Consider the following 56,962-nt stretch of genomic DNA (forward strand, 5'->3'; position numbering starts at 1 on the left):
CGCCGGTTGGTGTAGAGCGGTTCGCGGTGAAGCGGCACCGGATCCGGGAAGGTCCACACCACGGCACGGGCCTTGGCGTTGCCGAAGGGGGCGCAGCCATGCTTGATCGCAACCCGCTGGATCCCGCCGGAGAGGTCGGTTTTCCAGTTGGTCGACGGACCAGCAACCGCATCGATCGCCGCGCGTTCCTCGTCCGTCAGGTCGCCGTCCCAGCCCAGATCCATCAGCATCTGCATGGTGAACTCAGGATAGCCGTCCTGAATTTCCGCACCGGGGTTCGACACGCCTTCGGCCAGCAGATTGTCACCATCGCGTTCCACCCCGAAACGGGCGCGGAAACACAGGCCACCTTCGGCCACCGGTTTGGACATATCATAAAGGTTCGGCGTGCCCGGATGGTTCATCTCGGGTGTGCCCCAGCAGGGCCAGGGCAAGCCGTAGAAATCCCCATCCGCCGGGCCGCCCACCGCTTGCAGCGTGGTGCGGTCAAACGTGTGCTGGTTCGCCATATGGAGTTTGATACGCTCCGGGCTTTGACCCGTGTAGCCCACCGTCCACATGCCCGCATTGAACTCGCGGGTGATGCTCTCCACGTTGGGGGTCTCGGCGTCTTCCATCTCGATATTGCGGAAGAGACGATCTGCCCAGCCGAACTTGTTGGCGAATTTGGCCATGATCACGTGATCGGGCAGGCTTTCGAACAGCGGGTCCACCACTTTGTCACGCCATTGCAGCGACCGGTTCGACGCCGTCACCGAGCCGCGTGTCTCAAACTGAGTACAGGCGGGCAGCAGGTAGACGCCATCGGTGCGGTCATGCAGCACGGCAGAGACGGTCGGATAGGGGTCCACCACGACAAGCATGTCGAGCTTTTCCATCGCCGTCTTCATCTCCGTCATCCGGGTCTGAGAGTTCGGCGCGTGGCCCCAGAGAACCATGGCCCGCACGTTGTTGGGCTGATCCATGTTCTCTTTGTCTTCGAGGATACCGTCGATCCATCGGGACACCGGAATGCCCGTCAGGTTCATCAGGTTCTTATCCTTGCCGTCGGCGGATTTGACGGTTTCGAACTGCCCCTTGAGCCAGTCCATGTCCTCGCCCCAGACGCGGCCCCAGTGGCCCCATGCGCCAGCCGACAGACCGTAATAGCCCGGCAGCGTGTGGCTCAGAACGCCAAGGTCGGTTGCCCCCTGCACGTTGTCGTGACCGCGGAAGATGTTGGTGCCGCCGCCGGAGGTGCCCATGTTGCCCAGTGCAAGCTGCAGGATGCAGTAGGCACGGGTGTTGTTGTTGCCGTTGGTGTGCTGGGTGCCGCCCATACACCAGATCACGGTGCCGGGACGGTTGTTGACCAAGGTCCGCGCCACGCGCTTGAGCTGGCTGCCGGGGGTGCCGGTTACACGCTCGACCTCTTCGGGCGTCCATTTGGCCACTTCGGTGCGGATCTGGTCCATCCCCCAGACACGGGTGCGGATGAACTCCTTGTCCTCCCAGCCGTTTTCAAAGATGTGCCACAGGATCCCCCAGACCAGCGCCACGTCGGTGCCGGGACGGAAACGCACATATTCGTCCGCATGGGCCGCCGTGCGGGTAAAGCGCGGGTCACACACGATCAGCGGCGCGTTGTTCTGCTCCTTGGCCTTCAGCACGTGCAACAGCGAGACGGGATGCGCCTCGGCCGGGTTGCCGCCGATGATGAAGATCGCCTTGGAGTTATGGATGTCGTTGTAGCTGTTGGTCATGGCGCCGTAGCCCCATGTGTTCGCAACACCCGCAACGGTGGTGGAGTGACATATCCGCGCCTGGTGATCCACGTTGTTGGTGCCCCAGTAGGCCGCGAACTTGCGGAACAGATAGGCCTGTTCGTTGTTGTGCTTGGCCGAGCCGAGCCAATAGACGCTGTCGGGGCCGCTTTCATCGCGGATCGACATCATCTGGTCGCCGATCTCGTCGATGGCCTGTTCCCAGCTGATGCGCTTCCACTCACCACCTTCTTTCTTCATCGGGTATTTCAGGCGGCGCTCGCCGTGGGCGTGCTCGCGCACCGAAGCGCCCTTGGCGCAGTGCGACCCGAGATTGAAGGGGCTGTCCCAACCCGGCTCCTGACCGGTCCAGACACCGTCCTGCACTTCTGCCAGGACCGTGCAGCCGACAGAGCAGTGGGTGCAGACGGATTTGATGACTTCCACCTCACCCGTCGCAGAGGCCGCGGCATTGGCCTGCGTCACCGTTCCGCCGGTGGCGCTGATCGCCGCAAGCCCGCCGATGGCGAGGCCAGATCCGCGCAGGAACGCGCGGCGGTCGACGGCTGTGTCGCCAACCTTGGACAGGATACTGGTCCGCTGGGGGCGTCGCGCAACCCCGTTGGTCTTTTTCCTAAGCATTTTAAAACCTCCCTTGCTTGTCCCTGCAGTCAGGAACGCGCTGGGTTTATCGAGAAACCTTTGCTCAGTCGGGCGTCACGCAACCAGTCGGCTCAGGCATGAAAGGCATCCGGTCAGAACCGGGTGCTGTCGTAATAGGCGCGGGTATGCGCGGTATCCTGCATCTTGTTCGATGACAGATCCGGGGTTGCGGCCTCGGCCTCGCCTCCGGTGGTTGCAAGGGCCACCGCCGCTGCGGGCGTGGTGGTTGCAGCCAGTTTCAGAAAGTCGCGGCGGCTTGCGCCATCCTCTTTCCGTGACATGTGGATCCTCCTCCTCTTTTGGTCTTCAGGTCCAGTCGTTCGGGCGTCCGGGCCACCCTGCCCTGCGCCTGCCTCCTGCCGGCGCCTCGTCGTGGATCAGAGAGCTCAGCCCCCCATCCGAAATCCTTCGGCCTCAATCTCCATAAAGGCCCGCCCCACTGCGCCGACCGAGGCATACAGCACGGAGTTCTTTGCGCCCTCGAGGTCGGCAAAGAAATGCGCGGCCCAGGGGCCGATGTGTTTGTTGAAAAAGGTTTTCTGCTCCTCAAGCGACGTGGCCGCACCAAACCGGCCCACGATCATCGCCCCCATCATCTCCATCAGGGAGGCAATGTTGTCTTCGGGTTCAAACACATTGGGCGCGCGGCTCAATCCCCGGGCACTCATGTCCTTGCGCAGCGCTGCCAGCGGTTTCTCATTCAGGAAACCCGTGAGGTAATAGCTCGCATAGGGCAGCAACTCCCCCCGACCCAGACCGATGAACAGCGCGTTGAACTCGCGTTCGGCGCCGGCGGGCTTGGTGCGTTTGGCCACCCGTGCCAGCTGGGTGATTGCCTGCCCCAGCGGCGTCTCATCCCCGGAGAGCCCAGCCGTCTGTTCCAGCAGCATCTCGCTCGGGGGGGCGGCCAGCATCAGGCCAAGGTAATTGTAGAGATCCGCGCGCAGCCGATCCTCTTCGCTGACCCGCTCTGTGGTCACGGCGGCGTCTGTCATCGGGCTCTCCTGTGTCATGGTGTTGCCTCCGCATCCGCAAAGACAAAGCGCATCCGGCGCGATGTCACCTGTGGCGGGGTATCCTCGATCTGCGCATCTTTCTGCGCCAACTCATCGGCTTGCACCACTTCGGCCTCGGCAGAGGCGACGGGCGCAGCGGCTGCTTCGGCGTTTTCCTCTGGCGAAATGGTGTCCTCTTGCGCATCAGAGGCTGCAACGTCCGGTGCCACGTCATCGGCGTCTTGTGCCGCCGCTTCACGCTCTGCCTGGCGGGCCAGCTCCTCCACATGGGCGGTCATGCCTTTGCCGACCTGATAGGCGGTCTGGATGTTTTCCACCGCCATCGCCGCATCTGTGAAATCCTCGCCATAGTCGATCAGTCCGTCGACGTTCGCCAGAACCGGGTTGGTGACCCAGAGCCGACGCAACGCGCGTGTCTTGAGACGTGCGGGAACGGCTTCGGTGAGAAACGCCTTGAAATCATCCCCCGGCCCCAGCGTATCCGGGTCCGGCAGATCCAACTCGGCGAGCAGCTCTGCATCGCTGCGCTCTGCCAGTTCAGCGTCCCGCGCCTGCGCCTCGGCCTGCTTCAGCGCGCGGGCTTCCTGCGCCTCTTCCGCCTCAACCGCGGCGCGACGGCGGGACCAGAAATCGTGCGCACTCATTGCAGGCGCTCCTTACGGGCCTTGGCCGGGGCGCGATACACATCCGTCAGTTGCGGAATGCGCGCATCGCCCACGCCGTCCTCCTCCAGATCCACGCGCTGGCGGTCGCGACGGCGCTTCTTGAACTCTTCTTCCTTGAAATGCGCGAGGGTGAAGTCGCGCACCCATGCCACCAGACCCGCAGGCATCTCGACCTTCTCGACCTGATCCTCGCCGGTGTCGGCATAGTCCTGCGCCTCAAACGGCGAGGCCGTGACCAGCGTCACCGACGGGCGGGCATCCGGCCCTGGTCGCATCACCACGTAGATACTCGGCGGACTGGCCGTGAGACCCTGCATGTAAGCCTCGGCATCGGCGCGGTGCAATTCGAGCGGCAGCGTGGCCGCGTGAAACTCGCAGGCCTCGCCTTCCTCGCGCATCAGGCTCCAATCGGCATCAGCGGCTCCGGGCAGCACCGCCACCACACGCCACGCCCAACGCGCCCAGGGTGTCACCCCCGGCGTGCGCCGGATCACGACCCCAAGCGGCATCACGTCCATCTTTGCGTAGTTCTGGTCCACGACCCATCCCTGACTTTTCTTGCGTAAGCTTGCCGCAAACCACACCGTGGACAAAAGCGAGCAGTTCACCACCTGCCCGGATTTTGGCCATCACTGGACAATTTGGCGGCGCCATTGCAAGGCAACCCGCCGAAGCGGACGAATTGTCTATTTCTAGTTTTTTTATCAGGCATTCAGTTTTTCTGATCGCTCGGCGAATCACCCTGCGGAACCCGGTCGGCGCGGCCAGAAACCGCGTCTTCGCGGCGGTTTACGTTCTGGCAAAAACATGCCTAGGGTATACCTCAAGACCCAGCGCAGAGCCCTGAATGCCAGCCTGACCGCCAGCGAGGAAAATATGCCCAAGCAGTTGATATTGTGTGATTGTTCAGGATCACAGCCGCTCGATTCAGAGGCGCTTAGCGCGGCCTCGGGACTGCCGTGTTCAAAGGTGCATTCCAGCCTCTGCACAACCCAATCCGAGGCCGCTGCCACCGCACTACAGGACCCGGACGCAATTTTTTGTTGCGGGCAGGAAAGCCGCTTTTTCACCGCCCTGGCCGAGGAATTGGGTCGGGAGGCCCCCCGGTTCCTCGACCTGCGGGACCGGGCCGGATGGTCCCAAGAGGCGCAGACCGCAGGCGATGTACTACCCAAAATGTCCGCCTTGGTGGCCGAGGCGCAGCTGGATATCCGCCCCGCCAAGAGCGTCGATGTGATCAGCGAAGGTCTGTGCCTGATCGTCGGCTCTGCGGATGTGGCGCTGCCTGCCGCCGAGAAGCTACAGGATATCCTTGGTGTTACGGTCCTGCTGACCGATGAAGCCGCGCCGCCGCTCAGCCGCGGGTTCGACGCAATCCGAGGGCAGCTGCGCAGCGCGCGCGGGGCGCTTGGCAGTTTCGAGGTGACGGTGGACGCGCTGCAATCGCTTGATGTCACCGGGCGTGACTGGACGTGGAGCGCGCCCCGCGACGCAGGCCGCTCCGAGTGTGATGTCATCCTCGACCTGCGCGGTGACGCCCCCCTGTTCCCGGCCCCCGAGAAACGCGAAGGCTACCTGCGCGCAGACCCGAAATCGCCGGTCGCAGTGGCGGACGCGGTGCTGGCCGCCAGCCAGATGGTCGGCACCTTTGAAAAACCGCTCTACGTGAAGGCGGAGCCGCTGCTTTGTGCCCATTCCCGCGCACGTCAAATCGGATGCACCCGCTGTCTGGATGCCTGCCCCACCGGTGCGATCACGCCCAATGGTGACAGCGTTGCCATTGATCCCATGATTTGCGCAGGCTGCGGCGCCTGTGCTTCGCTCTGCCCGTCCAGCGCCATCACCTATGATGCGCCCCCGGCTGAGAGCCTGTTCCTGCGTGTTCAAACCCTCGCCAAGGCCTATCTGACGGCAGGTGGCGACACGCCCCGGCTGCTGGTGGTGGACGCCCATGGTGCCGAGATGATCCGCCTCGCCGCGCGGTTTGACCGAGGCCTCCCCGCAAGCGTCATTCCGCTGGAGGTCGAGGCCTTCAACACCTTTGGCCATGCAGAAATCCTCGCGGCGCGTGCCGCTGGGTTCCGCGAGGTTTGCCTGCTGCCCGGGCCGCGCGCCGATCTTGAGGTTCAAACGCGCGAGGTTGATCTGGCCAATGCGATTTCCACTGATGCCGCGCGCCTGCTGCACGCGGCAGAACCCGAGGCGCTGTGTGATGCGCTCTACGAGATCCGCGATCTGCCCGCAGCCCCCGCGACAGTCCAGCGCCCCATGGGCACCCGCCGCCAAATCACCCGACAGGCCGCATTGGCCCTGAACGCCGCTGACACAGAATTGCCGCTGCCAGAGGGGGCGCCCTACGGCGCGGTGCTGGTCGATCAGGATGCCTGTACCCTGTGCCTGTCCTGCGTGTCGCTCTGCCCGTCGGGGGCGTTGGGGGACAACCCGGACCTGCCGCAGCTGCGCTTTCAGGAAGATGCCTGCCTGCAATGCGGTCTCTGCGCCACTGTCTGCCCGGAGGACGCTATCGCCTATGAGCCGCGCCTGAACCTTGCCCCCTCGGCGCTGGATCAGGTGGTTTTGAATGAAGAAGAGCCCTTTGCCTGCATCGAATGTGGCAGCCTCTTTGGAGTCAAATCCACCGTCGAGCGGATCATGGAAAAGCTCGCAGGAAATCATGCGATGTTTGCCAATCCGGATGCCGCCAGGATGATCCAGATGTGCGATGACTGTCGCGTGAATGCACAGTTCCACCAAAAGGATTCCCCCTTTGCGGGCAAGGACCGTCCCCGCGTGCGCACCACTGAGGATTATCTCAGCACGCGGCGCGACCATTGAGGCAAACTTGCGCCACTGAGCCCTTTTAACCCGCGCGCGCAGCAGGCACCATGCAGGCACGTGACCTGACCCGGCCAACCACCAGACCAACCAAGGAGTAGACCCGCGTGTCCATCACCCGCGACGCCGTCCTCGACGCCCTGAAGACCCTGAAAGACCCCGCGAGCGGCAGCGATATCGTCGCCGCAGGCATCATCCGCGCCCTCACCATTGAAGGCAGCAATGTGCGGTTTGTGCTGGAAATTGACCCGGCCAAATCCGAGGCCTACGCGCCAGTGCGCGATCAGGCCGAGGCTCAGGTGAGCAACCTCGCGGGTGTTGAGAAAGTCTCGGCCCTGATGACGGCCCATAGCACCAAAGCCCCGCCGGATCTCAAATCCAACAAGCCCGCAGAGCCGCAAGGCCCGCAAAAGATCCCCGGCGTCGCAAAGATCATCGCGGTCGCCTCGGGCAAGGGCGGCGTCGGGAAATCCACCGTTTCGGCCAACCTTGCCTGCGCCCTCGCGCAGGCCGGCAAACGCGTGGGTCTCTTGGATGCGGATGTCTACGGCCCCTCGCAACCGCGCATGCTGGGTGTCTCTGGCCGCCCGGCCAGCCCCGACGGCAAGACAATCCTGCCGCTGCGGAATCACGGCGTCACAATGATGTCGATCGGTCTGATGACCAATGACGATCAGGCCGTGGTCTGGCGCGGCCCGATGCTGATGGGGGCGCTGCAACAGATGATGATGCAGGTGCAATGGGGCGCGCTCGATGTGCTGATCGTGGACCTGCCGCCGGGCACCGGCGACGTGCAGATGACACTGGCGCAAAAGGCGCAGGTGGACGGGGCGATCGTGGTCTCCACCCCGCAGGATGTGGCCCTGATTGATGCCCGCAAAGGTATTGATATGTTCCACAAGTTGAACGTGCCGATCCTCGGCCTCATTGAAAACATGTCGACCCACATCTGTTCCAACTGCGGCCATGAGGAGCATATCTTTGGCCATGGCGGCGTTGCGGCGGAGGCTGAGAAACTGAACGTACCGCTCCTGGCTGAGGTGCCCTTGCATCTGGATGTCCGCTTGGCGGCGGATGGCGGCGCGCCCATCGTGGTCTCCAAACCCGACAGCACACAGGCTCGTGCCTTTCAGGACATCGCCGCAGCCCTCGTGGAGCGCGGCGTCGTATGAACGAGACTGTCACCTTCCCCCCTCTGATGACGGGCGAGGCCGCAGGTCCGGGACAGGAGCCGTTTGATCTCGCCTGCCAGAAGGCCGAGCTGGGCGTCGATGCCGGGCTTGTGGTCTATGACCTCGGCACTGACATCTTGCGTGCCGCACTGGTGCTCGCCCCCGAAGTGCGGCTGGCCAAGGCCATGGCGATGCTGCCCGTTTGCGGCCTGGGCTTTCAGAACGCCCTTGGCGCGCTGGCCCCGCCTGAAGTTGCCGTGCATCTGGACTGGGACGGTGGATTGTTGATCAATGGCGCGCGATGCGGACGCCTTCGCGTCGCGGCCAGTACCGATGCGCCCGACGCCCAGCCGGACTGGCTGGTTGTGGGCTTGGACCTGCCGCTCTGGCCTGCCGGCGACGGGGGCGACACCCCGGATCAAACCGCGCTCTATGCCGAAGGCTGCGCCGATGTGGCTGCGCCGCGCCTGCTGGAAAGCTGGACCCGCCACTGCCTGCATTGGATCAACCGGTGGGACGAAGGCGAACTTAAAGCGCTTCATGCAGAATGGCGCGGGCTTGCGCATGGCATCGGCGAAGATCGCCAGCAAGCCGGGCTGAGCGGGACCTTCCTTGGCGTCGATGAGGATTTCGGAATGCTCCTGCGCGACGACACAACCACCCATCTGATCCCGCTCACCACTGTTCTGGTGCAGGACTGACAGGAGAAAGACGCGATGAAACTGGCCCGTGCCATTCATTTTGACGAAAGCGACATGAACGTCTTTGCCAGCCCCGCCCGCACCGGGGAATGGTGTATTTCCGGCGGGTTTGAGTTCTCCAACTGGAGCGAGGGTGACCTTGTTGGCAAACAACGTCAGGCCTTTGCCAATGGCTGGATGGGGCTGGAGACTGCGGGTCGGGTGACATTTGTCGCCGTAACCCAGATCGAGGCCGAAGAGGTCACCACGCTGATCGAACAGCTCGCCCGGCATTTCATGGAGACCTATGGCGCGCCGGATATGGCCAGCGCCCGCCCCGTGGCCGAAGCCGAGATCGACCATATGGCAGAGCTTTGCGAGGATCACGCCCCCAACACGCTGCTGACAGTCGCGCGCGACCTGACCGAGGCTGGCGTGCGCGAGAGTTTCCGCGTGATCGAAGCCCAATCCGCAGGGCTGGAGCAATTCGCCATCCATGTGACGGACGACTGAACCACGGTGTCCCCGGTTAGCAGCAAACGCGATAACGCATTAAGGATTCCGCATCTATTGCGCAGTAGCTTTGCGCCAACCACGTTTGTTTAGGACATCTTTCATGCTGAAATCTATCGCTGCGGCGCTCGCCTTGTCTCTTATGGGTGGCCTCGCGCAGGCCTCGACGCTGTTCCTTGAGGCCGGCAATTGGGCTACGGTCTACAAGGGCAAAACCTGCCACGTCTATACGCTCTCCTCCGCGCGCGACACCTCCGGCTATCTGGAGTTCACGTTCGAAAACAACGGTCTGAATGCCAGCTTCGACTATATCTACACGCCTTACGGCCCTGACGAGGTCGAGGCTCCCTGGGATGAGGCAGCAGATAGTGTGACGCTTTATCTGGGGGATGAGCCGGTGTGGTTTGGTGACGAGATGTTTTTCTACACCGCACCGGGCTTCACCTATGGGGCGAGCCTGACACCGGGCTTCATCTCGGAATTGATCGGCGCCATGCTCGCCACCAAGGGTGATTTTAGCTTTGCGGTGGATCGCGCAGCCGAAGGAGAAACCTGGCTTTACGGTGGTTTTTCCCTCTCCGGGCTGGATCAGGCCTTGGCCAAAGCGGGCGAGATGTGCCAATTCGACCCGCGCGCCCTGCCGCAATCCTGACGGGCGCGCTTTGATCCAACTCGGTGGCCCCTTTGGGCCCACCGTCAGAGACAGCCGCGCGGGATGACCTCGGTCCACTCGCGCGTCAACACCACCTCTTCACCTTCATAGGCTTTGATCCCGCGCCAGAGGGTGAAAGTCTCGGTGTCGCAATGCATCGAACTGTCGGTCTCGATCCGCACGCCCCAGTCCTCCTGATCGCCTTCGCCATCGCGGCCAAAGTTGAAGACCCAAGCACAGTCAAACCGCGCGCTGGCCGGATCATCGGGGTGGATCGCATAGCGCATCCGCACGTTACTGGCGACACGCTGGCCATGGGTCAGATCCTGCGCCGCGCCATAGCTGTCAAAGCTTTCCAGCACATGGGTCCCGTCCGCCTCAACACGTGTCTCGGCCTCGCCCCACGGTTTTTCCAACACCTCGGCCTGATACTTCGGGTAGTCACGCGCCGCGCACGGAGCCTGGGCCTCAATCTCAACCTCGACGCGGCGCTCCGGCAAGATCAGCGCGCACCCGTCCAGATGCAGCGTGATCTCGGCAGCCTCCGGCGCGGGCCAGACAATCGGCCAATAGGAGGTCGACAGTGCCAGCCGCAATTGATGCCCCGCCAGCACCCGATGCGCGCACTCATTCAGCTCAAACTCCACCTCATAGCGCTTGCCCGGCTCCAACCGCGTTGCCACCTCATGGCTGTCGTCATGGCACAGGTTGCGGGGGCGATAGGTGATGCGCTGCGACTGCCCAGAGGGCGCCACATCGCACAACCGCGCCACCACCTGCGCGACGGGTTTGTCGACACTGAAGGCCAGTCGCACGCGCGGACGGCCCAGGATCTCCATCGGGGCGAGCAACGCGGTGCTGTCAAAACAGGTCGAGGCCCGATCATCCACGCTCTGGTCGCCGGGGCGTTCATTATCGATCCGGATACCGGGGCAGAAATAGCCGCCCGCCTGCCCAACGGTCGCCGGGCTATGGACCCTTGCCGTACCCGCCTGCGGCTCGGGTGCAAATCCCCCCTCCGCCAGCGGCCACTCCACGTCCATAACATTGGGCGAGGGCCACTGCGCTTCGGCCACCCAACGGCCGTTCTGCGGCAGGTTCTTCGGGCTTGGCGCGGTGAACTCCTGCATAAAGACCCGGTAGTCGGGCAAGGCCGCTGCCCCGGCGTCCTCACCTTTGAGGTACTGATCAAACCAGCGCAGCACCTCGCCATGAAAATCCGCCGCCTCGATCTGAGAGATATGAGCATAGCGGTGTTCCCACGGCCCCATCAAGGCCTTGGCCGGCGCGCCGGTCATCTTTGCTGCCAGCGCCGGCGGGGCGTTCACATAGGCATCGGCCCAGCCGGTGATTGCCAGCACCGGCGCCTCAATCGCCGACCAGTCCTCGCAAACGGAGCCATGTTTCCAGAACGCATCCCGCGTCTGATGGCGCAGCCAATCCGCCGCCATAAAGGGCAGATCGTTGATCCGGCCCAACCATTCCGCGCGCCAATCCGTGCGCAGCTTCGGATCCAGTGGCCGGGTCATATAGGCGAACATCTGGCTCGCCCAGTTCTTGTTATCGCTGAGCAGGCAGCCCCCCATATAGTGGATATCGTCAGCATAGCGATCCACGGTAGAGGCCACCGAAACCACCGCTTTCAAGGCCTCCGGTCGGCGATACGCCATTTGCAAGCCATTGAACCCGCCCCAGGAAATCCCGATCATGCCGACCTTGCCCGTTGACCAGGGCTGCTGCGCGATCCACTCCAGCACCGCCTCACCATCCGAGAGTTCCTGCTCGGAGTACTCGTCATCAAAGCGCCCGTCGCTGTCACCGGAGCCGGTGATATCCACCCGCACGCAGGCATAGCCATGGGCGGCAAACACCGGATGCGTCGTGGCGTCGCGTGGGGCCGTGCCATCGCGTTTGCGGTAGGGCAGATATTCAAGGATCACCGGAAACGGGCCTGCGCCTGCGGGCTGCCACATCCGCGCCGCAAGCCTGCGCCCATCGGGCAACGGGATCCACAGGTGGTCTGTCACGGTGATGGGAGTCTGCGCGGACATGTCGGCCTCGTTTCCTTATGCGTTTGGGCAGAGTGTGCGCGAAATCCGAACAGGGTGAAACTGCGCACTTGTACGCGGGATGATGCAGATGTACGCACAGTCGCGTCACATCGCGAAAGCCCAGATCATGCGCACGGCCTTCAGTCAGAATTTACGGTTTCTCTGCGCCGAGGCCACCTCGATCGCGCAGATCTGCCGCGAGATCGGCCTCAACCGGCAACAGTTCAACCGCTACCTTTCGGGGGCCGGACTGCCCTCGGCGCATAACCTGCGCCGCATCGCGCGTCATTTCGACGTAGATGAGGCCGATCTTTTTACGGACCCCGATCACTTCGCAGCCGCGCGTCGCCCGACCACCGCGCCCAAGCTCCCCGCGCCGCTTTGGCACATCGGCACGGGTTTTGCCGATCAGGCGCGCCCCCTGCGCCGGTTTCTCGGCACCTATCATGGGTATTTTTGCACGCCCACATGGCCCGGACAGGTGCTGCGCTCGCTGATCCATCTCAAAGAGGTCGATGGCTACGTGGTAAGCCACACATTCGAGCGCGCCCACGCAAGTGACGGCAGTATCCGCCAGCGCAGCACCTATCTGGGGCTGGTTGCAGAACGCGGCGGACGGTTGTGTCTGACAGAGCGCCCCCGCAACACCGTCGGCGCACTCTCAGAGACGATATTGATGCCGGAACACCCGCATCAGATCTCTTATCTGCAAGGGCTGGTCCTGGGGGTCTCTGCCGGGGCCAATCGTCGCCCGTTTTCCACCCGCACGGTCTGGGTGCGGCTTGAGGAAAAACGCACTGCGCGCGAGGCCCTTGCTGATGTCGGTGCCCTGCCTAAGGATAGCCCACGCCTCGACCCCAAGGTAAGACGTCTGCTCGGGGATGAGGTTCCTTTAAGCCTGACGCTCGACGCCTATCCGCCCAGTTAATCTGCCTTGCGCGGCAATACCGGTGCCGAGCGATCAAGCGCCAGTTCCGCATCCGAAAACACCCAAGGTCCGCGCACGCCCGGCACGCCTTCGGGCGCGATCTGCATCTGTCGATGTTTGATCTGCGCGTCGTCGAACGCCTGCCCGATGGTGTTGATCGGCCCCGCCGGAACGGTCGCGGCCTCCAATGCGGCAAGCAAATCCGCCTGGCTCCACTGTGCCAGCGCCGCCGCCAGCATAGGCGTCAGATCACTCCGGTTTGCGACCCGCAGCTGGTTGGTGAGAAAACGGGGGTCATCCTTGAGACCTCCGAGATTCAGCACATCGCACAGCCGCGTGAACTGACCGTCATTGCCGACCGCAAGGATCACATGCCCATCGCGCACCGCCATCACCTGATAGGGCGCGATATTGGGGTGCTCATTGCCCATACGGGTGGGGCTGTCGCCCGTCACCAGATAGTTCATATTCTGGTTCGCCAGCATGGCCGTGGCACAATCCAGCAGGGACATATCGATATGCTGTCCCCGTCCGGTCCGGTGCCTCTGCTCGACTGCGGCCAGAATGCCGATGCTGCCGTATAGCCCTGTCACCACATCCGTGATCGCGACGCCCACCTTTTGCGGCTCACCCTCCGCTGCACCAGTGATCGACATCAGCCCCGACATGCCTTGCAGCAGGAAATCATAGCCCGCACGGCTGGCATAAGGCCCATCCTGCCCGAACCCCGTGACCGAGCAATAAATGAGTCGCGGGTTCACCTCAGCGAGGCTTTTGTAATCGAGGCCATATTTCGCCAGTCCTCCGACTTTGAAATTCTCGATCAGGATATCTGCGCCCGCAACCAGATCGCGGACCTTGGCCTGCCCCTCTGGCGTGCGAAAATCTGCGGTGACGCATGTTTTGCCCCGGTTGGCGGCATAATAATAGGCGGCGGTCTTGTCTCCGTCCCGCTCCACAAAGGGCGGCCCCCAGCGGCGTGTGTCATCGCCTTCGGGGCTTTCGACCTTCACCACCTCCGCCCCCAGATCCGCCAAGGCCTGCCCGATCCACGGACCGGCGAGAATACGGGCGAGTTCCACCACCTTGAGACCTTGAAGCGGAGTCATGCTGGAATGTCCTTTGCAAGTTAAACACTTTGGTTCCTTGCATAGCCGACCCAATCGCCAAAGGCCAATCCCGTTGCGCAGAGACGACAGGACACGCCTACCCAAGCGCACCCGCAGCGCACCGCAGGTGCGCTGCCGGGCCCAACGGGTTTGACGGCATTTTAATGCAGGCAAACCGGGCGGGAGCGCCCCTTTCTTGCCCCCGGCTTAAACCCCGCTTAGACGGACACACCGTCCAGCAGCGCCGCGCGTTCGACCTCACCCTTTTTGCCCGCCATCACCACATCACCCCGGCGCAACACCACAAAACGATCCGCCAGCGCATAGGCAAAGTCGAAATACTGCTCCACCAGCACGATCGCCATTTCGCCCTGATCGCGCAGCAGTTTGATGACCTCGCCGATCTGAGTGATGATATTGGGCTGAATGCCCTCGGTCGGTTCATCCAGCACCAGCAGCTTGGGCCGCGTGATCAGCGCACGCGCGATGGCCAACTGCTGCTGCTGACCGCCCGACAGATCCCCACCCCGGCGCGAGATCATCTCCTTCAGCACCGGGAACAGATCAAAAATATGGTCCGGGATGTGATGCGCGCTCTTGGGCAGGCAGGCGAAGCCGGTCTCTAGGTTTTCCTTGACCGTCAACAGCGGAAAAATATCGCGCCCCTGCGGCACATAGGCGATGCCTTTCTGCGCCAGCACATGCGCTGGCAGCACCCCCAGCACCTCACCGTCCAGCGTCACCCCTCCGCCCGTGCGCGCATGGGTGCCGGTGATCGCCTTCATCAACGAGGTCTTGCCGACCCCGTTGCAGCCCATCACGCAGGTCACCTCGCCCACCTCGGCAGTCATCGAGACCCCGTTCAGGATCTGGCTATGGCCGTAGTGCAATGTGATATCGTTCAATTCCAGCATATGTTCAGCGCCCCAGATACACATCGATGACATGCGGATCAGCCGTGACGTGGTCCAGACCGCCCTCGGCCAGAACCGCCCCTTCATGCAGGACCGTGACCTTGCAATTGAGGCGGCGCACAAACTCCATGTCATGTTCGACCACAACCACGGCGCGGGTGCGGGCGGCCTCGACCAGCAGATCGGTGGTATGCGCGCGCTCTTCCGGCGTCATGCCGGCAGCAGGTTCGTCGACCAGCAGGAGGCGCGGCTCCTGCGCCAGCAACATGCCGATCTCCAGCCATTGTTTCTGCCCATGCGACAGTTCTCCCGCGATGCGATCAAGCTGGTCCAACAGACCGACCTCCTCGGCCAGCTCCGAGACACGTGCGACATGGGTGTCCTCTGCCCGGAAGGTCAGGACCGACCACCAGCTGCGCGGAGCCTTCAGCGCCATCATCAGGTTTTCCCGGATGGTTTGATTCTCAAACACCGTGGGTTTCTGAAACTTGCGCCCCACCCCGGCCTGCGCGATCTGCGCTTCGGACAGAGTGAGCAAAGAGATGGATTTTTCGCCAAAGAGCACCCGCCCCGCGTCGGGCCGGGTCTTGCCGGTGACGATATCCATGAAGGTGGTCTTGCCCGCGCCATTTGGGCCGATCACCGCGCGCAGTTCCGCCGGGCCAATCTGAAACGACAGGTTGTTGATCGCCTTGAACCCGTCAAAGGACACGGAGACACCGGACACCTCCAGAAGCGTATTCATCTGACTCATGCCTTGTCCCCGCGGTTCAGAAGGTCAAACAGACCGCCGATGCCCTTGGGCGCAAACAGCGTGACAAGGACGAAGGACAGCCCAAGGATCACCTGCCACCAGTCCACCCATTGCAGGGTGTAGAACCCCAGATTGATGTCGGGCGCTTGCCCGCCGGTGAACCAGGTGGAGACAAGGCTGACAAACCCCGCACCCAGGACCGCGCCATAGAGCCGCCCCCGCCCGCCGATGGCGACCCAGACCGCTAGGTAGATCGAGGCGATGGGGGCAATCTCGGCCGGGTTGATGATCCCCGCCTGCGGATAATAGAGCGCGCCCGCGATGGCCGCGATCATCGCGGTCAGAGTGAACAGCATCAGCTTGAAGCTTTCGACCGGGTAGCCGAGGAAGCGCACGCGGGCCTCGTTGTCGCGAATGCCGCGGATGACGGAGCCGAACTTGCCGGAGACCACCCAGGCGCTGAGGAGATAGCCCAGCCCGAGGGCCAGCGCCGAGGCCCAGAAGAACCAGAGCGAAATCGCCGATTGCGGCGCCGTGACACCGGGCAGGTTCTGCAGGCCCGAAAGGCCATTGTTGCCACGCAGGCCGGAGTCGTTCTGGAACAGGTAAAGCGCCAGCGCCAGCGTCATCGCCTGGGTCAGGATCGACAGATACACGCCGGTGACGCGGCTGCGAAAGGCCAGCCAGCCAAAGACCAGCGCCAAGATCGCGGGCACCAGCAGAACCAGAGCAAGCTGCAGCGTCAGACTGTCGGCGAACATCCAAATCACCGGAAAGTCCGACGCGCCCACGACGCCAAAGATCTGGCTGCCGATGCCGTCGATCACCTCTTGCGGGGTTGGCGGGATCACGCCTTGGGCCAGCGAAGCCTCCACGATGATCTCGGTGCGGGCATACATCAACCACATGCCGATCATGTAACCGCCGAGACCGAAGAAGGCGAAATGGCCCAAGGACAGGATGCCGCAATAGCCCCAGATCAGGTCCATCGCGATGGCCACAAGACAGAGGCAGAGCGTTTTGCCCAATGTCTTGATGAAAGAGGTGGAAATGAGACCGATGCCAAACCCTTCGGCCAGGAGGCTGACGCCGAGGGTGAAGGCCGCGAGGCCCAGGAGGAAGACCAGCACCGAGGGGTGCTGCGCGATAAAGGATTTACGCATGGCGCGTCCCTCCTGCGGCGGGGGGCCAGCCCCCCGTCCCCCCCGAGGTATTTTCAAAAAGATGAAGGGTCATGGCGGTCAATCTCCCGCTGCGCGGCCTTTGAGGGCGATGATGCCGCGGGGCCGGAACTGGATGAAAATGATGATGAAGATGATCATGTAGGTCTGGGCGGCGAGCGTGTTAGAGGGGTTGAGCCACTCGATCCCCTTTTGCAGGGTGCCGATCATCGTGGCGCCGAGGAGCGCGCCCCAGATGTTGCCGACACCGCCGACCACCACGGTCATGAAGCTTTGCACGATATAGTCGGCGCCCAGCTCGGACGTGACCTTGGCGTAGAGGCCGATGGCAACGCCTGCGATGCCCGCAATGCCGGAGCCGAGACCGAAGGTCAGCATGTTGACGCGTCCCGGGTTGATGCCCATGGCGGCGGCCATGCGCGGGTTCTGCGTCACGGTCCGGGTTTCAAGTCCGAGACGGGTCCGTTTCATCAGGAAGAGGAAAAAGCCGAGGAAGATCAGCGCCAGAACAAAGATCGCGATGCGGATGTAGCTGATCGCCACCACGTCGTTCAGGACCAGTGCCCCATCCAGCCAGCCGGGGGCCGTCAGCGGACGCGCCTGGGTGCCGAAGATGTTCTTGGCCAGCTGCTGCAGGGCGATGGAGATGCCAAAGGTCGCAAGCAGGGTTTCCAGCGGCCGATTGTAGAGGTGGCGGATCACCAGACGTTCCATTGCGACGCCAGCGGCAAAGGTGACCGCAAAGGCGAGCGGGATTGCCAGGAGGATCGACACCGTGTGGTTCGGGATCACCTGCTGCACCAGATAGCCGGTATAGGCGCCCATCATGATAAATTCGCCATGGGCCATATTGATGACCCCCATCAGGCCAAAGGTGATGGCAAGACCGATCGCCGCCAGGAAATAGATCGAGGCCAGTGAAATCGCATCCAGCCCCAGGTCCAGCGTCTGATTGAGACCGACACGGGTGGAGATGCCCTGCAGCGCAGCAAGAGCGGCGGCGGTCACCTCCGGGTTCGGCTCTGCATAGGTTTCAAAGAACACATGCGCCGCAAGTGCCGCATCGATCACCTCATCCCGGACCAAAGGCGCGACCTTGCCTTCTTGCGCCAAGGTGTCATAGGCGATGGCACGGGCGTCCGGGGTCGAAAGCCGCACCAGCGCGACACCCCCGACGGTGCCGCCCTCGACATGGTTCGACAGCACGGTCCTGATCTGATCCGGCGTCTGGCGCGCTGGCACCAGTTCCGCCTCCGCCAGCATGTCATAGGCTTCGAGACGGCCCAGATCGGGTCCTCCGGGAGACAACACACGGGCGAGGTTGACCCCTTCGGGGAGGTCTGTGGAGATCTGCAGCCGGGTCGCGACCAGCGGATTGAGTGCGGCGCGCAGATCAACGCCGAGATCGCCCGACATGTCCTTGATCGCGGCAACGCGTTCGGCCGGATCGCGACCATGGCCGATGGTCAACAGGCGCTCGATCCGCATCTTCCGGGCCTTCAGCTCGGCATCGGGTTCGGTGTCGATAGAGGCGCGCAGGGGGGCAAGCAGCCCCGCCTCCGGCCGGCGCTCGATGGCGGTCAACGCCTCCTCCCGAAGACTGGGGTCAGGGTCGGACAGCTGGAACCGGACCAGGGCGGTGGCGATCAGCCCGCGCACGCCGCTGTTCGGTTTCAACTGCTTGAGATCATCCTTCGGGACGGTCGCGATCACCGCGCCGCTGTCGATATCCGTCAGACGATAGGTGCGATCCCCCGTGTCCGCGCCGACAAAGAACAGACCGTCCGCGCGGCGTTGCCAGATGGTCTTGTCCTGCCAGGCCGACAGGAACATGGGCACCGCCGGCAAGTCGGAGGCGACGATGCGGTCAATGACCGGTCCGATGGTCCTGCGTGAGGCTTTGGAGATCAGAGCGGCATCCTGTTGCAACAGCTGTTGCAGGGGGCCGGCCTCCTGCGCGTGCCCGGGTCTGGCGAAACTGGCCAGACCCAATGCCAGCACACCGCAGAAGAACAACAGCAGATCAGCACGAAATTTACATGTCATGGAAGGTGGTCCGGCCCTATTGGTGCCGCCGGTTGAACCCGGAGGTCGGTGTCAATCGGCTCCGGGGCCGTCAGGCACCCGGAGCCCGTCAGCAGAAATCAGTAGTTGGATTTCAACTGCACACAGGTCTCGGTCTGGGTATTGTACATGCCACAGCCAAGATCCTTCCAATCCGAGGTCAGGACCGCGGAGTCGGGCAGGAAATCGGTCCACGCGTCGCCGGGCACCGGATCGGTGGCGGAGATGATGTCGAACTGGCCGTCCTCCTGGATTTCGCCGATCAGCACCGGCTTTGCCAGATGGTGGTTCGGCAGCATCACGGCGGTGCCGCCGGTCAGGTTCGGGAACTCCTGAACATACATGGCCGTTCGCACCGCATCGACATCCGTTGTCTCCGCCGCGCTCACCGCATTGGCCCACATGTTGAAACCGATGTAATGCGCCTCCATCGGGTCATTGGTGACGCGCTCCTGCCCCATCAGGGTCTTCCACTTGTCGACAAAGGCCGTGTTGGCTTCGGTGTCGGCAGATTGGAAGTAGTTCCACGCGGCCAGGTGCCCCACGAGGTTGGAGGTATCAAGGCCGGAAAGCTCTTCTTCGCCGACGGAGAAGGCCACCACCGGGATGTCGTCGGCAGAGATACCCGCCGCCGCCAACTCCTTGTAGAAGCCGATATTGGCGTCGCCGTTGATGGTGGAGATCACGCCGACCTTCTTGCCATCCGCGCCCAGCGCCACGACATCGGCGACGATCTTGGACCAGTCGGAGTGGCCAAAGGGCGTGTAGTTGACAAAGATATCCTCAGCCGGGATGCCCTTGTCCTGAAGATAGGCCTCCAGGATGTTGTTCGTGGTCCGCGGGTAGACGTAGTCGGTGCCAAGCAGTGCGAACTTCTCCACGCCCAGTTCTTCGAGGAAGTAATCCGTCGCCGGGATCGCCTGCTGGTTCGGGGCCGCGCCGGTGTAGAAGACGTTCTTGGAGCTCTCTTCGCCTTCGTACTGGACCGGGTAGAACAGCAGGCCGTTGAGCTCTTCGATGACGGGGAGGACGGATTTGCGGCTGACCGAGGTCCAGTTGCCGAAGATTACGTCGACATCATGGACGGTCAGCAATTCGCGTGCTTTTTCGGCAAAGAGCGGCCAGTCGGACGCCGGGTCGACCACCACGGCCTCCAGCTCGCATCCCAGCAGGCCACCTTTGTCGTTCTGATCCTCCACCAGCATCAGCATGGTGTCCTTGAGCGTGGTTTCCGAAATCGCCATCGTGCCGGACAGCGAGTGCAGCACACCCACCTTGATCGGGCAGTCTGCGGCGGCGGCAGCGCCTGCGCCAATGGTCAGAGCCAGCGCGCTGGCAGCGGTTTTGGTGAAAAACGTCATCGTAGATCCCTCCACGCAGGGCACATCGGGCCGCTGTCGCTTGCCGAACCGGCAGCGGAGCATTACCTTCCCACCCTGCAACTGTTGTTGCGATTGAGTGTGGCGACCCGGTCGAGGTGCAATTCGCAGGGTCGTCACACGCCTTATCGATAGCGGCCGGACCGGGGCCCCGCATTCTTGGCGGCGGGGTCATCCTCTCCAGACGGGTTCAGATTTCTGCAACGCCGCATCGCTTGGCAATTGCCAGCCCCGGCCGCTCGCGGACAAATCTCCACATGCCCATTTATTGGGCGGCTTTTGCGCAAAACGGCGCAAAAATCGTCAAACACGCCATTCAGCCGCCTGAAATTGCGGTCTGAAATGGCACTTGCGCGCGCGGACTGGGACAAATCGAACCGTGAGGACACGCCACTGGAACCGACCCGGTGGCGGCATTTCGGGGAGAGGGCGATCAATCACATCACCGACATAACGGCACGGACGCCCGCGCTGGCCGATGCGCCTGCCTTTGCTCAACCCCGGGCGGTCGGGCGCGCGCGCCTCTCGGCCAAGCGCCGTGGCGATGGTCAGGTCGCGCTCGATCACCTGCATCAGTCCGGGGCGCTGAAACTGCTGTTTCCCGAGGGCCGCCCGCCGCTGGAGGCGGTTCTGGTGAACACTGCAGGCGGCATTACCGGAGGCGATCGCTTTGCCATTGACGCCGCAGCCGGGCCGGACAGCCAGCTGACCCTCACCACCCAGGCCGCCGAACGCGCCTACCGCGCGCAACCCGGACAGAGCGGCCAGATCACCACACACCTGAACGTCGCCGCCCGTGCCTGCCTCAATTGGCTGCCGCAGGAAACGATCCTCTTTCAGCGCAGCGATTTCACCCGGAGTTTGCAAGCCGATCTGGCAGAGGATGCACGGCTCTTGCTGGTAGAGCCGCTGGTGTTCGGACGCGCCGCAATGGGCGAGGCGCTTACATCCGCCCGGTTTCGCGATCACATCCAGATCCGGCGCGCGGGACAGCTCATTTATCGCGATGCAATCCATCTGCAAGGCGATCTGGCCGCGCAGCTCAGCCGTCCGGGCGTGGCTGGCGTCCTGTCGGCGCCATGCAGCGCGATGGCGACCCTCCTGCTGGCCGCACCAGACGCCGAGGCGACGCTGGGGGGGCTGCGCGCTCACCTGCCGGACGGCGGCGACGCCCTTGGCGGCGCCTCGCTCCTCGCCCCCGATTTACTGCATATGCGGCTCTTGGCGGTGGATAGTTTTGTCCTGCGCCAGAGCCTGCTGCCCCTTCTTGACAGGCTGACCGAGGGTGGCCTGCCCCGTTGCTGGAGACTTTGACCATGAAAGCGCCACACCCATGAACCTGACCCCGAGAGAGAAGGACAAACTGCTGGTCGCCATGGCCGCCGAGGTTGCACGCAAGCGGCTCGCCCGCGGGGTCAAACTCAACCACCCCGAGGCAATCGCGCTAATCACCGATGCTGTGGTCGAGGGCGCACGCGATGGCCGCTCCGTCGCAGAGATGATGCAGGCCGGGGCCGAGGTCATCACCCGTGCAGACTGCATGGCCGGCGTGCCCGAGATGATCCACGAGGTTCAGGTCGAGGCCACCTTTCCCGACGGCACTAAGCTGGTGACCGTGCATAACCCCATTCGCTGACTGACCGCTTTCCAAGGACTGACCGACATGACATCCCGCATTGCCCTTTCCCTCGCTGCCCTGCTGACCGCCAGCCCTGCCTTTGCGCATCTGGACCCGGCCGGGCATGGATCCTTTGCCGCTGGCGCCAGCCATCCGGTGTTCGGCCCGGATCATATCCTCGCCATGGTGGCGGTGGGCCTGTGGGCCGTTGTGCAGGCGCGCCGCACAGGTGAGACCCGCGCACTCTGGCTGCTGCCGACCGCCTTTGTGGGCATGATGACGCTCGGGTTCCTTTTCGCCATGCGCGGCGTGGACCTGCCGTTGGTCGAGCCGATGATTCTCGCCTCTGTCATGGTGCTTGGCGGTATGGCTGCGCTGGCACTTCGGATACCGCTTGCCGGGGCGGCGGCGATCACCGGGATTTTTGCGCTGTTTCATGGCCATGCTCACGGTGCGGAAATCGGTGCAGCCGAGGCCCTGCCGTATCTGGCCGGCTTTGCGCTCTCAACGGCTCTGCTGCACGCCGCCGGTGTTGCCGGTGGGCTGACCTTGGCGCAGCGCAGCGCCACCCTGCCCCGCGTCCTCGGGGCCTGCGTTGTCCTTGCCGGTTCCGCGCTTGGGCTCGCAGGCTGAGGAGCGCTTCACATGATCCCCGGAGAGATGTTCCCCGCCAGTGGTGAATTGACCCTGAATCAGGGGGCCGAGGCCCTCACCTTGATGGTCGCCAACACCGGCGACCGCCCGGTTCAGGTGGGCAGTCACTACCATTTTGCCGAAGCCAACCCCGCGTTGGAGTTTGACCGCGCCGCTGCCCGTGGTCTGCGCCTGGACATTGCCGCAGGCACCGCTGTGCGGTTTGAGCCCGGTCAGCGCCGCGAAGTGCAACTGATCCCGATTGGGGGTGCGCGCCGGGTCTATGGGTTCAATGCTCAGGTAATGGGGGAGTTGTGATGGACACGCTGAGGGCCGCGACCGAGCCTGGGTGGGCGCTGCTGCCTTCGCTGATGAACGCGCCCTCACGCCCCAGAGCATCGGTTTCGCTTGTCTCCACGATGCCAACGCGCCCTCCCCGGGGGAGGGTCGGACGCGGCCCGGCCTGTCGTCCGGGCGGGTCGTTTTGCGATCACGACTTACCGATCTGTCTCGACAAGCAGGATCAGGAAAAACTGAATGTAGACACGAAAAGGCGCTCCTTGATGAAGGGCGAGCCGCAGTGGCTCAGGAGCCTCTCAATCTTCACACATCACAACCTTCCCAAATGCACGACACGCAGAACACCCGGTTCTCTGCCGTGCATTGACCAGAAAAATTTCGCTACAACAGCAGGATAAGCCCGACATGCCCGCCAAAATCTCCCGCTCTGACTATGCCGCCATGTATGGCCCCACCACCGGGGACCGCGTGCGGTTGGCCGATACTGACCTGATCATCGAGGTGGAGCGCGACCTCACCGGTCCCTATGGCGAGGAAGTCAAATTCGGCGGCGGCAAGGTGATCCGTGACGGGATGGGGCAGGCACAGACCACACGCGCGGCGGGCGCGGTTGATACTGTGATCACCAATGCGCTGATCCTTGACTGGACCGGCATCTACAAGGCTGACATCGGCCTGAAGGATGGGCGCATCCATGCCATCGGCAAAGCCGGAAACCCGGACACCCAGCCCGACGTGACCATCATCGTCGGCCCCGGCACCGAGGTGATCGCGGGCGAAGGGCGCATCCTCACGGCGGGTGGGTTTGACAGTCATATCCATTATATCTGCCCACAACAGATCGAGGATGCGCTGCATTCTGGCCTCACCACCATGCTGGGCGGCGGCACCGGGCCAGCGCATGGGACCTTGGCCACCACCTGCACCCCCGGTGCCTGGCACCTTGGTCGCATGATGCAGGCCGCAGATGCGTTTCCGATGAACCTCGCCTTTGCTGGCAAAGGGAATGCTTCGCTGCCGGCTGCCATCGAGGAACAGGTGAACGCGGGCGCCTGCGCGTTGAAACTGCACGAGGACTGGGGCACCACCCCTGCCGCCATCGACTGCTGCCTCGGGGTTGCCGATGCGATGGATGTGCAGGTGATGATCCACACCGATACGCTGAATGAATCGGGTTTTGTCGAACATACCGTAAAGGCGATGAAAGGCCGCACCATCCATGCCTTTCATACCGAAGGCGCAGGCGGTGGCCATGCCCCCGATATCATCAAGATCTGCGGCGAGGAGCATGTGCTGCCGTCCTCGACCAACCCGACGCGGCCCTTCACTGTGAACACGCTCGAAGAGCACCTCGACATGCTGATGGTGTGTCACCACCTCGACAAATCCATCCCCGAAGATGTGGCCTTTGCCGAGAGCCGCATTCGCCGGGAAACCATCGCCGCCGAGGACATCCTGCACGATATGGGGGCGTTCTCGATCATCGCGTCGGACAGTCAGGCGATGGGGCGCGTCGGCGAGGTGATCATCCGCACATGGCAGACCGCCGACAAGATGAAGAAACAGCGCGGGCGGCTTTCGGATGAGGTCGGCGAGAACGACAATTTCCGCGTTCGCCGCTATGTGGCGAAATACACCATCAACCCGGCGATCGCGCATGGCATCTCGCATGAGGTTGGCTCGATTGAGGTTGGCAAACGGGCCGATCTGGTGCTGTGGAACCCGGCGTTCTTTGGCGTGAAGCCGGAAATGGTGCTGATGGGGGGCACAATTGTTTGTGCCCAGATGGGCGATCCCAACGCCTCGATCCCGACGCCGCAACCGGTCTATTCCCGGCCCATGTGGGGGGCCCATGGCCGCTCGGTGGAACAGTCCGCCGTGACATTCGTGTCAGAGGCGGCGCAGGCGGCGGGCATCCGTGGCCAACTTGGCCTGGCAAAGCAGACGCTCGCCGTGAAGGGCACGCGGGGGATCGATAAATCCGCGCTGAAGCTCAACGATGCGACACCACATATCGAGGTCCACCCGGAAACCTATGAGGTGCGCGCAGACGGTGAGTTGCTGACCTGTCAGCCAGCGGCGGAGCTGCCCATGGCGCAGCGGTATTTCCTGTTCTGAAGCGCACCCCAGCTGCAACCCGAGATGGTCGCGCGGCTGCCCCCTTGGCCAAAACACGGCGACAAATCGATCAAAGGCCCCATCATCATGCCGAAATATTCAGCAAAATCAGAATCTTCACCCCCTGCCTTGTCACAGACGCATGGCGGGAATGCGTCAACACTACCTACCTATTTGCTGCACTGCAGCTATATTGGTGTCACGGGAGAGACATTCTTGAACACAGGAGCATATCCCCATGGCATACGCATCGAACGCACAAACACGCGCCCCCTTCAATCCGCTGGGCCTGATCGCAGGCTTTTTCCGCGCGATTGGCAACGGTCTGGTTCACCTCGCAGAATCCAATCATCGTGTGAACCGCGCCCGCACCTTGATGGCGCTGTCCGACGAGGAATTGGCAAAGCGCGGCCTGAAGCGCGACGACGTTGTAAAACACGTTTTCTCGGACATCATGTACGTCTGAGCCTCTGCACGCAGAGACACCTGAAAACGACCACAGCGGGGGGCCTGTCATGAGCGCCCCCCGGCTGACCGCCCGCCACTACCACGGGCACCCGCATGACCAGAGCCCTCGCGACCGCGTGGTGCTTGACTATGACGCCCGTTTTCTGCGTCGCAAGGTGCTGACCTGCGAAAGCGGTGAGCGCCTGCTGGTTGACCTGCTCAATACGACTTCGCTCGATCATGGCGGCGTTCTTCTGCTGGAGGGCGGCGGCGAGGTGCTTGTGGTCGCAGCCTCTGAGCCGCTGCTGGAGGTCACTGCCGACCATCTGCCGCAGATCGCCTGGCACATCGGCAATCGCCACACCCCCTGCCAGATCGAAGACACCCGCCTGCTGATCCAGCGAGATCATGTGATCCGGGCGATGCTCGACCACCTCGGTGCAACTGTGCGCGAGGTTGTTGAGCCGTTTACCCCGGAAGGCGGCGCATATGGCCACGGGCGCACCCATGCGCATGAACATGGGCATACGCATCATCACGGCCACGCCGATCACGACCACAGCCATGAGCACTGAGGCCACGCTTTTGTTGATGCAATGGCTGTCGCCTGCCTATCCGGTGGGGGCTTTTGCCTATTCACACGGGCTGGAGTGTGCGGTGGCAGAGGGGCATGTCAGCGATGGCGACGGGTTGTCCCGATGGCTGACAGACCTTCTGACCCATGGGGGCGCACGCTCTGACGCGGTGCTGCTGGCCTGTGCCTATCGGGCAGAGACGGCTGCGGACCTGTCCGAGATCGACGCCACCGCCCGCGCCTTTTGCCCCTCGGCCGAGCGCCTGCAAGAAACCGACCTGCAAGGCGCGGCGTTTTGCCGAACCACAGCCGCCGCCTGGGGCAATGACCTCGCGCATCTCACCTATCCGGTGGCGGTGGGATGTGCCGCACGGCAACATGACATCCCGCTGGATCTCACCGTGCAGATGTATCTGCATGCATTCCTTTCAAACCTCATCGCCGCTGGTCAAAGACTTCTAGCGCTTGGCCAGACAGACGCACAGCAGCGCCTCTCTGCCCTCTCGCCGCACTTGCGCGACACGGCCCAAGCCGCCTTGTCCTCCACGCTCGACGATCTCTTTGGTGCGAGCTTTGCCGCAGACATCGCATCCATGCGCCATGAAACCCAATATTCAAGGATCTTCCGCTCATGACCTCGAAGACGACTTCGCACAACGGCCCGCTTCGCGTCGGGATCGGAGGCCCCGTGGGTGCAGGCAAAACCACCCTGACGGCGCAGCTGGCCCGCGCGCTGAAGGATCATCACTCCATCGGTGTCATCACCAATGACATCTACACGCAGGAGGATGCCGAGGCATTGATGCGTCAGCAAATCCTGCCGCAGGACCGTGTGATTGGCGTCGAGACCGGAGGCTGTCCGCATACGGCGATCCGTGAGGATGCCTCGATCAACCTCGCGGCCGTGGCCGAGATGCAAAAACGCCACCCGGAGGTCGAGATCGTGCTGATCGAGAGCGGTGGGGACAACCTCTCTGCGACGTTTTCACCGGAACTGGCGGATGTGACGCTCTATGTGATTGATGTCGCCGCGGGCGAGGAAATCCCCCGCAAGGGCGGCCCCGCCATCACCCGGTCCGACCTGTTGATCATCAACAAGACCGATCTGGCACCACATGTGGGCGCATCTCTTGAGGTGATGGAAAGCGACGCCACCCGCATGCGCAAGGGCTTGCCATTCGTCTTTGCCGCGATGCGCCACGGGACCGGAGTGGAACAGGTGATCCGGCATCTGTGCGAGATCGGTGGCCTCGACTCGCCCGCAAGCCGCGCGGGCACAGACACTGGTTGAGCTCTGAAATCAGAACCGGCAGACTGTCGGCGTCAGACCTGCGTCACAACCGCAGCCGCTGCGTGATCCGCGGTGGGGCAATATGCATCTGAGGCATAGACCTTGCTCAGGGAAACGCCCGCGATCAGGGCCGCCAAGGCAACGGTTTTGATGTGATGGACCATATCACTTTCCTCCAAATCTCGGGCGGGTGTTCCGCTTCGTATGGGAAAGACCGTAGCGGGCGGCGCTTTGGGTCACTATGAACCGCTTCACACAACTGCGGTTTTTTTTGCATGCCCTGTTGGTACGACAGCGCTGTCATGGCATACAGACCTCGAACACAGCAGTGAAGCAGCGGGCAGATCCGAACATGTCACGGACCCTGAGACAGGATCGGGCAACCGCGCTTCGCTATCGCGATGAGAGGTCTGAATTAGATCTGGCATTGTTAGCGCTAACTTGGCATATAGGCGGCGAGAGTCGACGCAGCCGTCCCTTTTCGCCCCGCCCGGCCCCGGCAAGCCTGATGGCCGGTCCCGCCGCAGACCCATGAGGAGCTGATCCGATGAGTGATATTTGGCACAAACTCCAGGCCCATCGTGCCGCGACAGAATCCACGCCGCTGGCCGCGCGGTTTGCACAGGACGCTGATCGGTTTGACCGATACACGGCATCCGCAGATGACATGCTGTTGGATTACTCCAAGACCGCACTGGATGACACGGCGCGCGATCTGCTGTTGCAGCTGGCCGAAAGCGCGGATCTCACCGCAAAGATCGACGCGCTGATGACGGGCGAGAAAATCAACACCACCGAAGGCCGCGCGGTGCTGCACACCGCCCTGCGCGCCCCCGCCGATGCGGTAATCGAGGTGGACGGCGAAAACGTGGTGCCCGGTATTCAGGAGGTGTTGACCCGCATGGGTGGGTTCGCATCTGCCCTGCGCGATGGCAGCTATGTGACCAAGTCCGGCAAGGCATTTACGGATGTGGTGAATATTGGCATCGGCGGCTCTGACCTTGGTCCCGTGATGGCGACATTGGCGCTCGCACCCTATCACGACGGGCCTGCCTGCCATTTCGTCTCCAATGTGGACGGCGCGCATATTCATGATGTGTTGGCGGGGTTGAACCCTGAGACCACATTGATCGTGATTGCCTCAAAAACCTTCACCACCATCGAGACGATGACCAACGCCCAGACCGCCATCACATGGCTGCAAGGCACGCTGGGCGACGATGTCTCTGCGCATCTGGCGGCGGTATCGACCGCGATGGACAAGACCGCCGCGATGGGCATTCCCGACGCCCGTGTCTTTGGCTTTGCCGATTGGGTCGGCGGGCGCTATTCCATGTGGGGGCCGATCGGTCTGCCAATCATGATCGCCGTGGGGCCAGAGGCATTCCGCGCGTTTCTTGATGGCGCGGCGGCGATGGATGAGCATTTCCGCAGCGCGCCACTGTCTGAAAACCTACCCGTGCTTCTGGGGCTGATCGGTGTCTGGCACAACAATATCTGCGGCTATGCTTCGCGCGCGGTGCTGCCCTACGATCAGCGGCTCTCGCGCCTGCCTGCCTATTTGCAGCAGCTCGATATGGAGAGTAACGGCAAGTCCGTCGCGCTGGATGGCACCCCCCTGCCCCGCGCCTCTGGCCCCGTAGTCTGGGGCGAGCCGGGCACCAATGGCCAGCATGCGTTTTACCAGCTGCTCCATCAGGGCACGCAGGTGGTCCCCACCGAGTTCCTGATCGCCGCCACAGGTCACGAGCCCGATCTGGCCCATCAGCACAACCTGCTGAAGGCCAATTGCCTCGCCCAATCCGAGGCGCTGATGCTGGGGCGGTCATGGGATGAGGCACGCGTGATCGCCGAAAAACGTGGCTTTAGCGGCGCTGACGCTGACCGGATGGCCGGGCATCTGAGCTTTCCCGGCAACCGTCCCTCGGTGACCATTGCCTATCCCAAACTGACGCCTTTCGTGTTTGGCCAGATCGTTGCGCTATATGAACACCGTGTGTTCACCGAAGGCGTGATCTGGGGGATCAACTCCTTTGACCAATGGGGCGTCGAGTTGGGCAAGGAACTGGCGACCCGCCTCCTGCCGATGGTCGAAGGGGCAGATGCATCCCAAAAAGATGCCTCCACCCGCGGCCTGCTGGCCAAGCTTTCAACCTGACCCGCCAACCAAGAGGAAGACACTTATGGTATCCCGCGTCATCCCCGTAGACAGTTTCGACTTCGTCTTGTTCGGCGCCACCGGCGACCTTGCACGGCGCAAAATCCTGCCGAGCCTGTTCCACCGGTTCCAGATCGGCCAGTTCGACGACACCAGCCGCATCATCGGGGCGTCGCGCTCCAAGATGGATCAGGGCGAGTTCCAGACCCTCGTGGGCGATGCGCTGAAGGAATTCGGCGATATCCCCGCCGATGCGGAGCCGGATGTGGAGCGGTTTCTGGCGCTGCTCGACTATGCCTCCGTCGATGCCAAGGGCGAAGGCGGCTGGTCCGACCTCGGCAGCAAGCTGCGCGATGGTGTGGTGCGGGCGTTTTACCTCTCGGTTGCGCCCTCGCTGTTTGGTGACATTGCCGGGCGGCTCAAATCCACCGGCATCGCGGATGACGACAGCCGCATCGTGGTGGAAAAACCCTTTGGTCACGACCTGGCCTCGGCGCAGGCTCTGAACGCAGCCCTGCGCGAGCACTTTGAAGAAAGCCAGATCTACCGGATCGACCACTACCTTGGCAAAGAAACGGTGCAAAACCTGATGGCGCTGCGCTTTGCCAATTCGCTGTTTGAGCCGCAGTGGAACTCGCACCACATCGACCATGTGCAGATCACCGTCTCCGAGAGCATCTCGGTGGCGGGGCGTGGTGAATACTACGACAAATCCGGCGCCATGCGGGACATGGTGCAGAACCACCTGATGCAGCTCTTGTGTCTCACCGCGATGGAGCCGCCCTCGACCTTTGAGCCCAACGCCGTGCGCAACGAGAAACTCAAGGTGATCGAAAGCCTTGAGGCGACGCCGATGGACAACATCGTGCGTGGGCAGTACCGCGCCAAGGCGGGTGATGACAGCTACCGCGACCATGCGGGCAATCCCGCCAGCCGCACAGAGAGCTTTGTTGCCATGAAGGTCGAGGTGGCCAACTGGCGATGGGCGGGCACGCCGTTCTACCTGCGCACCGGCAAATGCCTGCGCGAGCGGGTGTCGGAAATCGCCGTCTACTTCCGCAAGCCGCCGCATAATATCTTTGGCGAGGACAACGCCATCGACGGCAACATGCTTGTTATTCGCCTGCAACCGGACGAGGGCATCACGCTCAAGACCACCATCAAGGACCCCGGCCCAGGAGGCATGCGCCTGACCTCTGCCGATCTGGACATGACCTTTGCCGACAGTCTGCCGGAGGCCGGTCGCCCGCAGGACGCCTATGAACGGCTGATCATGGATGTGATCCGCGGCAACCAGACCCTGTTCATGCGCGGTGATGAGGTCGAGGCCGCCTGGGCCTGGGCCGATCCCATCGTCGGGGCCTGGGACAATTCCACCCGCGCGCCGCAACCCTACGATCAGGGCGGCTCCGGCCCCGAGGACGCGCTCCTGCTCCTGCATCGCGATGGCCGCCGCTGGCGCGCTATCGGCGCCTGACCCTGTTGTAAGATCTGAAAAGGAGGCACGCCAATGTCGCTCCATGCCACACTCGCCGCCGTCACCGACCGTATTATCGAACGCAGCCGTCCCACGCGCGAGGCCTATCTTGCGCGGATGCGCGCCGCCGCCTCCAAAGGCCCCGCACGCGCGCACCTCAGCTGCTCCGGTCAGGCCCATGCTTATGCTGCCACCGGCCCGGATCAGGAAACACTCGCCACCGGCACGGGCGGCCACCTCGGGATCGTCACCGCCTATAACGACATGCTCTCGGCGCATCAGCCGTTTGAGACCTATCCGATGTTGATCCGCGAAGCCGTGCGCGAGGCGGGCGGCACCGCGCAGGTGGCAGGCGGCGTTCCGGCCATGTGCGATGGCGTCACGCAGGGCGAAGCGGGCATGGAGCTGTCGCTGTTTTCTCGCGACAGCATCGCCATGTCGGTGGGTATCGCCCTCAGCCACAATGTCTTTGACGCCGCAGTCTTCCTCGGAGTCTGCGACAAAATCGTGCCCGGTTTGGTGATTGGCGCGCAGGCCTTTGGCCATCTGCCTGCAGTGTTCCTGCCTGCCGGGCCGATGACGTCTGGTCTCTCGAATGACGAAAAAGCGCAGATCCGCCAGAAGTTTGCCAAGGGTGAGATCGGTCGGGATGAGCTGTTGAAGGCCGAAATGGCCGCTTACCATGGCCCCGGCACCTGTACGTTTTATGGCACCGCCAACACCAACCAGATGCTGATGGAGTTCATGGGGCTGCACCTGCCCGGCTCCTCCTTCATCAATCCCGGCACCGAGCTGCGCGATGCGCTGACCAAAGAGGGGGCGAAACGTGCGCTGTCGCTTTCGGCGCTTGGCAATGACTACACGCCGACCTGCGATATCCTGGACGAGAAGGCGTTCGTGAACGGTATGGTCGGGCTGATGGCCACCGGCGGCTCCACCAACCTGCTGATCCACCTGATCGCCATGGCACGCGCCGGCGGGATCATCCTCGACTGGCAGGATTTCTCCGAAATCTCTGACGTGGTGCCGCTGATCGCGCGGGTCTATCCCAACGGGCTGGCGGATGTGAACCACTTCCACGCCGCAGGCGGTCTCGGCTACATGATCGGCCAGCTGCTGGATGCGGGCTACCTGCACCCCGACACCAAAACCGTGACTGGCGAGGGTCTTGGCTCTTACCTGATGGAGCCCTTCCTTGATGCAGGCGCGCTGACATGGCGCAAGGGCACCTCGGAATCGCTCAACGACAAGATCGTCCGCCCGGCCTCCGATCCCTTCCAGCCCACCGGCGGCCTTGCGCGCCTCACCGGCAACCTCGGCACCGGGGTGATGAAGATCTCCGCCGTGGCCGAGGAACACCGTGTTGTCGAAGCTCCGGTGCGGGTCTTCCACGATCAGGACGAGGCCAAGGCCGCCTTCAAGGCAGGCGAACTCGACAAGGGTGACGTGGTTATCGTGGTCCGCTTCCAGGGCCCCAAGGCCAATGGCATGCCGGAGCTGCACTCCATGACGCCTTTCCTGTCGATCATGCAGGGGCGCGGGCAGAAAGTGGCGCTTGTTACCGATGGACGCATGTCAGGTGCTTCGGGCAAGGTGCCCTCGGCGATCCATGTGGTACCCGAAGCCCTGGACGGCGGCGCCATCGCCAAACTGCAGGATGGCGATGTGGTGCGGGTGGATGCGCTGAGCGGCGATCTGCAGGTGCTGACCGAAGGCGTGCTCGACCGCCCCGCCGCCGCCGCCGATCTCACATCCTATCAGCACGGCACCGGGCGCGAACTCTTCGCCCTGTTCCGCAATTCCGTGACCTCCGCCGATACCGGCGCAACCGTATTTGGAGTCTGATCCCATGGCCCTTACCCCGCAAGACGCCAGCAAACAGGCGCGCGAGATTTGCGCGCTGGCCCCCATCGTTCCGGTTTTGGTCGTCCACGATGTCGCCCACGCCCGCCCCTTGGCCGAGGCGCTGGTGGCAGGTGGCCTGCCCGCACTGGAAGTCACCCTGCGCACCCCCGCAGCCCTCGATGTGATCCGCGAAATGGCGCAGGTCGAAGGCGGCGTTGTCGGCGCCGGTACGCTGGTCACCCCCGCCGATGTCACCGCCGCCGTTGCAGCGGGCGCCAAATTCGGTGTCTCCCCCGGCTCCACGCCGCTGTTGCTGGACGCCGCGCTGGCCGCCGATCTGCCGATGCTGCCGGGTGCTGCCACTGCATCCGAGGCCATGGCGCTGCTGGAACTGGGCTATGACATGCTGAAGTTCTTCCCCGCCGAGGCCTCTGGCGGTGCGCCCGCGCTCAAGGCCATTGGCGCGCCCTTGCCGCAAATCTCCTTCTGCCCCACCGGAGGTGTCAGCCCAACAAATGCCGACAGCTATCTGAGCCTGTCGAACGTGATCTGCGCCGGTGGCAGCTGGGTTGCACCTGCCAAACTGGTCGAGGCAGGCGACTGGAAAGCCATCGAAGAGCTTGCCCGCGAGGCCAGCCAGTTGGAACGCGCCTGACCCCCACGCAGGCGGTCCCGCGACAGGACAGAGGCCCGAACGGGGTGGCAAGATCCCTCCCTGCCTGGCCGGTACGCTCACCTACCGCACCTCGCCTTTGCCGCCCGTACCACTGGTGGCAAAGGCGCGACGCGGATCGCACCCAATTCAAAAGCACCGCGCCAAATGGCGCTGTGCCTGTCCTGTCTCCGATATGCCAAACCGCGCTCGATCTACCGGCAAAACCGCAGGAGCCGCGATCATTCTGGATGGGTAGATTCTGCAAATCGCGCCACCAGACCTGCAAATAATGCCACTCCGTGTGAATTGAGGCCCTGCCCCTTGCACTGCGACCATTTGTACCGATCTACTAGGGATCTTCCTGCCTCCACCGGCCAACCCGAAACATGAGGTCCCCATGGCGCAAGCAGAGCGTTTCCCCTTTGTCAAAACTCTGAAAGGGTGTTGCGCCTTGCTGCAGATTGATCCCGAACGGATCATGCGCCGTGCCGGATTGCCAGTCGACCTGCTCGATCACGAACAGCGCGGGGTGTCCGGTCACCAGATCTTTGACCTCTGGGAGGCGACATTTGCCGAAGCCGGGTCGCTGGACACCGTACTGCGTCTTGCAAAGACCTCGGCACGGACCCCCTTCAAGCCCGCCTTGCTTGCCTTTTCCTGCAGCCCGGATGTGGTGACCGGGCTGGAGCGGCTCAACGTGTTCAAACCGCTGGTTGCGCCCGTGCAGATCACCTGTGCCCAGATGGAGGGCCGCACGCGGGTGATTGTCACCTCCACCATGCCGGATTGTCCTGTGCCGGCGGGCATGTCTGTCTTTGAGCTGGTGTTTTTCCTGGAACTCATCCGCGCCTGCACGGCCTGTCACGTGGTGCCGCTGGCTGTGACCCTTCCGGCTTCGGTCCTGTCCCTTGAAATCGACATGGCAGCACTGGAGGCCGATGTGGGCTGCGAGATCACCACCGGCGACAGCCTGAGCTTCCTGCTCGCACCGGAAGACAGCACCCGACGCCTGATTTCCGAGGCCACAGAGATCTGGCCGGCGTTTGAAAAGGAGCTGCGCCGCCAGATGCTGGACTGGCGCGCCAGCCAACCCACCTCTGCACGGGTCAAGGCAGCGCTGTTGGAATTGCTGCCGTCCGGTCACGCCACGGCAGATGCGGTGTGTCGCCAGATGGTGATGTCCAAACGCACGCTGTATCGCCATCTGGCGCGGGAGGCGGTGACCTTCCAGTCGATCCTTGATGAAACCCGTACCGAGCTGTCGCTCCATTATCTGCGTCAGGACGATATCAGCGTCGAGGAAATCTCCTATCTCCTGGCCTACAGCGATCCGAATTCCTTCTATCGCGCCTTTCGCAACTGGACCGGTCTGACCCCCTTGCAGGCCCGGGCGCGACTTGCGGCCGGAGATCTGGTGGCATCGCTCTAGACCCGGGCGTCCAACGGCAGGAGGCCTCTGCCTGACATCGGTTTGAGTGCGCGGGGGCGCGGGCTCAACGAGCCCGCGCCCCCGCCGGTCGTGTCAGGCGCAGCCTGACGCGAAACACCATTGGCCTCATCTGCATGAACATTGGCATCAATTGTTTTTGAACCTGCCCCCCTGCCGCCTATCTTTTAGATACCACCAGACGGCTGCGCGGCACGCGCTTTGCCCCGCCCGCCGTCGCCCTGCAGGCATTGGCTCACCGGTTCAGGATGGGCCGCCACCCCAACAGGAGATCCTAAGCCATGAGCTTTACCCTTAAAATCAACGGCGAGACCAAGACGGTCGACGCCGAACCAGGCACCCCGCTGCTCTGGGTGATCCGCGATGACCTCAAGATGACCGGCACGAAATTCGGCTGTGGCGTTGCCTCCTGCGGCGCCTGCACCGTGCATCTGGATGGCGAGCCGGTGCGCTCTTGCCAGACCTATGTCGACGACATCGAGGATGCCGAGATCACCACCATTGAGGCCATGCAGGACGACAAGATCGGCGCCGCGGTCCAGCAGGCCTGGACCGAGCTGGACGTGGTGCAATGCGGCTATTGCCAGTCCGGCCAGATCATGTCCGCCGTCGGCCTGCTGCGCGAAACGCCCAAACCCACCGCCGACGACATCGACAGCTACATGTGGGGCAACGCCTGCCGCTGCGCCACCTATCAACGCATCCGCGCCGCCGTGCTGCGCGCATCCGAAATCATGGAGGCCTGAGATCATGACCTTGAACACCTCCCGTCGCGGGTTCCTGAAATCCGCCGCCGCCGCCGGTGCCGTTCTGTTTGTCGGCGCCACCGCCAAGGGCGCCATGGCCGCAGGTCAATCCGCCGACGCCATGCTCACCCCGTTTGTGAAAATCGATGCCGATGGCAAGGTCTTTGCCATCGTCAAACACTTCGAAATGGGTCAGGGCCCCTCCACCGGCCTCAGCACCATCATCGCCGAAGAGCTTGGCGTGACCATGGAGCAGATCGATTTCGAGTTTGCCCCTTCCGATCCGCAGGTCTACAACAACCTGTTTTTTGGCGCGTTTCAGGGCACTGGCGGCTCTACCGCGATCGCCAATTCCTGGGAACAATACCGCACCGCCGGGGCCACCGCCCGCGAGATGCTGATTGCCGCCGCCGCACAGGCCTGGGGCGTTGACCCGGCGACGCTCGACATCGTCGACGGTCAGGTCACCGGCGCGGACAACAGCGCGCCGCTCGGCGATTTTGTCGCCGCCGCCGCCGAGATGACGCCGCCCGAAGCGCCGCGCCTGCGCGCGCCGTCGGATTGGAAGATCATCGGCAGCCCCGAGACCCGCCGCCTCGACAGCCCGGCCAAGGTCAATGGTCAGGCGCAATTCGCCATCGATGTGCAGCTGCCCAACCAGATGGTCACCATGATCAAGCGCACACCGCAACGCGGCGGTCTGGTGGTGTCTTTCGATGACAGCGCGGCCCGGACCATCAAGGGCTTCATCATGGCCCAGACCCTGCCCACCAAACACGGCGTTGCGGTCTATGCGGAAAACACCTGGGCGGCGATCCAGGCCCGCGAGGCGCTGGAGGTCGAGTGGGACATGGCCGCGGCTGAAACCCGATCAAGCGACGAAATCCGCGAGGAGATCATGGCCGCGCTCGATCAGGAGCCCACCTATAACGTCAACAAGGCGGATCGCGCGGCTGTCAAATCCGCCGTGGACGCGGCGGATACCGTCCTGGAGCAGACCTTCTATTTCCCCTTGCTGGCGCATGCGCCGATGGAGCCCTTGAACTGCACCATCGAGCAGACCGCCGAGGGTGACATCGTGCTGCATGACGGCGCCCAGATGCCGACCGGGCCGCATATGGCCTATCAGCAGATCTTTGGCCTGCCGGCGGAGAAGATCCACATCAAGACAATGCTCGCAGGTGGCTCCTTTGGCCGCCGCGCAACACCGGATGCGGATTATCAGGTGGAAGCGGGCCTCGCCTTTGCGATGACGGATCGGTCACGCCCGGTCAAACTGGTCTGGACCCGCGAAGACGACATCCGTGGCGGCTACTATCGCCCCGCGTTTGGCCACAAGGTCCGTGTCGGATTGAACGCGGATGGCACGATTGCGGGCTGGGAACACCAGGTCGCCGGCCAGTCGATCATGAAGGGCACCGCGTTTGAAGCCATGTCCGTTCACGACGGCATCGACCATTCCTCGGTCGAGGGTATTGGCGACAGCCCCTATCAGATCCCCGGCATGGCGGTTGGTCTGACCGATACCAAGAAAGCAACCTCGGTGCTGTGGTGGCGCTCGGTCGGGCACACCCATACGGCCTACGTCATGGAAACCATGATGGATATGGCAGCCCGCGCCGCGGGACGGGATCCGGTCGAATTCCGCCTCGCCCATCTGACCGGCGACGGCGCCGATCAGACCCGCAAGGCGGGCGTGCTGAAGCTGGTCGCGGAAAAGGCCGGTTGGGGTCAGGCCGCCGAAGGACGCAGCCAGGGCATCGCCGTGCACAAGTCGTTCGGATCCTATGTCGCCGAGGTCGTCGAGGTCTCCGGCAATCCGGATGATGGCATCGTGATCGAAAAGGTCACCGCCGCGGTCGACTGCGGCATCGCCATCAACCCGGATGTGATCAGAGCTCAGCTGGAAGGCGGTATCGGATACGGGATCGGTCATGCCATGCGAGATCAGATCACCCTCGCCGGCGGTGAGGTGGAGCAATCGAACTTCCCGGACTACGAGCCTCTTCGGATCTCTGACATCAAGCAGATCGAAACCCATATCGTGCCCTCCACCATCGCCCCGACAGGCATTGGCGAACCGGGCACGCCGCCGTCGGCGCCTGCCCTTGCCAATGCGATCGCAGGTCTTTCCGCAGGTGAAACCGTTGTGGCCGAACTGCCGATGGCAGAGGCTGGCGTCTATTTCGCCTAAGGGCCGCACCGACGACCGATCAAACTCAGACGGGGCGCGCCACAGCGCCCCGTTTCCTGCCTGCTCACCGATCTGCGGCTGTCCGAACTGAGGACCGACGGGGGCTGCGGGGCCTCGGCAGTGAGGAGCCCTTGAGGAGGCAGATCTTCTCCCCCAGCGCTCTCGGCACCGCACCGCGCGTGTCCTGCCGGGTCACGTTCATGCGCCTCCCCTGCCTAACCGGCACCCGGCTTATCAATCTGGCACCCCTGCCGAGAATACGCTTGCCCTCAACCATGGTTGAGCCTGCACAGAGGTCTGGACATCCTTTTGCAGAGGTCTGATCCATGCGCGTTTTCCTGCTTGGTGCCACCGGCACCATCGGCACAGCCATCCTGAAAGAACTGCTCGGCGCAGGGCATGAGGTCACCGCCCTATGCCGGTCGCAACGCAGTGCCGCGACCGTCGCCAAACTCGGGGCAACACCCCTTGCTGGCGATCTATGTGACCCGGACGGTTGGGCAGACGCCCTCCAGGATCAGGAGGCCGTGATCCACGCCGCTGCCACCTTTGACAACAACATGGCCGCCGCCGACCTCGGCGTCGTGCGCATATTGCTCAAACAGGCTGAAAAGCGCGCGACACCGCTGCGTGTGGTCTATACCGGTGGCTGCTGGCTCTATGGTGACACTGGCGGCACGCTTGCCACCGAGACGGATCGCTTCGCGCCGATCCCCGCCTTTGCCTGGATGGTGGACCACGCCCGGCACCTCCTGGCGTCGCCTGCACTTTCAACCGCCGTCCTTCATCCCGCCATGGTCTACCACGCCGAAGGTGGCGTGCTGGAGCAGATGCTCCGGCAGGTCCGGACACAACGCCCGATCAAGATCTGGGGGAAGGCCAGCACTCGCTGGCCGCTCATTCACCGAGACGACCTGGCGCGGGCCTATCGCCTGCTGCTCGAGCTGCAGGGGCTAACCGGGCATTACAATGCTGTTGCTCAGACCGGCGTTCCGGTGGCAGAGATCGCAGGTATCCTTGCGCTCTCTCACGGGCAAACCATCCCCTACGTCTGCCGTTCCCGAGCTGAGGTGCTGGCGAGTGAAGGCGCCTGGGCGGAGGGTCCCATGCTCGATCAACGGCTCTCTGCACGGCGCCTTGCACAGGCGACGGGCTGGGCACCGCGATACACGGATCTGAGGCAGTGCTTCCCGCCGGCGTGATCCCGGCAGCGGGATCAATACGCGCCACGCATGGCGCGCGACGCGCCTTGTCATATGCAACCCCTGGTGGTAGCTCTCGCCGCCTTGGGTATCGACACATATTAACTGGCCGGGAGTCTGGAATGAAACGGGTAATGATCATTGGCCAACCGGGCTCCGGCAAATCCACACTGGCACGCAAACTCGGCGCCCGCACGGGGCTGCCGGTGGTCCATATCGATCACATTCATTGGGCACCGGGTTGGGTGGAGCGCTCACGGGATGAAAAAACCCGCCGCTGCGCCGAGGTCCATGCGCGGTCGGAATGGATCTTCGAAGGGGGCCATTCCGCCACATGGAGAGAGCGCCTGTCGCGTGCCGATACGGTGATCTGGCTTGATGTTCCGCTTGGTTTGCGGTTCTGGCGGGTAATCCGTCGCTCTGCTCGTTACTGGGGACGCACTCGCCCGGACATGCCTGAGGGCTGCCCCGAGCAATTCAGCCTCGAGTTCTTCCGCTTCATCTGGCGCACACGCCACACATCGCGGCAGCAAATCCAGCACCTGATCCAGCACGCTCCAGCGGAGAAGCAAATCCATGTGCTGCGCAGTCTCGGCGATGTGCGGGTATTCCTGAACAGCCTGCCGCCTGCCGAGGCGGCTTCCTCCGCAACCGGCGACGCCGCGCATGGCTAGACCCGTTTGCCCCGCCCCATTGAGCGAGGTCGGATACGGGGGCGATGTCGGATACGGGGGCGGAGGTCTGACCCGGGCCTCCCGGCCTTAGCCCACCATCAGGTCAGCCGGCAGCTGCGCGGCTGCAATCCGCGCCGCATTTGCAAGATCATTGGAACGCGCACGCACCAGTGCAGCTTCGGGACCCAGCCCCTGCTGCCGCCAGCGCCGGATCAGTCGTGTTTCCAGCTCCGCGAGCGGCACCTCCATTCGGATCGACACGTCCCACAGCCGGAAAAGATCACGCCAGCCGGGTTCGTCAAACAGAAGGTAGTTGCCTTCGACAATGACGACGCGACAGTCCGGCGTGACCTCCCCCGCACCTGCGATTGCCGCGTCTCGGTTGCGGTCGAACAGCGGATAGATCACGTGGTCCTCATGCCGGAGCCTGCGGCACAGATGGGAAAACCCGGCCAGGTCAAAGGTCTCCGGCGCCCCTTTACGCGCCAGGAGATCCCGCTTTTCCAGCAGCCCGTTGTCCAGGTGAAACCCATCCATAGGCACCACCTCGGCCGCGATCCCCTGCTCCGTCATCTGCCGCGCCAAAGGGCCCGACAGCGTCGACTTACCGCTGCCCGGGGCACCCGATAGCGCCACCAGACAGCGTTTGTCGGCATGGAGGTCGAGCCGGCTCAGAACCGCTGCGCAGAGCGCCTCTTCGGCTACCTGCATCATGCCGCAGAAAGCGCCGGATCTGGTTCCTTGGCACCGGTCATATAGGCCACCGCATCCGACATTTCGTGTTGTTTCGGGTCGATCACGCAAAGCCGCTTGCCCAGGCGATGCACATGGATGCGGTCTGCGACCTCAAACACATGCGGCATGTTGTGGCTGATGAGAATGATCGGAATACCGCGCGATTTCACGTCCTGGATCAACTCCAGCACCCGGCGGCTTTCCTTGACGCCAAGCGCGGCCGTCGGCTCGTCGAGGATAATCACCTTCGACCCGAACGCGGCAGCCCGCGCCACAGCCACCCCCTGGCGCTGACCGCCTGACAGGGTTTCCACCGCCTGGTTGATGTTCTGGATCGTCAACAGACCCAAGTCGTTGAGCTTTTCGCGGGCGATCTCCTCCATCCGGCTGCGGTCCAACTGGCGCAGGACCTGACCCCGCCAGCCCGGCTTGCGCAGTTCACGCCCCATGAACATATTGTCGGCAATCGAAAGCGCGGGCGACATGGCAAGCGTTTGATACACCGTCTCGATCCCGGCCTCCCGGGCGTCGATGGGGGAGTGGAAATTGACCGGTTTGCCGTCCAGCTCCACAGTGCCCTCGTCCGGGATCACCGCGCCCGACAGCGCCTTGATCAGAGTGGATTTACCGGCGCCATTGTCCCCGATCACGGCGAGGATTTCCCCCGGCATCAGGTCGAAGTCACAGTGATCGAGCGCGGTCACCTTGCCGTAGCGTTTGACCAGATTGCGGCCTTTGAGAATGGGTTGCATTACACCGATACCTTTCTGATCCACTGGTCCACAGCCACGGCGGCGATGATGAGCACGCCGATGAGGAGATATGTCCATTGCGCGTCCGCCCCCAGAAGGCGCAGACCCAGGGTGAAGACGCCCACGATGAGCGCCCCGAAGAAGGTACCAAGCACGGAGCCGCGCCCGCCAAAGAGCGAGATCCCCCCGATCACCACGGCGGTGATGGATTCGATATTGGCCAGCTGGCCCGAGGTCGGAGACACCGATCCGATACGGCCGATCAGGGCCCAGCCCGCAAAGGCGCAGATCAATCCGGACAGGACATAGACGGAAATCAGCACCTTGTCGGTGTTCACACCGGACAGCTCGGCTGCATCCTTGTCATCGCCGACCGCATAGACATGTCGCCCCCACGCCGTGTGGCGCAGGACATACGCCAGGATCAGCACCAGCGCGATGAGGAAGATCACCCCATAGGTGAAGACGGCTCCGCCCACTTTGATCTTCTCACCAAAGAACTGCAGGAACGCAGCCTGCTCGGAAATTTCCTGGCTGCGGATGGTTTCATTGGCGGAATAGAGGAAGTTCGTTGCCAGCACGATCTGCCACATGCCCAAGGTCACGATAAAGGGCGGCAGCTTCATCTTGGCCACAAGCCAACCATTGATATAGCCACAGATCATGCCGCAAACGAGGCCACAGGCCACGCCCATCACCGGCGGCAAGCCATAGCGGAAAGTGAACTGCCCCATCACCACCGAAGACAGCACCATGATGGCCCCGACCGACAGATCGATACCGGCGGTCAGGATCACCAGCGACTGCGCACAGGCGACGATCCCGACGATCCCCACCTGCTGGAGGATCAGCGTCAGCGCAAAGGGCGAAAAGAATTTCGCGCCCAGAAGCAGGCCGAAAATCACGATGGACAGCACCAACACGATCAGCGGCACCAGAGACGGTGTCACATGCAGCGCATGCTGGAGCTTTTGAATGAAACTCTGCGGGCCGTGGTCGAACTCGGCCACCTTGTCCGGGCTACCGGCGACCGCGGCTTCATAGCTCTGCGGGGTTGACATGATACTCCTCCAAATCACCCGGGCTGGCGGGGTTGGTCTGTGTCGTTTTTATTGTGGTCTGGGGCAAAGGGGCGGCGAACGCGCGCCGCCCCTTTCAAAATCGATCCGGGAAACCAGATAAGGTCAGCGGGTCAAAAGACCGCGCCGTCCCACGCGGATCAGCCCCAGCAGAGATTGGTCCCTTCGGTGGTGTCGATGCTGTCGACACCGTCCACGGGCTTGTCGGTCACCAGTGCGACACCGGTGTCGAAGAACTCTTTGCCCGGGGTCGGCTCCGGCTTAACACCTTCGTCGGCCCATTTCTTGATCGCCTCAACGCCGAGCGATGCCATCATCAGCGGATATTGCTGCGAGGTGGCACCGATCACACCGTCCTTGACGTTCTGCACACCGGGGCAGCCGCCATCGACGGACACGATCAGCACATCGTTTTCGCGCCCGATGGATTTCAGCGCCTCATAGGCCCCTGCTGCCGCGGGTTCGTTGATGGTGTAGACCACGTTGATCATCGGATCCTTGGCGAGCAGGTTCTCCATCGCCTTCCGGCCGCCTTCCTCGTTGCCGGCGGTAACATCATTGCCAACAATGCGCGGGTCGGTCTCGTCGCCCCATTTGTTCGGATCGCCCAGGTCGATGCCAAAGCCCTTGAGGAAGCCCTGATCGCGCAGGACGCCAACGGTCGGCTGGCTGACGGCGAGATCGAGCATGCCGATCTTGGCATTTTCGGCCTCATCTCCCAATGCGGCCGCAGCCCATTGGCCGATCAGCTCGCCGGCAAGAAAGTTGTCGGTGGCAAAGGTCGCATCCGCCGCGTCGATCGGGCTGAGCGGAGTATCGAGCGCGATCACCAGCAGGCCCGCATCCCGCGCCTGCTGCACGGCGGGCACAATGGACGACGTATCGGAGGCAGTCAGCAGGATCCCCTTGGCGCCATCGGCGATGCAGGTCTCGATCGCCGCAACCTGCGTTTCATGATCGCCGTCGATCTTGCCCGCAAAGGACTTGAGCTCCATACCCAGTTCCTCGGCCTTGGCGGTGGCGCCCTCTTTCATCTTTACAAAGAAAGGGTTGGTATCTGTCTTGGTGATCAGGCAGGCCGTCACCGTGTCCTGCGCCTGTGCGGCGCCTGCCATCAAGCCGACACCGGCAATGGTGGTCATCAGAAGTTTCTTCATGGTCTCCTCCCAGAAACTGATTTTAGAACACCGCGCCCGACCCTCTCTGTGCTGTGCCGGTACGCTGCTCGCCCACAGAAAGCCTCGATTCCCGGTCTCTGTCAATAAATAATTCAACTTGATTTATTAATGGGCGAGCGGCAATCTCTTGCCTCAATACGAGGAGAAGCGCATAGAGCGGCCCATGTCAGACACACGCCAATACAGCAGCGGCGCCAACCAGAGCGAAGTGCGCGCCTACAATGAACGATTGATGCTTTCAGTCCTTCATCATGACGGCGCCATGCCCGGCAGCGAGATGGCCCGGCGCACCGGGCTGTCATCGCAGACGGTGTCCGTCATCCTGCGCAAACTTGAACGGGACGGGCTGACCTTGCGTGGCGAGAGCCAGAAAGGTCGCGTGGGCAAACCTTCGGTACCCATGACCATCAATCCGGAGGGGCTGTTTTCCTACGGGATCAAAATTGGCCGCCGCAGCACCGACCTGTTGCTGATCGATTTCAGCGGCACCATCCACGCGGAACGCCGCCTGCGCTACCGCTACCCGCAACCCGCCGAAGTGTTTGGGTTTATCAAAGCCAGCCTGCGCGACATCGAGGCGGGCATGACCGCCGATCACAAAGACCGTATCTGTGGCATCGGTGTAGCCACTCCGTTTGATCTCTGGCGCTGGCACGAACAGGTCGGAGCGCCCAAAGCCAGCCTGGAAGCCTGGCGGGAACTGGATCCGGCAACCGAAATCGCGGGCTTCAGCAACCTTCAGGTTTTCATCATCAATGATGCCACCGCCGCCTGCCGTGCAGAGCATATGTTCGGGGGCAACCGGGCCTGGCGCGATGGGCTCTATTTCTTTATCGCGTCGTTCCTGGGGGGCGGTGTCATCCTGAACGGCTCCGTCTACGAAGGTAGCCACGGCAACGCGGGCGCGTTGGGGCCCCTGCCGTCGCGCCTGCCGGACGGTCGGGAGGCGCGTCTGCTTGATACGGCGTCGATCCGGGTGCTGGAACGGCGGCTTGTCGACGAGGATATTGATCCCGCCGTGCTCTGGCAGCAGCCGCAAGACTGGAGTAGGATCGCCGAGCAGGCAGATCAGTGGCTGGAGGAAACCGCCCATGCGCTGGCCCGTGCGACGCTGGCCAGCTGCGCCGTGATCGATTTTCAGGCGGTGGTGATCGACGGCGCCATGCCCCCCTCCCTGCGCAACCGGCTGGTTGCCCGCGTCCACGAGGAACTGCCCCGACTGGATGCGCGCGGTCTGTTCCTGCCAGAGGTCCAGGAAGGCCGGATCGGCGCCAATGCATCCGCGCTTGGCGCTGCGGCAAAACCCCTGATTGCACAATATCTTCTGGACAGCCACAGCGGCTTTGCCCCCACCTCCTGAGCCCAGCCACCCGGCGGGGCATGTCGTCTCCGGACAGAAGTGTTGCAACCAATTTCAAACTGGTTTAGCGCCAATGCAGACCGCAGCAGAACGGAAGGCCGGCGCGACATGTTGGAATTGGACACTCTCCTGCCGCTGGCAGGCGTAGCAGCGGCGGCGGGCGTCGCAGGTGGCATCCTTGCCGGGCTGCTGGGCGTTGGTGGCGGTATCGTCATTGTTCCAGCGCTCTATTTCGCGCTGTCCCTCACCGGCATGGATCCGGCACTGACCATGCAGGTTGCGGTCGGAACATCTCTGGCCACCATCGTCTTTACCTCGCTCTCCTCGGGCTATGGCCACTACAAGAAAGGGGCGATCGACACCGCGTTGCTCAAGCTCTGGGCGCCCTCGATCCTGACCGGCGTGCTGATCGGTGGCATTCTTGGCGGTGTGGTCTCCGGCAATGTGTTGCTGGCGGTGTTTGCCACAGTTGCGATGGCGGTGGCCTTCGACATGATCCTGCGCAAACCCGCAGAGGCCACCGCGCCCCGCAGCTTTTCCAAGCCGGTCTGGGCGGCGCTTGGCGTTTTTGCCGGTGCGGTCTCGGCAATGATGGGGATCGGTGGGGGCACCGTCTGCGTGCCGACGCTGAGTTTTCTCGGGTATGACATACGCAAGGCCGTCGGCACATCCGCTGCGATCGGCTTTGTCATCGGTCTTCCGGGCGCGCTGATCTACATGGCGACGGGCTTTGCCGCCGAAGGGCTGCCCCCCATGTCGCTTGGCTATGTGAACCTGATGCTGGCGGCAATCATCATCCCGCTTTCGACCAGCTTCGCACGGGTGGGTGTGAAACTCGCCCACAGCATTCCGCGCCGGGCGCTGAAGCTCTGTTTTGGTGTGTTCCTGATGCTCACGGCGCTGCGGATGTTCGCAGATCTGGCCGAACAAATCGGATGGCTCTGAAACCCTCGCGCAGCACGGCCCGCCACCGGACGGACGCCCTTCGTGCCGCAATCCTCAGCGGCGAGCTGGCTGACGCGGGGCGACTGCTGCCCGAACGCACCCTGGCGGAGCGATTGTCTGTGTCACGCACTCAGTTGCGGGCGGTTCTTGCAGAACTGGCACAAGAAGGGCTGATATTTCGCCGCCATGGTCAGGGCACCTTCTTGCAGCCGCCCCCCGTACAAGGCGCGGAACGCCTGGGCGTGCTGGCGCGACGTGCCTCGCCGCGTGACCTGATGGAGGTCAGACGGACGCTCGAACCTCCCCTGGCGGCCCTGGCCGCCGAGCGCGCCACCTCTGCGGACAAGGCCCGCCTGTTGCGGCTGATGGAAGAGACTTTGCAGGCACGGGACCTGGCCAGCTATGAGCGCGCCGACGACATCTTTCACTACAAGATCGCCGAAATGGCAGGGAATGCGGTGTTCCTGACGGTGTTCGAGGAGATACGCAGCCTGCGGCAGGCGGGCGAGTGGACCCGATCACGGCAACAGGCGCTTGGCACGCATGAGATCGCCAGGCTGTCGCAGCAACATACTGCCATTGCCGATGCCATTTGCGCCGGAGCACCGGAGGCGGCAAAAGCGGCAATGCAGGAGCACCTGGCGGACGTCGGACAGCTTCTGGACGGGCGACAGGACGGCTGACGCGCACTGACCCCCTGCCGCCACGGCGACCAATCTGCCCCTGCTGACAGGAGGCTAGTTGCCGAGATCCTTGAGCACCGCGAGCAAGTTTTCCACATTGCCCTGATCCAGATAGCGCTGCACCTCGATCACGATCCGCAGCTGTTTGGCCAGATAGGCAAGCTGGCGGTGGTTGTTCTCGATATGACGGGCGGAGATCTCCGTATCGATCGCCTCGGCTTCCTTCAGCAGCTTTTGCACCTCGGCCAGGGTTTTCTCGTTGGCGATATCCTGCTTTTTCAGATGCGCCTTGATCGCTGACAGGCCGTCAAGCGCGATGGCCCGGGCCTCGTCGCGCACGGTGGTTTCCTGCTCCGGGTCGGCGATCGCATCCAGCACCCGGCCCAGCGCCGCATCGAGTTTCGCCACCAACCCGTGCCGCTCACTGCCCTCGACCGGCAACAGGTCATTCACCGGCAGCGTCAGTGGCAGGTTCTGCCCCTTTGCCCGTGAGAGCAGCCCCCGCCGTGCCGCCACAAAGGTCTTCACCACAAAGCGCGAGGCTTCGGCGGCGCGTGGCGACCGGATCAGCGTCGCCGCCATCACCGCACCATGCTCCGTATAGACCATCGGGGGTTTGCGCAGACCCCCGTGGGCACTTGATATTCCAAGTTGGAGTTTCAAGTCTTCAAACTCGTCCTGAGACAGGCGAAATGCAAAATCCTCGCCAAAACGATCCGCATTGTTGTTCACCAGCTTGTTGAGGTTGCCGGTGCTATAGTCGAACAACGCGGCCAGATCGGCATCGCGGATGACCGGAGCACCCCGAAACGTGAAAATCTGTGGTGTGGTCAATGTCTTCTCCGCCATTGCGACGCGCACCTCCTGACGGGTAACGGGTTTGGTCCAATACTTGATCTTCCAAAACAGAATGCCAAGCTGTGACTGCAAGCTCAACGCGCAATCGACACACGCCCACCCGCAAAGGTGGAGCATCAGGTCAGCCGATGATCCAACAGCGTGCGGCAGCGGTCAGAGGGCACCACCGACGCGCCGAAGGTGTCAGCGCGCCCGCAAGTAGTTGCGCGCCCCGATCAGGCCGAAATTGGGCTGATGATAGAGATGCAGCGGCAATTCCTGACGCCACGCCGTGTGTCGCCCGCCCGCGTTAAAGGCGGCCACAAACGCAGCATCAAAGATCCAGGGGTTGGCCGCCGCCACCCCACCGCTGATGAACACGCCGCCCTTGGCCGCAAACACCAGCCCCAGATCGCCCGCCACCCCGGCCAGATACTGGGCAAACAGCTGCACCGAGCGGATGGCCGCCGTATCCAGCTTGGCCTTGGCCGATTCAAAGATCTCCGCCCCTGTCGTCAGCGGCGCGGTCAAATCCATGCTTTTGGCAACCGCTCGATAGAAATAGGGCAGACCGGTGCCGGATAGGATCGCTTCGGCCTCCACAACCAGCCCCAGGCCCATGCCGACCTCGGGCCATTCCTCGCGCAGCGCCTCAAAGATCGGTACCTCTTCGGCGGAGCGCGGACCAAGCGCCACATGCCCCCCCTCGCCCGGAACCACGCAGGGCTCGCCATTGGCCCAGACCAGGGCCCCGACGCCAAGCCCCGTGCCCGGGCCAATGATCAGACAGGGTTCTTTAGGAAACACGGCCTGGCCTTGCAACACGGTCACATCCGCCTCACCCACCGACGCGAGCGACCACGCCGCGGCCTCAAAATCATTCAGGACCTTGGCGCGCTCGATCTTCAGCGCGGCGGCAATGCCACGCTCTGAAAAGCTCTGATCGGCATTGGTCAACTGAACCGAGCCGCCCCGCACCACGCCAGCGGCCGCAATCACGGCCCGCCCCGGGGCGCTGCCCCGATGCGCGGCAAAATCGGCGCAGGCCTGTTCCAGGTTGAGCGTGCCCTTGGTGTCATAGCGCGCCCGTTCGAGGATCTCGCCCTCGGCATTCACGGCTGCCAGCCGCATGTTGGTTCCGCCAACGTCAGCGATGAGATTCCACATCTTTGCCCCTCCGGCCCGGTCCGCCCTGTCACACAGGGGCGGACGGTCGAGCCCGATGCTCAGGTTTTCACTTGCTCAGGGTCAAACAGGCTTGCGCGGCGCAGGTCAAGTGCTGCCGCCTCTTTCACGCCCGCTTTGCGGCTGCGCCCCGAAGTTGGCGCGACTCTGGCGCGCCTTGCAGGGAATGGCAAGCGTTAGCGCAAACATAAATGCAGTACGGACCGTGCGGCGCGGTCAGGTGACCAGCTCGAAGTGGTGCATGTTCTCAAAGTTGCAAAGCTCCAGAGGCCCGAGCTCTATGGCCGAAAAAAGCGCTGCGTGGCGCGCATAAACCTGATTGGAAAACGCCACGAGGTCTTCGGCCTCCGCACGGTCCAGCCAGCGCAGCAGGTAGCCCAGCGTGATATGGAACGTGTAGGTGTCGAAATGATCGTGCCGCAATCCGGTAAGGTCGCGCAGGGAGACGCGGGTGGCCCGCAGGCGTGCCTCCTCGATGTCGGTGGAGCCCTCCAGCGTCACCGAATGACCGCAAAACAGGCCCGTCGCCGTGACACGCCGGCGCTGCGGCAGGTCATGTCCTGCCAGCCGCGTTTTCAGAACGTTTGTGACCTCGTCACGGGATGCGCCCTTCGGAACACCTTCGGGCCAGACCGGCGAATCCGGCGAGATCCCTTGAAACACGGTCATATGCAGGCTGGCCGGCGGCAGATAGGTGAAGAGAGCACCAAAATCGCTGTGCCGGACCTCGTCTTGCACTTCACACAGCGCCGCATGCACATCGCTTTTGGGGTCGATATGGCAGATCACCGTGTTGCCGGGAAAGGGCAGCACCTCCCCATCGGGGGTGAATTTCCCGCCCTGCGCGGGCTCGGAAATGGCCCTGGGGCGCGACACTTCGGTATCTGCTCCGGTCAGGAAGCGTATGGGATCAGGGCGGAAGGTGGCCATGGGCGAAGTCCTTTGGTGTTCGTGCCCACCGGATCTACGCCTGTTAAGTATCAGGGATTTGACAGTGATGTCGCCTCAGCCGGAGGATACGGCGGAAACGGTCTGACCGGTGAGCGCCTTCAACTGGGCAACCGCCTGAACCAGTGCCGGACCAACCTGGTCGTGGATGCGCGCGTCGCTCAGATCGTCGGCATTCGCACCGCAGAAAAAGGACACCGGCTCTCCGATCTCCGACGGGCGAAAGGGTGTCGCAGCGGCGTTGATTGAGCGCGAATACCGCGCCTCGCCCTGCACAAACGCATAGCCCTCACGCCACAAGTGGGCGCGCTCGCGCTGCCAGAGTTCCTCGCAGGTCCCGGAGCTTTCCTCCGGCAACAGACCCTCCACCTTTTCGCGTTCCTCGCGCGACAGGGCCCCCAGATAGGACAGCCCCGAAGACGAAGTCAGCAGCGGCATTCTGTACCCCACATCCAGCCAAATGGTGCGGGAGCCTTCCGGACGCCAGGTCTTTACGATCAGCATATTGCCGTCATCCTGAATCGCGACCCCGACCAATGCGCCGACCTCATTGGCCAGGGCCTGCATGATCGGGGCGGCGACGGTCACAAACCCAAACGCCGCCGAGGCAATATTGCCCAGCGCCAGCGCCGCCGGGCCAAGGCGATACTTGTCGAAATGGCGACCGTGGGTCAGATATCCCAACGCACAGAGCGTGAAAGTCAGCCGCGACACGGTCGAGCGCGGGATGCCGGTGCGTTCTGAAATCTCCAGATTGCCCAGGCCGTTGTCGGAGGGGCGAAACGCGCGCAAGATACGCAGGCCACGTGCCAGCGTGTTGGCATATCGCCGGTCCTGCTCAAGTTCGCGCATCATCGCCTGCCCCGCTGTATCAATCTGGCGTTCCATCATACAGGCTTTTGCAACACCAAGAAAAGCGCCTTTGCCCCCGGCACACAGACCGGCGCCCCGTCCATGGACCGGCCGCGCCGCCTCCGGACCTGATCGGCACCAGCGCTGGCGTCACGACAGCGCCGCATCGAGCTGGACAAAACGGTCGAGGTGGTAATCGACATCGCCAAACAGGTGGTCGATCATCACGATGCGGCGGATGAAATGAGACAGTGCATAATCATTCGTCATGCCGATGCCGCCGTGCAGCTGCACAGCCTCCTCGGCCACCAATGCGCCAATCCGACCGATCAGGTTCTTGGTCGCACTCACGTGGCGCTCACGTAGCCCGCGCGCGGCCTCAAGATGCCCGGCAAGATTGATCACCGCAGAGCGCGCCTGCTCCACCTCCATCGCCACATCCGCCATCCGGTGTTGCAAGGCTTGAAACCTGCCGATCGGACGCCCGAACTGCTGGCGCTCCTTCAGGTAGGAAATGGTCATCTCCTTGGCGGTTTCCATTGCACCAAGCGCCTCCGCACTTACGGCGAGGGTGCCGCGTGCATACACCGCTTCGATCGCATCGAAGGCCCGCCCGGCCGGACCCAGCCGCGCGGTCTCGGGCAGGATCACATTCTCAAGGCGCACGGTTCCAGCGGAGACCCCGTCAACGGTCACATGTTGCGCGATGTGGACGCCGGGCGCATCGGCAGGAACAAGAAACAGCGACAGCCCCTCAGTGTCGCCCACAGCCCCAGCCTCGCGCGCGGACACCACCAGCATTTGCGCTTCCGCCGCGCCCAGAACGTGGGTCTTGATGCCGCTCAACGTGCGCCCCTCACCCACAGATATGGAGACATCGGCCAGGTCATAGCGGGTCCTCGGTTCTGAATGCGCAAAGGCCAGCCGGGTCGTGCCCGCCATCACCTCGGCCAACAGCGCCTGCTGATCCGCGGTCCCGAGCATCGCGACAAGGCCGCCGCCCAGGATGGCGGAGGACAAAACCGGCTCTATCACACCGGCACGGCCAAGCTCCTCGAACACCAGAGCAATGTCGAACCCCGCGCCGCCAAAGCCGCCGTTTGCCTCGGGGAACAGGGCCCCTAGAATGCCCAGCTCCGCCAATTGCGCCCAGATGTCCGCATCAAAGGGCGCGCCCGCGGCCAGCACGGCCTGGCGCGTGTCGTGATCATACTGTTCGGACAGGAACCGCCGCAGCATGTCCCTGAGCATGACGCGCTCTTCGGTCAGCGTGAAATCCATACCGTTCCCTCCTCACAGGTCCAGAATGGACTTGGTGATGATGCCGCGCTGGATCTCGTTGGAGCCACCAAAGATCGTCAGCTTGCGCATGTTGAAATAGCCCGGCGCGGCGGCGGGAGCATGTTCCGGTCGCGCGTGCATGTCGGTGTCAGGACCGACAAGGTCATCTGGCCAGAACGGCAAGGCATCCGGTCCCGCAGCGCGGCGCAACAGGGATGTCAGCTCCTGACGGATCTGGGTGCCCTTGATCTTCAGCATCGAGCTTTCGGGCCCCGGGGCCTGCCCCTGCGCCGCGGCCGACACCATGCGAAGATTGGTCGTCCGCATCGCCATCAGGTCGATTTCCACCTGCGCCACACGCGCCGCGAATTGCGGGTTCTGCGCCAGGGGCCTGCCGCCGGACATGGTGGTCGCCGCGACCTGTTTCAGCGTCGCTAGCGCTGCATTGGAAAACCCGACACCGGCGATATTGGTCCGCTCGTGGGTCAGCAGGTATTTGGCATAGGTCCAGCCCTTGTTTTCCTCGCCCACGAGGTTGTCGACCGGGACGCGCACATTGTCGAAGAACACCTCGTTCACTTCTGCCGCGCCATCGATCAGCGTGATCGGGCGCACCGTGACGCCCGGCGTGGCCATATCGATGAGCAGGAAGGAGATCCCCTCCTGCGGCTTGCAATCCCGGTTGGTGCGCACAAGGCAGAAGATCCAGTTGGCGTGCTGACCGAGGGTCGTCCAGGTCTTCTGACCGTTGACCACGTAATGATCGCCATCGCGCACCGCGCGGGTCTTGAGGCTGGCAAGGTCGGAGCCCGCGCCCGGCTCGGAATAGCCCTGACACCACCAGTCCTCGCCGCTGAGGATACGCGGCAAATAGTGGCGTTTCTGTCGCTCAGTGCCAAACGCCAGCAGAACCGGCGCCAGCATGGTCAGGCCAAAGGGCACCACACGCGGCGCATGGGCAAGACAGGCTTCTTCTTCAAAGATCTGCCGCTGCACCGCGTCCCATTCCGCACCGCCATAAGCGGCGGGCCAATTCGGAGCCAGCCATCCGCGCGCGTTGAGAATGGCGTGCCATTGCTCCATATCGGCCTTGGTCAGGCGCTTGCCCAGCCGGACTTTCTCGCTTAGCTGTTTGGGCAGCTTTTCGGCGAGAAAGGCGCGCACCTCGGCGCGAAAGGCTTCTTGTTCAGCGGTGTAGCTCAGGTCCATCCGCGCCGCCGATCAGAAAATCTCGAACAGGCCAGCCGCGCCCTGACCGCCGCCGATGCACATGGTGACAACGCCCAGCTTGGCACCGCGCCGCTTGCCTTCGAGCAGCAGATGCCCGGTCATCCGTGCCCCGGTCATGCCGAACGGGTGGCCGATGGAAATGGAGCCCCCGTCGACGTTGCAGATTGCCGGGTCGATCTCCAACCGCTCGCGACAATAGAGCGCCTGGGACGCAAAGGCCTCGTTCAGCTCCCACAGATCGATGTCAGAAACCTTGAGCCCGTGACGCTCCAGCAGGCGTGGCACCGCAAAGACCGGACCGATCCCCATCTCGTCGGGCTCACAACCGGCGGTGACAAACCCCTTGAGCGCGCCGAGCGGCTCCAGCCCCTGTTGCGCGGCAAGCTCCGCCTCCATCACCACCAGCGCGGCGGCCCCGTCCGAGAGCTGAGAGGCGTTGCCGGCGGTGACAAAATTGCCCTCACCGCGCACCGGCTTCAGACCGGCGAGCCCCTCAAGCGTGGTGTTCGGACGGTTGCAATCGTCCATCGAGAAGGTGACATCTTTGTAGGAGACCTCCTTGGTTTCCTTGTCGGTGATCTTCTGCGTCACCGTGATCGGCACGATTTCGTCATCCAACTTGCCGGAGGCCTGTGCCGCCGCGGTGCGCATCTGGCTTTCCAGGGCGAGCTCATCCTGGGCCTCGCGCGAGATGCCATAGCGCTGCGCCACGACGTCAGCGGTCTCGATCATGGTCATGTAGACTTCGGGCTTGTGCGCCTCGATCCAGGTGTCCCGGCGCTGTGCGGGGCGCGAGGGGGGCATCTGGCTGATGCTTTCGACGCCACCGGCGATGGCAGCAGACGCGCCCTCCACACTGATCGCATGGCTGGCCATCGCCACCGCCTGCAAACCCGAAGAACAGAACCGGTTCACTGTTGCGGCCGCAACCGACACCGGCAGGCCCGCGCGTACCACCGCCTGACGGGCGATATTGCCACCGGTCCAGCCCTCGGGATAGCCGCAGCCGATAAAGGCGTCTTCGATCAGCGCCGGGTCGATCTTTGATCGCGCCACAGCATGTTCAATGGCATGGCCTGCCATATGAGCACCATGGGTGTCGTTGAACGCCCCGCGATAGGATTTGGCGAGCCCGGTGCGGGCGGTGGAGACGATAACAGCTTGTTTCATCGAAAATTCCCCTCAGAAGGCGGTCAGACGTTGTTGAGGTCGGCGAAGGACTTGCCCTCAGCCACCAGACGTTTCAGAAGCGGCGCGGGCTGCCAGAGGAAGGCATCCTCCTGCGCAAACCGCTCAATATCAGCAAGCACCTTGTCGAGGCCGACCGTATCCGCGTAGTGCATCGGTCCACCGCGCCAGCGCGGGAAGCCATATCCATTCAGCAGCGTCACATCGACATCGAGCGGCCGGAGCGCAATGCCCTCCTCGACCGCGCGGGCGGCCTCATTGATCATGGCGGCCATATAGCGATCAACGATCTCCTGCTCGGAGATCTCACGCGCAGTGATGCCCTTGGCGGCGCGATCCGCGGCCACATGTTCCAGCACCTCGGCGTTTTCGTGTGTGCCGTCTTCTGTGTAGATGTAATAGCCCTTGCCGGTCTTGCGACCAAAATGGCCCGCTTCGCACAGACGGTCGGCAAATCCCGCATAGACTTCGCGCGGATCGCGGGTCGGCGCCAGCCGCTTGCGCGTGGCCCAGCCGATGTCCAGCCCCGCCAGATCGCTGACCGCAAAGGGCCCCATGGCAAGGCCAAAGCCAACAAGGGCACGGTCCACCTCAAACGGGCTGGCCCCCGCCAGCACCGCCCCGTCGACAGCCTTGCGATAGAGGCTGAGGATGCGATTGCCGATAAACCCGTCGCAAACACCTGCGCGCACGGCGACCTTCTTCAGACGTTTCGCAAGCGCAAAACCGGTTGCGGTCACCTCCGGCGTCGTTTCGTCAGCGACCACGATTTCCAGCAGGCGCATCACATGGGCCGGCGAGAAGAAATGCAGCCCGATCACATCCGCCGGGCGCGCTGTCATGCGCGCGATCTCGTTCACATCGAGATAGGAGGTGTTGGAGGCCAGAATCGCACCCGGTTTGCAGATGGCATCCAGCTTGGTGAAGACGTCCTTCTTCACCTCCAGGCTCTCGAACACCGCTTCGATCACCACATCTGCCTGCGCAAGGGTGGCATAGTCGTCGCTGGCCCGAAACGTGCCGCCGACAATCGTGTCGTATTGCTCCTGCGAAAGCTTGCCCCGTTTGACCGAGCCTTGGAGAATTTTGGTCACGCTGGCCGTCGCACGCGCGGCGGCGGTGTCATCACGTTCGATCAGGGTGACATCCAGTCCGGCGAGCAGCGCGGATACGGCGATCCCCGCCCCCATAGTGCCGCCGCCGATGACACCGATCCGCTCCATGGCGCGCGGCTGCACGCCCTGGATCTCCGGTACTTTTGCAACTTGACGTTCGGCAAAAAACGCATGGATCAATGCAGCCCGCTGATCACTGTCCATCAGATCCTGAAACAGCGCGCGCTCCTGGGCGAGCCCCTCGCCGAACGGCAGGTCAACAGCGCCTTCCACGGCCTTGATGCAGGACTGTGGCGCAAGCTGGCCTCGGGCTTTCTTTGCCATTCTCGCCCGTGCAGCTTCGAAAACCTCCGGCGCAACCGGATCTACCACCATGGCGCTGGTACGACGCGGCCCCGCCCCGTCCGCAATCAGATCCTTTGCATAGGCAATCCCCGTCGCGCGCAGGTCCGCATCTTCGCTGATGCGGTCAATCAACCCAACCGACAATGCTTCCCTTGCGCCGATCTGACGCCCCGACGTGATCGCATCCAGCGCAAATTCGACCCCGACCAGACGTGGCATGCGCTGCGTCCCCCCTGCCCCGGGCAGGATCCCCAATGTGACCTCGGGCAAACCAAAACGTGCCGTTGGTACAGCGATGCGGTAATGCGCGCCTAACGCCACTTCGAGACCACCGCCAAGCGCGGTGCCGTGCAAGGCCGCGATCACCGGCACCGCGCAGGCTTCAATGCGGTTGATCACATCGGGCAGAAACGGCGCCTGCGGAGGCTGTCCGAACTCCCGGATATCCGCCCCCGCGATAAAGGTGCGATCCGTACCATAGATCACCACGGCCCTTATGTCGCTCTGCTCCGCGATCTTGGCAAACGCCGCGTCCAGGCCCTGGCGCACAGCCTGGCTCAAGGCGTTCACGGGCGGGTTGGCGATTGCGATGACAGCAATGCCGTCAGTGACTTCAAAGCGAACAGGATTTGTCACGGCTTGCGACACGGTGCGAACCTCCCTCCACGGCATGGGCGTATTCGATGATGCAGGATGCATTGCCCGGAAAAATTTCAATATGCGGAATTTAGTACCTCAATGTGAAATTCATTGCAATGCGGTGCCACACGGAAAAGGGCTCCGGCGGATTTCCACCGGAGCCCTGAGCAGATGTCTGCCTGGCGTGTCTTACTGGCTTCAGCCCCTCATGATGTCCCCGTTGCAGCCGCGTCATCGTCCCAATTGAAGTCAGACCAATCCGTGTCTTCAACCGGTTCCTCGGCGGCAACGACGTCGTCTGCATCCCAGGCAACCTCCGCCTCCTCTGCGCCCCAGCTGCTCGGTGCGGTGTCCACCGCAGGGTTGATGGCGGCCGCGGCGGTGCGGAAACGGGCGACAAGTTCCGCCAGCGCCTGCGCGTCAGAGTTCAACAGCTGACCCGCTGCGGTTGCTTCTTCCACCATGGCGGCGTTTTGCTGGGTCACCTGATCCAGCTGGTTCATCCCGGTGTTGATCTCAACCAGGCCGGTGGATTGCTCCTGCGCGCCGGTGGCAATCCCTGAAATCAGCTCCGAGATATGCGTGACGCGCTGAAGGATGCTTTCCAGAGCGTTCCCGGCCTTGCCCACGAGGTCCACGCCCCGCTCCACCTGTTTGGAGCTGTCCCCGATCAGGGTCTTGATTTCAAGCGCAGCGTCCGAGGAGCGCTGCGCGAGACCGCGCACTTCGGATGCGACGACGGCAAATCCGCGCCCCGCTTCGCCAGCCCGGGCTGCCTCGACGCCGGCGTTCAAGGCCAACAGGTTGGTCTGGAACGAAATATCGTCAATGACCGAAATGATCTGGGAAATCTTGCTGGAGCTTTGCTCGATCTCGGTCATCGCAGAGACCGCGTTCTGAACAATCTCGCCGC

General features: G+C 63.1%; 53 protein-coding genes (2 of these 53 cut by a window edge). 27 read left to right on the forward strand and 26 right to left on the reverse strand.

All coding sequences use genetic code 11. The features are described 5' to 3' along the window. The 5 genes from ACXAF5_RS15455 to ACXAF5_RS15475 all read right to left on the reverse strand — a co-directional run. Positions 1-2,384 carry the 5' portion of a formate dehydrogenase subunit alpha gene (locus ACXAF5_RS15455; protein ID WP_474947269.1) on the reverse strand. 511 nt of this gene lie to the left of the window's left edge, so the window shows 2,384 of its 2,895 coding nt (coding positions 1-2,384); its start codon is at positions 2,382-2,384; the stop codon falls past the left edge of the window. Positions 2,385-2,497: 113 nt separating this feature from the next. Continuing rightward, the gene (locus ACXAF5_RS15460; RefSeq protein WP_005674136.1) at positions 2,498-2,686 is read right to left on the reverse strand and encodes a twin-arginine translocation signal domain-containing protein; all 189 of its coding nucleotides are present in this window, start codon (positions 2,684-2,686) and stop codon (positions 2,498-2,500) included. 105 nt (positions 2,687-2,791) lie between these two features. Beyond that, positions 2,792-3,400: a molecular chaperone TorD family protein gene (locus tag ACXAF5_RS15465; protein WP_168577670.1), complete on the reverse strand. Its 609-nt coding sequence runs from the start codon at positions 3,398-3,400 to the stop codon at positions 2,792-2,794. Between the two features lie 14 nt (positions 3,401-3,414). Then, on the reverse strand, positions 3,415-4,065 hold the full coding sequence (locus tag ACXAF5_RS15470) for a DUF3306 domain-containing protein (protein WP_474947270.1): 651 nt from the start codon (positions 4,063-4,065) through the stop codon (positions 3,415-3,417). Then, on the reverse strand, positions 4,062-4,595 hold the full coding sequence (locus ACXAF5_RS15475) for a DUF3305 domain-containing protein (RefSeq protein WP_239322884.1): 534 nt from the start codon (positions 4,593-4,595) through the stop codon (positions 4,062-4,064). The genes ACXAF5_RS15470 and ACXAF5_RS15475 overlap by 4 nt, the downstream gene beginning before the upstream one ends. 367 nt (positions 4,596-4,962) lie before the next feature. Between ACXAF5_RS15475 and ACXAF5_RS15480 the strand changes: the two genes are divergently transcribed. The 5 genes from ACXAF5_RS15480 to ACXAF5_RS15500 all read left to right on the forward strand — a co-directional run bounded on the left by ACXAF5_RS15480 (position 4,963) and on the right by ACXAF5_RS15500 (position 9,938). After that, entirely contained in the window at positions 4,963-6,921 is a 1,959-nt protein-coding gene (locus ACXAF5_RS15480; protein ID WP_474947271.1) for a 4Fe-4S binding protein, read from the forward strand. Between the two features lie 107 nt (positions 6,922-7,028). Next, the gene (gene apbC, locus ACXAF5_RS15485; RefSeq protein WP_474947272.1) at positions 7,029-8,093 is read left to right on the forward strand and encodes an iron-sulfur cluster carrier protein ApbC; all 1,065 of its coding nucleotides are present in this window, start codon (positions 7,029-7,031) and stop codon (positions 8,091-8,093) included. Next, positions 8,090-8,794: a biotin/lipoate--protein ligase family protein gene (locus tag ACXAF5_RS15490; RefSeq protein WP_474947273.1), complete on the forward strand. Its 705-nt coding sequence runs from the start codon at positions 8,090-8,092 to the stop codon at positions 8,792-8,794. The genes apbC and ACXAF5_RS15490 overlap by 4 nt, the downstream gene beginning before the upstream one ends. 15 nt (positions 8,795-8,809) lie before the next feature. Further along, positions 8,810-9,286 carry a DUF6505 family protein gene (locus ACXAF5_RS15495; RefSeq protein ID WP_474947274.1) on the forward strand — a complete coding sequence of 159 codons (477 nt, stop codon included), beginning with the start codon at positions 8,810-8,812 and terminating at the stop codon, positions 9,284-9,286. A gap of 103 nt (positions 9,287-9,389) precedes the next feature. After that, complete coding sequence (locus ACXAF5_RS15500; RefSeq protein ID WP_474947275.1) at positions 9,390-9,938, forward strand: hypothetical protein; 549 nt, start codon at positions 9,390-9,392, stop codon at positions 9,936-9,938. 44 nt (positions 9,939-9,982) lie between these two features. Here the strand turns inward: ACXAF5_RS15500 and ACXAF5_RS15505 are convergent, their stop codons facing one another. After that, the gene (locus ACXAF5_RS15505) at positions 9,983-11,989 is read right to left on the reverse strand and encodes a CocE/NonD family hydrolase (protein ID WP_474947276.1); all 2,007 of its coding nucleotides are present in this window, start codon (positions 11,987-11,989) and stop codon (positions 9,983-9,985) included. Positions 11,990-12,077: 88 nt separating this feature from the next. Between ACXAF5_RS15505 and ACXAF5_RS15510 the strand changes: the two genes are divergently transcribed. Next, complete coding sequence (locus ACXAF5_RS15510) at positions 12,078-12,917, forward strand: helix-turn-helix transcriptional regulator (RefSeq protein ID WP_474947277.1); 840 nt, start codon at positions 12,078-12,080, stop codon at positions 12,915-12,917. Here the strand turns inward: ACXAF5_RS15510 and ACXAF5_RS15515 are convergent. From ACXAF5_RS15515 to urtA, 6 genes are all read right to left on the reverse strand, one after another. Continuing rightward, a complete protein-coding gene (locus tag ACXAF5_RS15515) occupies positions 12,914-14,026 on the reverse strand; it encodes a CaiB/BaiF CoA transferase family protein (protein ID WP_474947278.1) in 1,113 nt (370 codons plus the stop codon). The genes ACXAF5_RS15510 and ACXAF5_RS15515 overlap by 4 nt on opposite strands. Before the next feature lie 218 nt (positions 14,027-14,244). After that, complete coding sequence (gene urtE, locus ACXAF5_RS15520) at positions 14,245-14,940, reverse strand: urea ABC transporter ATP-binding subunit UrtE (RefSeq protein ID WP_474947279.1); 696 nt, start codon at positions 14,938-14,940, stop codon at positions 14,245-14,247. A gap of 4 nt (positions 14,941-14,944) precedes the next feature. Next, a complete protein-coding gene (gene urtD / locus ACXAF5_RS15525) occupies positions 14,945-15,685 on the reverse strand; it encodes an urea ABC transporter ATP-binding protein UrtD (protein ID WP_474947843.1) in 741 nt (246 codons plus the stop codon). Positions 15,686-15,690: 5 nt separating this feature from the next. Continuing rightward, on the reverse strand, positions 15,691-16,857 hold the full coding sequence (urtC, locus tag ACXAF5_RS15530; RefSeq protein ID WP_474947280.1) for an urea ABC transporter permease subunit UrtC: 1,167 nt from the start codon (positions 16,855-16,857) through the stop codon (positions 15,691-15,693). Positions 16,858-16,935: 78 nt separating this feature from the next. After that, positions 16,936-18,921, reverse strand: coding sequence for an urea ABC transporter permease subunit UrtB (gene urtB / locus ACXAF5_RS15535; protein ID WP_474947281.1), 1,986 nt, complete (start codon positions 18,919-18,921; stop codon positions 16,936-16,938). A 98-nt stretch (positions 18,922-19,019) separates the two neighbouring features. Beyond that, positions 19,020-20,300, reverse strand: a complete 1,281-nt coding sequence (gene urtA, locus ACXAF5_RS15540) for an urea ABC transporter substrate-binding protein (protein ID WP_474947282.1) — start codon at positions 20,298-20,300, stop codon at positions 19,020-19,022. 360 nt (positions 20,301-20,660) lie between these two features. Here urtA and ACXAF5_RS15545 point away from each other — a divergent pair, with 360 nt between their 5' ends. The 9 genes from ACXAF5_RS15545 (at position 20,661) to ureG (ending at position 27,299) form a co-directional block, all read left to right on the forward strand. Further along, positions 20,661-21,632, forward strand: coding sequence for an urease accessory protein UreD (locus ACXAF5_RS15545; RefSeq protein WP_474947283.1), 972 nt, complete (start codon positions 20,661-20,663; stop codon positions 21,630-21,632). Between the two features lie 19 nt (positions 21,633-21,651). Then, positions 21,652-21,954 carry an urease subunit gamma gene (locus ACXAF5_RS15550; RefSeq protein ID WP_065324833.1) on the forward strand — a complete coding sequence of 101 codons (303 nt, stop codon included), beginning with the start codon at positions 21,652-21,654 and terminating at the stop codon, positions 21,952-21,954. Between the two features lie 27 nt (positions 21,955-21,981). After that, a complete protein-coding gene (locus ACXAF5_RS15555; RefSeq protein WP_474947284.1) occupies positions 21,982-22,569 on the forward strand; it encodes a HupE/UreJ family protein in 588 nt (195 codons plus the stop codon). A 12-nt stretch (positions 22,570-22,581) separates the two neighbouring features. Next, the gene (locus ACXAF5_RS15560; protein WP_474947285.1) at positions 22,582-22,887 is read left to right on the forward strand and encodes an urease subunit beta; all 306 of its coding nucleotides are present in this window, start codon (positions 22,582-22,584) and stop codon (positions 22,885-22,887) included. A 387-nt stretch (positions 22,888-23,274) separates the two neighbouring features. After that, positions 23,275-24,987 (forward strand): urease subunit alpha, encoded by a 1,713-nt coding sequence (ureC, locus tag ACXAF5_RS15565; protein ID WP_474947286.1) that lies wholly within the window; start codon positions 23,275-23,277, stop codon positions 24,985-24,987. Between the two features lie 238 nt (positions 24,988-25,225). Continuing rightward, complete coding sequence (locus ACXAF5_RS15570; RefSeq protein ID WP_005615377.1) at positions 25,226-25,453, forward strand: hypothetical protein; 228 nt, start codon at positions 25,226-25,228, stop codon at positions 25,451-25,453. A gap of 49 nt (positions 25,454-25,502) precedes the next feature. Beyond that, complete coding sequence (ureE, locus tag ACXAF5_RS15575) at positions 25,503-26,009, forward strand: urease accessory protein UreE (protein ID WP_474947287.1); 507 nt, start codon at positions 25,503-25,505, stop codon at positions 26,007-26,009. Continuing rightward, on the forward strand, positions 25,999-26,643 hold the full coding sequence (locus ACXAF5_RS15580) for an urease accessory protein UreF (RefSeq protein WP_474947288.1): 645 nt from the start codon (positions 25,999-26,001) through the stop codon (positions 26,641-26,643). Before ureE ends, ACXAF5_RS15580 begins: the two co-directional genes overlap by 11 nt. Further along, positions 26,640-27,299: an urease accessory protein UreG gene (gene ureG / locus ACXAF5_RS15585; protein ID WP_474947289.1), complete on the forward strand. Its 660-nt coding sequence runs from the start codon at positions 26,640-26,642 to the stop codon at positions 27,297-27,299. The genes ACXAF5_RS15580 and ureG overlap by 4 nt, the downstream gene beginning before the upstream one ends. 32 nt (positions 27,300-27,331) lie before the next feature. On the opposite strand, the gene ACXAF5_RS15590 is transcribed toward ureG, so the two are convergent. After that, positions 27,332-27,463, reverse strand: coding sequence for a hypothetical protein (locus tag ACXAF5_RS15590; protein ID WP_474947290.1), 132 nt, complete (start codon positions 27,461-27,463; stop codon positions 27,332-27,334). A gap of 383 nt (positions 27,464-27,846) precedes the next feature. On the opposite strand from ACXAF5_RS15590, the gene pgi reads away from it, so the two are divergent. From pgi to ACXAF5_RS15635, 9 genes are all read left to right on the forward strand, one after another. Next, the gene (gene pgi, locus ACXAF5_RS15595) at positions 27,847-29,457 is read left to right on the forward strand and encodes a glucose-6-phosphate isomerase (RefSeq protein WP_474947291.1); all 1,611 of its coding nucleotides are present in this window, start codon (positions 27,847-27,849) and stop codon (positions 29,455-29,457) included. A 25-nt stretch (positions 29,458-29,482) separates the two neighbouring features. Next, positions 29,483-30,934, forward strand: a complete 1,452-nt coding sequence (zwf, locus tag ACXAF5_RS15600; protein WP_239322711.1) for a glucose-6-phosphate dehydrogenase — start codon at positions 29,483-29,485, stop codon at positions 30,932-30,934. A 33-nt stretch (positions 30,935-30,967) separates the two neighbouring features. After that, positions 30,968-32,779: a phosphogluconate dehydratase gene (gene edd / locus ACXAF5_RS15605; RefSeq protein WP_474947292.1), complete on the forward strand. Its 1,812-nt coding sequence runs from the start codon at positions 30,968-30,970 to the stop codon at positions 32,777-32,779. A gap of 4 nt (positions 32,780-32,783) precedes the next feature. After that, positions 32,784-33,434 carry a bifunctional 4-hydroxy-2-oxoglutarate aldolase/2-dehydro-3-deoxy-phosphogluconate aldolase gene (eda, locus tag ACXAF5_RS15610; protein ID WP_474947293.1) on the forward strand — a complete coding sequence of 217 codons (651 nt, stop codon included), beginning with the start codon at positions 32,784-32,786 and terminating at the stop codon, positions 33,432-33,434. Positions 33,435-33,885: 451 nt separating this feature from the next. Beyond that, complete coding sequence (locus tag ACXAF5_RS15615) at positions 33,886-34,863, forward strand: AraC family transcriptional regulator (protein ID WP_474947294.1); 978 nt, start codon at positions 33,886-33,888, stop codon at positions 34,861-34,863. Positions 34,864-35,162: 299 nt separating this feature from the next. Continuing rightward, positions 35,163-35,627, forward strand: coding sequence for a (2Fe-2S)-binding protein (locus tag ACXAF5_RS15620; RefSeq protein ID WP_239322707.1), 465 nt, complete (start codon positions 35,163-35,165; stop codon positions 35,625-35,627). Positions 35,628-35,631: 4 nt separating this feature from the next. Beyond that, positions 35,632-37,821 (forward strand): xanthine dehydrogenase family protein molybdopterin-binding subunit, encoded by a 2,190-nt coding sequence (locus tag ACXAF5_RS15625; RefSeq protein ID WP_474947295.1) that lies wholly within the window; start codon positions 35,632-35,634, stop codon positions 37,819-37,821. Positions 37,822-38,147: 326 nt separating this feature from the next. Then, on the forward strand, positions 38,148-39,023 hold the full coding sequence (locus tag ACXAF5_RS15630) for an NAD-dependent epimerase/dehydratase family protein (protein WP_474947296.1): 876 nt from the start codon (positions 38,148-38,150) through the stop codon (positions 39,021-39,023). Positions 39,024-39,145: 122 nt separating this feature from the next. Next, positions 39,146-39,697, forward strand: coding sequence for a P-loop NTPase family protein (locus ACXAF5_RS15635; RefSeq protein WP_474947297.1), 552 nt, complete (start codon positions 39,146-39,148; stop codon positions 39,695-39,697). Between the two features lie 87 nt (positions 39,698-39,784). Here ACXAF5_RS15635 and ACXAF5_RS15640 read toward each other — a convergent pair whose 3' ends face one another. The 4 genes from ACXAF5_RS15640 to ACXAF5_RS15655 form a co-directional block, all read right to left on the reverse strand. Continuing rightward, a complete protein-coding gene (locus tag ACXAF5_RS15640; RefSeq protein ID WP_474947298.1) occupies positions 39,785-40,411 on the reverse strand; it encodes a nucleoside/nucleotide kinase family protein in 627 nt (208 codons plus the stop codon). Further along, entirely contained in the window at positions 40,408-41,184 is a 777-nt protein-coding gene (locus ACXAF5_RS15645) for an ATP-binding cassette domain-containing protein (RefSeq protein WP_239368276.1), read from the reverse strand. Before ACXAF5_RS15645 ends, ACXAF5_RS15640 begins: the two co-directional genes overlap by 4 nt. Further along, positions 41,184-42,245: an ABC transporter permease gene (locus ACXAF5_RS15650; protein WP_239322701.1), complete on the reverse strand. Its 1,062-nt coding sequence runs from the start codon at positions 42,243-42,245 to the stop codon at positions 41,184-41,186. The genes ACXAF5_RS15645 and ACXAF5_RS15650 overlap by 1 nt, the downstream gene beginning before the upstream one ends. A 158-nt stretch (positions 42,246-42,403) precedes the next feature. Then, positions 42,404-43,420, reverse strand: a complete 1,017-nt coding sequence (locus ACXAF5_RS15655; protein WP_239322700.1) for a sugar ABC transporter substrate-binding protein — start codon at positions 43,418-43,420, stop codon at positions 42,404-42,406. 184 nt (positions 43,421-43,604) lie between these two features. Between ACXAF5_RS15655 and ACXAF5_RS15660 the strand changes: the two genes are divergently transcribed. The 3 genes from ACXAF5_RS15660 (at position 43,605) to ACXAF5_RS15670 (ending at position 46,429) form a co-directional block, all read left to right on the forward strand. Beyond that, positions 43,605-44,801, forward strand: coding sequence for an ROK family transcriptional regulator (locus tag ACXAF5_RS15660; RefSeq protein WP_239368278.1), 1,197 nt, complete (start codon positions 43,605-43,607; stop codon positions 44,799-44,801). Positions 44,802-44,909: 108 nt separating this feature from the next. Continuing rightward, on the forward strand, positions 44,910-45,746 hold the full coding sequence (locus ACXAF5_RS15665) for a sulfite exporter TauE/SafE family protein (protein ID WP_474947299.1): 837 nt from the start codon (positions 44,910-44,912) through the stop codon (positions 45,744-45,746). Then, positions 45,737-46,429: a FadR/GntR family transcriptional regulator gene (locus tag ACXAF5_RS15670; protein ID WP_474947300.1), complete on the forward strand. Its 693-nt coding sequence runs from the start codon at positions 45,737-45,739 to the stop codon at positions 46,427-46,429. The genes ACXAF5_RS15665 and ACXAF5_RS15670 overlap by 10 nt, the downstream gene beginning before the upstream one ends. A 54-nt stretch (positions 46,430-46,483) precedes the next feature. On the opposite strand, the gene ACXAF5_RS15675 is transcribed toward ACXAF5_RS15670, so the two are convergent. The 9 genes from ACXAF5_RS15675 to ACXAF5_RS15715 form a co-directional block, all read right to left on the reverse strand. After that, on the reverse strand, positions 46,484-47,278 hold the full coding sequence (locus ACXAF5_RS15675) for an ORF6N domain-containing protein (RefSeq protein ID WP_474947301.1): 795 nt from the start codon (positions 47,276-47,278) through the stop codon (positions 46,484-46,486). A gap of 192 nt (positions 47,279-47,470) precedes the next feature. Beyond that, positions 47,471-48,433, reverse strand: a complete 963-nt coding sequence (locus tag ACXAF5_RS15680; protein ID WP_474947302.1) for a glucokinase — start codon at positions 48,431-48,433, stop codon at positions 47,471-47,473. A gap of 234 nt (positions 48,434-48,667) precedes the next feature. Next, on the reverse strand, positions 48,668-49,381 hold the full coding sequence (locus tag ACXAF5_RS15685) for a DUF1868 domain-containing protein (RefSeq protein ID WP_474947303.1): 714 nt from the start codon (positions 49,379-49,381) through the stop codon (positions 48,668-48,670). A gap of 75 nt (positions 49,382-49,456) precedes the next feature. Then, a complete protein-coding gene (locus ACXAF5_RS15690; protein WP_474947304.1) occupies positions 49,457-50,287 on the reverse strand; it encodes an IclR family transcriptional regulator in 831 nt (276 codons plus the stop codon). A gap of 114 nt (positions 50,288-50,401) precedes the next feature. Beyond that, positions 50,402-51,532 (reverse strand): acyl-CoA dehydrogenase family protein, encoded by a 1,131-nt coding sequence (locus ACXAF5_RS15695; protein WP_474947305.1) that lies wholly within the window; start codon positions 51,530-51,532, stop codon positions 50,402-50,404. A gap of 12 nt (positions 51,533-51,544) precedes the next feature. Continuing rightward, the gene (locus ACXAF5_RS15700; RefSeq protein WP_474947306.1) at positions 51,545-52,741 is read right to left on the reverse strand and encodes an acyl-CoA dehydrogenase family protein; all 1,197 of its coding nucleotides are present in this window, start codon (positions 52,739-52,741) and stop codon (positions 51,545-51,547) included. A gap of 12 nt (positions 52,742-52,753) precedes the next feature. Then, on the reverse strand, positions 52,754-53,932 hold the full coding sequence (locus tag ACXAF5_RS15705; protein WP_474947307.1) for an acetyl-CoA C-acyltransferase: 1,179 nt from the start codon (positions 53,930-53,932) through the stop codon (positions 52,754-52,756). Positions 53,933-53,955: 23 nt separating this feature from the next. Then, entirely contained in the window at positions 53,956-56,046 is a 2,091-nt protein-coding gene (locus ACXAF5_RS15710; protein WP_474947308.1) for an FAD-dependent oxidoreductase, read from the reverse strand. 209 nt (positions 56,047-56,255) lie between these two features. Continuing rightward, positions 56,256-56,962: the 3' end of a HAMP domain-containing methyl-accepting chemotaxis protein gene (locus ACXAF5_RS15715; protein WP_474947309.1), read on the reverse strand. It continues 2,053 nt past the right edge of the window; the window shows 707 of its 2,760 coding nt (coding positions 2,054-2,760); its start codon lies off the right edge, out of view; it ends in the stop codon at positions 56,256-56,258.

Source organism: Epibacterium sp. ABV4_022 (genome assembly GCF_056159345.1).

Bases quoted from the DNA above. Each gene is read 5' to 3' on its own strand.
- urtE (WP_474947279.1), bottom strand. From the start codon at position 14,940: ATGCTGGAATTGAACGATATCACATTGCACTACGGCCATAGCCAGATC.
- ACXAF5_RS15510 (WP_474947277.1), top strand. From the start codon at position 12,078: ATGTACGCACAGTCGCGTCACATCGCGAAAGCCCAGATCATGCGCACG.
- ACXAF5_RS15590 (WP_474947290.1), bottom strand. From the start codon at position 27,463: ATGGTCCATCACATCAAAACCGTTGCCTTGGCGGCCCTGATCGCGGGC.
- ACXAF5_RS15685 (WP_474947303.1), bottom strand. From the start codon at position 49,381: ATGGCCACCTTCCGCCCTGATCCCATACGCTTCCTGACCGGAGCAGAT.
- ACXAF5_RS15545 (WP_474947283.1), top strand. From the start codon at position 20,661: ATGGCACTTGCGCGCGCGGACTGGGACAAATCGAACCGTGAGGACACG.
- ACXAF5_RS15675 (WP_474947301.1), bottom strand. From the start codon at position 47,278: ATGGCGGAGAAGACATTGACCACACCACAGATTTTCACGTTTCGGGGT.
- ACXAF5_RS15495 (WP_474947274.1), top strand. From the start codon at position 8,810: ATGAAACTGGCCCGTGCCATTCATTTTGACGAAAGCGACATGAACGTC.
- urtD (WP_474947843.1), bottom strand. From the start codon at position 15,685: ATGAATACGCTTCTGGAGGTGTCCGGTGTCTCCGTGTCCTTTGACGGG.
- ACXAF5_RS15705 (WP_474947307.1), bottom strand. From the start codon at position 53,932: ATGAAACAAGCTGTTATCGTCTCCACCGCCCGCACCGGGCTCGCCAAA.
- ACXAF5_RS15630 (WP_474947296.1), top strand. From the start codon at position 38,148: ATGCGCGTTTTCCTGCTTGGTGCCACCGGCACCATCGGCACAGCCATC.
- ACXAF5_RS15680 (WP_474947302.1), bottom strand. From the start codon at position 48,433: ATGTGGAATCTCATCGCTGACGTTGGCGGAACCAACATGCGGCTGGCA.
- ACXAF5_RS15670 (WP_474947300.1), top strand. From the start codon at position 45,737: ATGGCTCTGAAACCCTCGCGCAGCACGGCCCGCCACCGGACGGACGCC.
- ACXAF5_RS15555 (WP_474947284.1), top strand. From the start codon at position 21,982: ATGACATCCCGCATTGCCCTTTCCCTCGCTGCCCTGCTGACCGCCAGC.
- ACXAF5_RS15700 (WP_474947306.1), bottom strand. From the start codon at position 52,741: ATGGACCTGAGCTACACCGCTGAACAAGAAGCCTTTCGCGCCGAGGTG.
- edd (WP_474947292.1), top strand. From the start codon at position 30,968: ATGTCGCTCCATGCCACACTCGCCGCCGTCACCGACCGTATTATCGAA.
- ACXAF5_RS15480 (WP_474947271.1), top strand. From the start codon at position 4,963: ATGCCCAAGCAGTTGATATTGTGTGATTGTTCAGGATCACAGCCGCTC.
- urtC (WP_474947280.1), bottom strand. From the start codon at position 16,857: ATGCGTAAATCCTTTATCGCGCAGCACCCCTCGGTGCTGGTCTTCCTC.
- ACXAF5_RS15655 (WP_239322700.1), bottom strand. From the start codon at position 43,420: ATGAAGAAACTTCTGATGACCACCATTGCCGGTGTCGGCTTGATGGCA.
- ACXAF5_RS15690 (WP_474947304.1), bottom strand. From the start codon at position 50,287: ATGGAACGCCAGATTGATACAGCGGGGCAGGCGATGATGCGCGAACTT.
- ureG (WP_474947289.1), top strand. From the start codon at position 26,640: ATGACCTCGAAGACGACTTCGCACAACGGCCCGCTTCGCGTCGGGATC.
- ACXAF5_RS15640 (WP_474947298.1), bottom strand. From the start codon at position 40,411: ATGATGCAGGTAGCCGAAGAGGCGCTCTGCGCAGCGGTTCTGAGCCGG.
- ACXAF5_RS15650 (WP_239322701.1), bottom strand. From the start codon at position 42,245: ATGTCAACCCCGCAGAGCTATGAAGCCGCGGTCGCCGGTAGCCCGGAC.
- pgi (WP_474947291.1), top strand. From the start codon at position 27,847: ATGAGTGATATTTGGCACAAACTCCAGGCCCATCGTGCCGCGACAGAA.
- ACXAF5_RS15475 (WP_239322884.1), bottom strand. From the start codon at position 4,595: ATGCCGCTTGGGGTCGTGATCCGGCGCACGCCGGGGGTGACACCCTGG.
- ACXAF5_RS15695 (WP_474947305.1), bottom strand. From the start codon at position 51,532: ATGGATTTCACGCTGACCGAAGAGCGCGTCATGCTCAGGGACATGCTG.
- ACXAF5_RS15660 (WP_239368278.1), top strand. From the start codon at position 43,605: ATGTCAGACACACGCCAATACAGCAGCGGCGCCAACCAGAGCGAAGTG.
- ACXAF5_RS15620 (WP_239322707.1), top strand. From the start codon at position 35,163: ATGAGCTTTACCCTTAAAATCAACGGCGAGACCAAGACGGTCGACGCC.
- ACXAF5_RS15470 (WP_474947270.1), bottom strand. From the start codon at position 4,065: ATGAGTGCGCACGATTTCTGGTCCCGCCGTCGCGCCGCGGTTGAGGCG.
- ACXAF5_RS15645 (WP_239368276.1), bottom strand. From the start codon at position 41,184: ATGCAACCCATTCTCAAAGGCCGCAATCTGGTCAAACGCTACGGCAAG.
- ACXAF5_RS15580 (WP_474947288.1), top strand. From the start codon at position 25,999: ATGAGCACTGAGGCCACGCTTTTGTTGATGCAATGGCTGTCGCCTGCC.
- ACXAF5_RS15570 (WP_005615377.1), top strand. From the start codon at position 25,226: ATGGCATACGCATCGAACGCACAAACACGCGCCCCCTTCAATCCGCTG.
- ACXAF5_RS15665 (WP_474947299.1), top strand. From the start codon at position 44,910: ATGTTGGAATTGGACACTCTCCTGCCGCTGGCAGGCGTAGCAGCGGCG.
- ACXAF5_RS15460 (WP_005674136.1), bottom strand. From the start codon at position 2,686: ATGTCACGGAAAGAGGATGGCGCAAGCCGCCGCGACTTTCTGAAACTG.
- ACXAF5_RS15465 (WP_168577670.1), bottom strand. From the start codon at position 3,400: ATGACAGACGCCGCCGTGACCACAGAGCGGGTCAGCGAAGAGGATCGG.
- ACXAF5_RS15515 (WP_474947278.1), bottom strand. From the start codon at position 14,026: ATGACTCCGCTTCAAGGTCTCAAGGTGGTGGAACTCGCCCGTATTCTC.
- ACXAF5_RS15500 (WP_474947275.1), top strand. From the start codon at position 9,390: ATGCTGAAATCTATCGCTGCGGCGCTCGCCTTGTCTCTTATGGGTGGC.
- ACXAF5_RS15560 (WP_474947285.1), top strand. From the start codon at position 22,582: ATGATCCCCGGAGAGATGTTCCCCGCCAGTGGTGAATTGACCCTGAAT.
- ureE (WP_474947287.1), top strand. From the start codon at position 25,503: ATGAGCGCCCCCCGGCTGACCGCCCGCCACTACCACGGGCACCCGCAT.
- ACXAF5_RS15625 (WP_474947295.1), top strand. From the start codon at position 35,632: ATGACCTTGAACACCTCCCGTCGCGGGTTCCTGAAATCCGCCGCCGCC.
- ACXAF5_RS15505 (WP_474947276.1), bottom strand. From the start codon at position 11,989: ATGTCCGCGCAGACTCCCATCACCGTGACAGACCACCTGTGGATCCCG.
- urtA (WP_474947282.1), bottom strand. From the start codon at position 20,300: ATGACGTTTTTCACCAAAACCGCTGCCAGCGCGCTGGCTCTGACCATT.
- urtB (WP_474947281.1), bottom strand. From the start codon at position 18,921: ATGACATGTAAATTTCGTGCTGATCTGCTGTTGTTCTTCTGCGGTGTG.
- zwf (WP_239322711.1), top strand. From the start codon at position 29,483: ATGGTATCCCGCGTCATCCCCGTAGACAGTTTCGACTTCGTCTTGTTC.
- eda (WP_474947293.1), top strand. From the start codon at position 32,784: ATGGCCCTTACCCCGCAAGACGCCAGCAAACAGGCGCGCGAGATTTGC.
- ACXAF5_RS15550 (WP_065324833.1), top strand. From the start codon at position 21,652: ATGAACCTGACCCCGAGAGAGAAGGACAAACTGCTGGTCGCCATGGCC.
- ACXAF5_RS15490 (WP_474947273.1), top strand. From the start codon at position 8,090: ATGAACGAGACTGTCACCTTCCCCCCTCTGATGACGGGCGAGGCCGCA.
- ACXAF5_RS15635 (WP_474947297.1), top strand. From the start codon at position 39,146: ATGAAACGGGTAATGATCATTGGCCAACCGGGCTCCGGCAAATCCACA.
- ureC (WP_474947286.1), top strand. From the start codon at position 23,275: ATGCCCGCCAAAATCTCCCGCTCTGACTATGCCGCCATGTATGGCCCC.